General features: G+C 72.0%; 54 protein-coding genes (2 of these 54 only partly in view). 27 read left to right on the forward strand and 27 right to left on the reverse strand.

Features of this window, described 5'->3' with window-relative positions; all coding sequences use genetic code 11:
* The 7 genes in view from kdpF to EIY87_RS05495 are tightly spaced (at most 22 nt apart) and all read left to right on the forward strand, a layout consistent with a single transcriptional unit that may run on beyond the window.
* On the forward strand, window positions 1–30 hold the 3' portion of the coding sequence (kdpF, locus tag EIY87_RS05465; RefSeq protein ID WP_125306522.1) for a K(+)-transporting ATPase subunit F. The gene continues 60 nt to the left of window position 1, outside the view; the window shows 30 of its 90 coding nt (coding positions 61–90); its start codon lies beyond the left edge, outside the window; it ends in the stop codon at window positions 28–30.
* Entirely contained in the window at window positions 30–1,691 is a 1,662-nt protein-coding gene (gene kdpA, locus EIY87_RS05470) for a potassium-transporting ATPase subunit KdpA (protein WP_125306523.1), read from the forward strand. Before kdpF ends, kdpA begins: the two co-directional genes overlap by 1 nt.
* Window positions 1,688–3,688: a potassium-transporting ATPase subunit KdpB gene (gene kdpB, locus EIY87_RS05475; protein ID WP_125306524.1), complete on the forward strand. Its 2,001-nt coding sequence runs from the start codon at window positions 1,688–1,690 to the stop codon at window positions 3,686–3,688. Before kdpA ends, kdpB begins: the two co-directional genes overlap by 4 nt.
* 6 nt (window positions 3,689–3,694) lie before the next feature.
* Entirely contained in the window at window positions 3,695–4,285 is a 591-nt protein-coding gene (locus tag EIY87_RS05480; RefSeq protein ID WP_125306525.1) for a potassium-transporting ATPase subunit C, read from the forward strand.
* Window positions 4,286–4,289: 4 nt separating this feature from the next.
* Window positions 4,290–6,818 carry a sensor histidine kinase gene (locus EIY87_RS05485; protein ID WP_125306526.1) on the forward strand — a complete coding sequence of 843 codons (2,529 nt, stop codon included), beginning with the start codon at window positions 4,290–4,292 and terminating at the stop codon, window positions 6,816–6,818.
* Window positions 6,815–7,513, forward strand: coding sequence for a response regulator (locus EIY87_RS05490; protein ID WP_125306527.1), 699 nt, complete (start codon window positions 6,815–6,817; stop codon window positions 7,511–7,513). Before EIY87_RS05485 ends, EIY87_RS05490 begins: the two co-directional genes overlap by 4 nt.
* A gap of 22 nt (window positions 7,514–7,535) precedes the next feature.
* A complete protein-coding gene (locus tag EIY87_RS05495) occupies window positions 7,536–7,766 on the forward strand; it encodes a hypothetical protein (protein WP_125306528.1) in 231 nt (76 codons plus the stop codon).
* 228 nt (window positions 7,767–7,994) lie between these two features.
* On the opposite strand, the gene EIY87_RS05500 is transcribed toward EIY87_RS05495, so the two are convergent.
* Window positions 7,995–9,134: an acyl-CoA dehydrogenase family protein gene (locus EIY87_RS05500; RefSeq protein WP_125306529.1), complete on the reverse strand. Its 1,140-nt coding sequence runs from the start codon at window positions 9,132–9,134 to the stop codon at window positions 7,995–7,997.
* 65 nt (window positions 9,135–9,199) lie between these two features.
* Here EIY87_RS05500 and EIY87_RS05505 point away from each other — a divergent pair, with 65 nt between their 5' ends.
* Window positions 9,200–9,841 (forward strand): TetR/AcrR family transcriptional regulator, encoded by a 642-nt coding sequence (locus EIY87_RS05505; protein ID WP_125306530.1) that lies wholly within the window; start codon window positions 9,200–9,202, stop codon window positions 9,839–9,841.
* 60 nt (window positions 9,842–9,901) lie between these two features.
* On the opposite strand, the gene EIY87_RS47980 is transcribed toward EIY87_RS05505, so the two are convergent.
* Complete coding sequence (locus EIY87_RS47980) at window positions 9,902–10,495, reverse strand: hypothetical protein (RefSeq protein WP_191983961.1); 594 nt, start codon at window positions 10,493–10,495, stop codon at window positions 9,902–9,904.
* A 177-nt stretch (window positions 10,496–10,672) separates the two neighbouring features.
* Between EIY87_RS47980 and EIY87_RS05515 the strand changes: the two genes are divergently transcribed.
* Both EIY87_RS05515 and smc read left to right on the forward strand, forming a co-directional pair.
* Window positions 10,673–10,960 carry an acylphosphatase gene (locus EIY87_RS05515; RefSeq protein WP_125306531.1) on the forward strand — a complete coding sequence of 96 codons (288 nt, stop codon included), beginning with the start codon at window positions 10,673–10,675 and terminating at the stop codon, window positions 10,958–10,960.
* A 135-nt stretch (window positions 10,961–11,095) separates the two neighbouring features.
* Entirely contained in the window at window positions 11,096–14,698 is a 3,603-nt protein-coding gene (gene smc, locus EIY87_RS05520) for a chromosome segregation protein SMC (protein ID WP_125306532.1), read from the forward strand.
* Between the two features lie 192 nt (window positions 14,699–14,890).
* Here smc and EIY87_RS05525 read toward each other — a convergent pair whose 3' ends face one another.
* The 3 genes from EIY87_RS05525 to EIY87_RS05535 all read right to left on the reverse strand — a co-directional run bounded on the left by EIY87_RS05525 (window position 14,891) and on the right by EIY87_RS05535 (window position 18,267).
* The gene (locus tag EIY87_RS05525; RefSeq protein ID WP_125306533.1) at window positions 14,891–15,391 is read right to left on the reverse strand and encodes a DUF3455 domain-containing protein; all 501 of its coding nucleotides are present in this window, start codon (window positions 15,389–15,391) and stop codon (window positions 14,891–14,893) included.
* Window positions 15,392–15,477: 86 nt separating this feature from the next.
* Window positions 15,478–17,043, reverse strand: coding sequence for a sodium:solute symporter (locus tag EIY87_RS05530; protein WP_125306534.1), 1,566 nt, complete (start codon window positions 17,041–17,043; stop codon window positions 15,478–15,480).
* 15 nt (window positions 17,044–17,058) lie between these two features.
* Entirely contained in the window at window positions 17,059–18,267 is a 1,209-nt protein-coding gene (locus EIY87_RS05535; RefSeq protein WP_191983962.1) for an anhydro-N-acetylmuramic acid kinase, read from the reverse strand.
* A gap of 141 nt (window positions 18,268–18,408) precedes the next feature.
* Between EIY87_RS05535 and ftsY the strand changes: the two genes are divergently transcribed.
* Window positions 18,409–19,692: a signal recognition particle-docking protein FtsY gene (ftsY, locus tag EIY87_RS05540; protein ID WP_125306535.1), complete on the forward strand. Its 1,284-nt coding sequence runs from the start codon at window positions 18,409–18,411 to the stop codon at window positions 19,690–19,692.
* 58 nt (window positions 19,693–19,750) lie between these two features.
* Here the strand turns inward: ftsY and EIY87_RS05545 are convergent, their stop codons facing one another.
* A complete protein-coding gene (locus EIY87_RS05545; protein WP_125306536.1) occupies window positions 19,751–20,557 on the reverse strand; it encodes a hypothetical protein in 807 nt (268 codons plus the stop codon).
* 72 nt (window positions 20,558–20,629) lie between these two features.
* Window positions 20,630–21,100, reverse strand: coding sequence for a hypothetical protein (locus tag EIY87_RS05550; protein WP_125306537.1), 471 nt, complete (start codon window positions 21,098–21,100; stop codon window positions 20,630–20,632).
* Window positions 21,101–21,239: 139 nt separating this feature from the next.
* Here EIY87_RS05550 and EIY87_RS05555 point away from each other — a divergent pair, with 139 nt between their 5' ends.
* A complete protein-coding gene (locus tag EIY87_RS05555) occupies window positions 21,240–21,740 on the forward strand; it encodes a GNAT family N-acetyltransferase (RefSeq protein WP_125306538.1) in 501 nt (166 codons plus the stop codon).
* A gap of 4 nt (window positions 21,741–21,744) precedes the next feature.
* On the opposite strand, the gene EIY87_RS05560 is transcribed toward EIY87_RS05555, so the two are convergent.
* Together EIY87_RS05560 and EIY87_RS05565 are read right to left on the reverse strand one after the other, a co-directional pair.
* Window positions 21,745–22,065 (reverse strand): hypothetical protein, encoded by a 321-nt coding sequence (locus tag EIY87_RS05560; protein WP_125306539.1) that lies wholly within the window; start codon window positions 22,063–22,065, stop codon window positions 21,745–21,747.
* Window positions 22,066–22,138: 73 nt separating this feature from the next.
* Complete coding sequence (locus EIY87_RS05565; protein ID WP_086857264.1) at window positions 22,139–22,915, reverse strand: IclR family transcriptional regulator; 777 nt, start codon at window positions 22,913–22,915, stop codon at window positions 22,139–22,141.
* Window positions 22,916–23,027: 112 nt separating this feature from the next.
* On the opposite strand from EIY87_RS05565, the gene aceB reads away from it, so the two are divergent.
* From aceB to EIY87_RS48880, 3 genes are read left to right on the forward strand one after another with little or no spacing between them, the layout of a single operon-like run.
* Window positions 23,028–24,605 carry a malate synthase A gene (gene aceB / locus EIY87_RS05570; protein ID WP_125306540.1) on the forward strand — a complete coding sequence of 526 codons (1,578 nt, stop codon included), beginning with the start codon at window positions 23,028–23,030 and terminating at the stop codon, window positions 24,603–24,605.
* The gene (locus EIY87_RS05575; RefSeq protein ID WP_125306541.1) at window positions 24,606–25,793 is read left to right on the forward strand and encodes a DUF6986 family protein; all 1,188 of its coding nucleotides are present in this window, start codon (window positions 24,606–24,608) and stop codon (window positions 25,791–25,793) included.
* 32 nt (window positions 25,794–25,825) lie between these two features.
* Entirely contained in the window at window positions 25,826–25,960 is a 135-nt protein-coding gene (locus tag EIY87_RS48880; RefSeq protein ID WP_263855599.1) for a DUF6986 family protein, read from the forward strand.
* Window positions 25,961–25,963: 3 nt separating this feature from the next.
* Here the strand turns inward: EIY87_RS48880 and EIY87_RS05585 are convergent, their stop codons facing one another.
* The 3 genes from EIY87_RS05585 to EIY87_RS05595 are packed head-to-tail and all read right to left on the reverse strand — an operon-like array spanning window position 25,964 to window position 29,013.
* Window positions 25,964–27,190 carry a DUF2786 domain-containing protein gene (locus EIY87_RS05585; protein ID WP_125306542.1) on the reverse strand — a complete coding sequence of 409 codons (1,227 nt, stop codon included), beginning with the start codon at window positions 27,188–27,190 and terminating at the stop codon, window positions 25,964–25,966.
* Between the two features lie 16 nt (window positions 27,191–27,206).
* Window positions 27,207–27,689 carry a MarR family winged helix-turn-helix transcriptional regulator gene (locus EIY87_RS05590; protein ID WP_125306543.1) on the reverse strand — a complete coding sequence of 161 codons (483 nt, stop codon included), beginning with the start codon at window positions 27,687–27,689 and terminating at the stop codon, window positions 27,207–27,209.
* Between the two features lies 1 nt (window position 27,690).
* Entirely contained in the window at window positions 27,691–29,013 is a 1,323-nt protein-coding gene (locus tag EIY87_RS05595; protein WP_125306544.1) for a PucR family transcriptional regulator, read from the reverse strand.
* A gap of 123 nt (window positions 29,014–29,136) precedes the next feature.
* Here EIY87_RS05595 and EIY87_RS05600 point away from each other — a divergent pair, with 123 nt between their 5' ends.
* From EIY87_RS05600 to pucD, 4 genes are read left to right on the forward strand one after another with little or no spacing between them, the layout of a single operon-like run.
* A complete protein-coding gene (locus tag EIY87_RS05600; RefSeq protein ID WP_125306545.1) occupies window positions 29,137–30,000 on the forward strand; it encodes an FAD binding domain-containing protein in 864 nt (287 codons plus the stop codon).
* Window positions 29,991–30,458 carry a (2Fe-2S)-binding protein gene (locus EIY87_RS05605; RefSeq protein WP_125306546.1) on the forward strand — a complete coding sequence of 156 codons (468 nt, stop codon included), beginning with the start codon at window positions 29,991–29,993 and terminating at the stop codon, window positions 30,456–30,458. Before EIY87_RS05600 ends, EIY87_RS05605 begins: the two co-directional genes overlap by 10 nt.
* Window positions 30,455–31,795, forward strand: coding sequence for an 8-oxoguanine deaminase (locus tag EIY87_RS05610; RefSeq protein ID WP_125306547.1), 1,341 nt, complete (start codon window positions 30,455–30,457; stop codon window positions 31,793–31,795). Before EIY87_RS05605 ends, EIY87_RS05610 begins: the two co-directional genes overlap by 4 nt.
* Window positions 31,792–34,047, forward strand: coding sequence for a xanthine dehydrogenase subunit D (pucD, locus tag EIY87_RS05615; protein ID WP_125306548.1), 2,256 nt, complete (start codon window positions 31,792–31,794; stop codon window positions 34,045–34,047). Before EIY87_RS05610 ends, pucD begins: the two co-directional genes overlap by 4 nt.
* Here pucD and EIY87_RS05620 read toward each other — a convergent pair.
* From EIY87_RS05620 to EIY87_RS05645, 6 genes are all read right to left on the reverse strand, one after another.
* The gene (locus tag EIY87_RS05620) at window positions 34,040–35,608 is read right to left on the reverse strand and encodes a glycoside hydrolase family 27 protein (protein ID WP_125306549.1); all 1,569 of its coding nucleotides are present in this window, start codon (window positions 35,606–35,608) and stop codon (window positions 34,040–34,042) included. The genes pucD and EIY87_RS05620 overlap by 8 nt on opposite strands.
* A gap of 103 nt (window positions 35,609–35,711) precedes the next feature.
* Window positions 35,712–36,296, reverse strand: coding sequence for a TetR/AcrR family transcriptional regulator (locus EIY87_RS05625; protein WP_449657933.1), 585 nt, complete (start codon window positions 36,294–36,296; stop codon window positions 35,712–35,714).
* A gap of 50 nt (window positions 36,297–36,346) precedes the next feature.
* On the reverse strand, window positions 36,347–37,228 hold the full coding sequence (gene pucL / locus EIY87_RS05630; protein ID WP_125306550.1) for a factor-independent urate hydroxylase: 882 nt from the start codon (window positions 37,226–37,228) through the stop codon (window positions 36,347–36,349).
* A 2-nt stretch (window positions 37,229–37,230) separates the two neighbouring features.
* On the reverse strand, window positions 37,231–37,548 hold the full coding sequence (gene uraH, locus EIY87_RS05635) for a hydroxyisourate hydrolase (protein WP_125306551.1): 318 nt from the start codon (window positions 37,546–37,548) through the stop codon (window positions 37,231–37,233).
* A complete protein-coding gene (gene uraD, locus EIY87_RS05640) occupies window positions 37,545–37,994 on the reverse strand; it encodes a 2-oxo-4-hydroxy-4-carboxy-5-ureidoimidazoline decarboxylase (RefSeq protein WP_125306552.1) in 450 nt (149 codons plus the stop codon). Before uraD ends, uraH begins: the two co-directional genes overlap by 4 nt.
* Window positions 37,995–38,049: 55 nt before the next feature.
* Window positions 38,050–38,526, reverse strand: coding sequence for a helix-turn-helix domain-containing protein (locus EIY87_RS05645; protein WP_125306553.1), 477 nt, complete (start codon window positions 38,524–38,526; stop codon window positions 38,050–38,052).
* Between the two features lie 129 nt (window positions 38,527–38,655).
* Here EIY87_RS05645 and allB point away from each other — a divergent pair, with 129 nt between their 5' ends.
* Window positions 38,656–39,984 carry an allantoinase AllB gene (gene allB / locus EIY87_RS05650; RefSeq protein WP_125306554.1) on the forward strand — a complete coding sequence of 443 codons (1,329 nt, stop codon included), beginning with the start codon at window positions 38,656–38,658 and terminating at the stop codon, window positions 39,982–39,984.
* 1 nt (window position 39,985) lies between these two features.
* A complete protein-coding gene (gene alc, locus EIY87_RS05655) occupies window positions 39,986–40,999 on the forward strand; it encodes an allantoicase (protein ID WP_125306555.1) in 1,014 nt (337 codons plus the stop codon).
* On the opposite strand, the gene EIY87_RS47990 is transcribed toward alc, so the two are convergent.
* Genes EIY87_RS47990 through EIY87_RS05670 form a run of 4 tightly spaced genes read right to left on the reverse strand, consistent with a single transcriptional unit; the run spans window position 40,996 to window position 43,740 of the window.
* On the reverse strand, window positions 40,996–41,172 hold the full coding sequence (locus EIY87_RS47990; protein ID WP_191983963.1) for a hypothetical protein: 177 nt from the start codon (window positions 41,170–41,172) through the stop codon (window positions 40,996–40,998). The genes alc and EIY87_RS47990 overlap by 4 nt on opposite strands.
* 23 nt (window positions 41,173–41,195) lie before the next feature.
* The gene (locus EIY87_RS05660) at window positions 41,196–41,945 is read right to left on the reverse strand and encodes an MBL fold metallo-hydrolase (RefSeq protein WP_125306556.1); all 750 of its coding nucleotides are present in this window, start codon (window positions 41,943–41,945) and stop codon (window positions 41,196–41,198) included.
* Between the two features lie 35 nt (window positions 41,946–41,980).
* Window positions 41,981–42,457 carry a CoA-binding protein gene (locus EIY87_RS05665; protein WP_125306557.1) on the reverse strand — a complete coding sequence of 159 codons (477 nt, stop codon included), beginning with the start codon at window positions 42,455–42,457 and terminating at the stop codon, window positions 41,981–41,983.
* Window positions 42,454–43,740 (reverse strand): O-acetylhomoserine aminocarboxypropyltransferase/cysteine synthase family protein, encoded by a 1,287-nt coding sequence (locus EIY87_RS05670; RefSeq protein WP_125306558.1) that lies wholly within the window; start codon window positions 43,738–43,740, stop codon window positions 42,454–42,456. The genes EIY87_RS05665 and EIY87_RS05670 overlap by 4 nt, the downstream gene beginning before the upstream one ends.
* Window positions 43,741–43,814: 74 nt before the next feature.
* Here EIY87_RS05670 and EIY87_RS05675 point away from each other — a divergent pair, with 74 nt between their 5' ends.
* Entirely contained in the window at window positions 43,815–44,252 is a 438-nt protein-coding gene (locus EIY87_RS05675; RefSeq protein ID WP_191983964.1) for a VOC family protein, read from the forward strand.
* 80 nt (window positions 44,253–44,332) lie between these two features.
* Window positions 44,333–45,187 (forward strand): sigma-70 family RNA polymerase sigma factor, encoded by an 855-nt coding sequence (locus EIY87_RS05680; RefSeq protein ID WP_125306559.1) that lies wholly within the window; start codon window positions 44,333–44,335, stop codon window positions 45,185–45,187.
* Here EIY87_RS05680 and EIY87_RS05685 read toward each other — a convergent pair.
* Entirely contained in the window at window positions 45,177–45,806 is a 630-nt protein-coding gene (locus tag EIY87_RS05685; RefSeq protein ID WP_125306560.1) for a (2Fe-2S)-binding protein, read from the reverse strand. The genes EIY87_RS05680 and EIY87_RS05685 overlap by 11 nt on opposite strands.
* Window positions 45,807–45,810: 4 nt before the next feature.
* Window positions 45,811–46,665 carry a putative RNA methyltransferase gene (locus EIY87_RS05690; protein WP_404800014.1) on the reverse strand — a complete coding sequence of 285 codons (855 nt, stop codon included), beginning with the start codon at window positions 46,663–46,665 and terminating at the stop codon, window positions 45,811–45,813.
* A gap of 173 nt (window positions 46,666–46,838) precedes the next feature.
* Between EIY87_RS05690 and EIY87_RS05695 the strand changes: the two genes are divergently transcribed.
* From EIY87_RS05695 to EIY87_RS05710, 4 genes are all read left to right on the forward strand, one after another.
* Window positions 46,839–48,224 (forward strand): ammonium transporter, encoded by a 1,386-nt coding sequence (locus tag EIY87_RS05695; RefSeq protein ID WP_191983965.1) that lies wholly within the window; start codon window positions 46,839–46,841, stop codon window positions 48,222–48,224.
* Window positions 48,221–48,559 carry a P-II family nitrogen regulator gene (locus EIY87_RS05700; protein WP_086855863.1) on the forward strand — a complete coding sequence of 113 codons (339 nt, stop codon included), beginning with the start codon at window positions 48,221–48,223 and terminating at the stop codon, window positions 48,557–48,559. The genes EIY87_RS05695 and EIY87_RS05700 overlap by 4 nt, the downstream gene beginning before the upstream one ends.
* 9 nt (window positions 48,560–48,568) lie before the next feature.
* Window positions 48,569–50,878, forward strand: a complete 2,310-nt coding sequence (locus EIY87_RS05705; RefSeq protein ID WP_125306562.1) for a [protein-PII] uridylyltransferase — start codon at window positions 48,569–48,571, stop codon at window positions 50,876–50,878.
* Between the two features lie 89 nt (window positions 50,879–50,967).
* Window positions 50,968–52,659 carry a DUF262 domain-containing protein gene (locus EIY87_RS05710; protein WP_125306563.1) on the forward strand — a complete coding sequence of 564 codons (1,692 nt, stop codon included), beginning with the start codon at window positions 50,968–50,970 and terminating at the stop codon, window positions 52,657–52,659.
* Here EIY87_RS05710 and EIY87_RS05715 read toward each other — a convergent pair.
* The 3 genes from EIY87_RS05715 to EIY87_RS05725 form a co-directional block, all read right to left on the reverse strand.
* Window positions 52,656–53,960 (reverse strand): GGDEF domain-containing protein, encoded by a 1,305-nt coding sequence (locus EIY87_RS05715; protein ID WP_125306694.1) that lies wholly within the window; start codon window positions 53,958–53,960, stop codon window positions 52,656–52,658. The two genes, EIY87_RS05710 and EIY87_RS05715, sit on opposite strands and share 4 nt — an antisense overlap.
* A gap of 545 nt (window positions 53,961–54,505) precedes the next feature.
* Window positions 54,506–55,252 (reverse strand): glucose 1-dehydrogenase, encoded by a 747-nt coding sequence (locus tag EIY87_RS05720; protein WP_125306564.1) that lies wholly within the window; start codon window positions 55,250–55,252, stop codon window positions 54,506–54,508.
* 23 nt (window positions 55,253–55,275) lie between these two features.
* Window positions 55,276–55,506 carry the 3' portion of a TetR/AcrR family transcriptional regulator gene (locus EIY87_RS05725; RefSeq protein WP_125306565.1) on the reverse strand. 354 nt of this gene lie beyond the right edge of the window, so 231 of the gene's 585 nt are visible here — the last part of the coding sequence; its start codon lies off the right edge, out of view; its stop codon occupies window positions 55,276–55,278.

Genomic DNA, 55,506 nt, shown 5'->3' on the forward strand with positions numbered 1-55,506 from the left:
GTCGCGCTGATCAAGCCGGAGAAATTCTGATGTCCGACACTACGGCCGGGCTCATCCAGCTCGGCCTGCTGCTCGCCGCCCTCGCCGCGGTCTACCGGCCGCTCGGCGACTACCTGGCGCACGTCTTCTCCACCGAGAAGCACCTGAAGCTCGAAAAGGGCCTCTACCAGCTCTTCCGGGTCAACCCGGACTCCGAACAACGCTGGCCGACCTACGCCGCCGGCGTGCTCGGCTTCTCGTTCGTCTCGGTCGTCCTGCTCTACCTGCTGCAGCGCCTGCAGCCGCTCCTGCCGTGGAACCTCGGCCGCGGCGCGGTGAGCCCCGGCGTCGCCTTCAACACGGCGATCTCGTTCGTCACCAACACGAACTGGCAGTCCTACGTCCCCGAGACGACGATGGGCCACTTCGTGCAGATGGCCGGGCTGACGGTGCAGAACTTCCTGTCCGCGGGCGTCGGCCTGGCCGTGGCGATCGCCGTGACGCGCGGGTTCGTCCGCGCGAAGACCGACCGCCTCGGCAACTTCTGGGTGGACCTGACGCGCGGCACGATCCGCGTCCTGCTGCCGATGGCGTTCGTGTTCGCGCTGGTGCTGGTCGCGCTCGGCGTCGTGCAGAGCCTGAAGGCCGGGGTGGCCGTCACCAACCCGGACGGCAGCCACAGCACGATCGCGCTGGCCCCGGCCGCGAGCCAGGAGGCGATCAAGGAACTCGGCACCAACGGCGGCGGCATCCTCAACGCCAACTCCGCGCACCCCTTCGAGAACCCCAACGCGTGGTCGAACCTCGTCGAGCTGTTCCTCATCCTGGTGATCCCGGTCAGCCTGACCCGCGCGTTCGGCACGCTCGTCGGCGACCGCCGCCAGGGCTACGTCCTCCTGAGCGTGATGGGCCTGCTCTGGGCCGCGTCGCTGGCGATCATCTGGTTCTCCGAAGCCCACGCGAGCAACCCGGCGGCGCTGGCCGCGGGCGCGAGCACGGAGGGCAAGGAACAGCGGTTCGGCATCGGCCTGACGTCGCTCTTCGCCGACACCACCACCGGCACCTCGACCGGCGCGGTCAACGGCGCGCACGACAGCCTTTCGGGGCTCGGCGGCGGGGGACCGCTGCTGAACATGCTCTACGGCGAGATCTCGCCCGGCGGCGTCGGCACCGGCCTGTACGGCATCCTCGTCATGGCGATCATCGCGATGTTCCTGGCCGGCCTGATGGTCGGGCGCACCCCGGAGTACCTGGGCAAGAAGCTCGGCAAGCGCGAGGTCACCTGCGCGGCCATCGCCATGCTCGCGATGCCGACCGTGGTGCTTCTCGGCTCGGGCATCGCTCTGCTGCTGCCGGACACGGCGGGGGCGCTCGGCAACGGCGGCGCGCACGGCCTGTCCGAGATCCTGTACGGCTACGCGTCCACCGGCAACAACAACGGCAGCGCGTTCGGCGGCCTGACCGCGACGAACGACTGGTTCCAGTCCTCGTTCGGCGTCGCCATGGCGATCGGCCGGTTCGTGCCGATCCTCGCCGTGCTCTGCCTGGCCGGTTCCCTGGCCGCGCAACGCAAGGTGCCGGAAACCGCCGGGACCCTGCCCACCACCGGGCCGCTGTTCGCCACCATGCTCACCGGCACGGTGGTGCTCGTCGCGGCCCTCACGTTCATCCCGGCGCTCGCGCTCGGGCCCATCGCGGAGGCACTCGCATGACCGTCGGCGCCGGGGTGTTCAGCCCCCGCCAGCTCTGGACGTCGCTCCCCGACGCGTTCCGGAAGCTCAACCCGAAGCACCAGCTCGGCAACCCCGTGATGTTCGTGGTGTGGGTGGGATCCGCGCTCACCACGGTCTTCGCGGTCATCGACCCGAGCGTGTTCACCGTCCTGATCGCCGTGTGGCTGTGGTTCACGGTCCTGTTCGCGAACCTGGCCGAAGCCGTCGCCGAGGGTCGCGGCAAGGCCCAGGCGGAATCCCTGCGGCGGTCGAAGAAGGAGACCGTCGCGCGCCGCCTCACCGCGACCGGCACGGAGGAGCAGGTCCCGGGCGTCGAGCTGAAGATCGGTGACCTGGTCGTCGTCGAGGCGCGCCAGGTGATCCCCGGTGACGGCGATGTCGTCGAGGGCATCGCGACCGTCGACGAGTCGGCCATCACCGGCGAGTCCGCCCCGGTCATCCGCGAGTCCGGCGGCGACCGCAGCGCCGTCACCGGCGGCACGACCGTGCTGTCCGACCGGATCGTCGTGCGCATCACCACGAAACCGGGCGAGTCCTTTGTGGACCGCATGATCGCGTTGGTGGAAGGCGCTTCGCGGCAGAAGACGCCGAACGAGATCGCGCTGACCATCCTGCTCTCGACGTTGACGATCATCTTCCTGCTCGCCGTCGTCGCGCTGCAGCCGATGGCCCGCTACTCCGGGTCCGAGCAGTCGGTGATCGTGCTGACCGCGCTGCTCGTGTGCCTGATCCCGACGACGATCGGCGCGCTGCTGAGCGCCATCGGCATCGCGGGCATGGACCGCCTGGTCCAGCGCAACGTCCTCGCGACGAGCGGCCGCGCGGTCGAGGCCGCGGGCGACGTCTCGACGTTGCTGCTCGACAAGACCGGCACCATCACCTTCGGCAACCGCCGCGCGACCGAGCTGATCCCGGTCGGCTCGTCCACACCGGACGAACTCGCCCGCGCCGCCCGGCTCGCCAGCCTCGCCGACGAGACGCCCGAAGGTCGCAGTGTCGTCGAACTGACCGAGGCTTACGCGGCCCAAGACGAATACGGCGAATTCGTGCCCTTCACCGCACAGACGCGGATGTCCGGCCTCGACATCGGCGACCGCCGGATCCGCAAGGGCGCGGCTTCAGCTGTCCGGGCCTGGGTGCGCGACAACGGCGGCGACTTCCCCGACGAGACCGAGCGCGTCGTCGACGACATCAGCGCCCAGGGCGGGACCCCGCTGGTCGTCGCCGAGGACGCCGTGGTGCGCGGCGTGATCCGGCTGTCCGACGTCGTCAAGCCGGGCATGAAGGAGCGCTTCGAAGAGCTGCGCGCGATGGGCATCAAGACGGTGATGATCACCGGCGACAACCCGCTCACCGCCAAGGCCATCGCGGCGGACGCCGGTGTCGACGACTTCCTCGCCGAAGCCAAGCCCGAAGACAAGATGGCCCTGATCAAGAAGGAGCAGGAAGGCGGCAGGCTCGTCGCGATGACCGGCGACGGCACCAACGACGCCCCCGCGCTCGCGCAGGCCGACGTCGGCGTCGCGATGAACACCGGCACCTCGGCCGCCAAGGAGGCCGGGAACATGGTCGACCTCGACAGCGACCCGACGAAGCTGATCGAGATCGTCGAGATCGGCAAGCAGCTGCTGATCACGCGCGGCGCGCTGACCACGTTCAGCGTCGCCAACGACCTCGCCAAGTACTTCGCGATCCTGCCCGCGATGTTCACCGGCATCTACGCCCAGCTGGGCGGGCTGAACATCATGCACCTGGCCACGCCGAAGTCGGCGATCCTCTCCGCGGTCATCTTCAACGCGCTGATCATCGTCGTGCTCATCCCGCTGGCCCTGCGCGGCGTGCGGTACAAGCCGTCGTCGGCCTCGGCCCTGCTGCGCCGCAACCTGCTCGTCTACGGCCTCGGCGGGATCGTCAGCCCCTTCCTCGGGATCTGGCTGATCGACCTGCTCGTGCGCCTCATCCCCGGAATTGGGTGAAGTGAAGTGAACACGCTCGTCAAGCAGACCTGGGCGGGGCTGCGCGTCCTCATCGTGATGACGGTCCTGCTCGGGATCCTCTACCCCCTCGCGGTGTGGGCCATCGCGCGCATCCCGGGACTGGAGTCCAACGCCGAAGGCTCGGTCGTCACGCGGAACGGGCAGGCCGTCGGTTCGTCGCTCATCGGCGTCGACCCGGTGCCCGCCGACCCCGCGCACGACCCGTGGTTCCACACCCGGCCCTCGGCGGCCACCCCCGAGATGCCGTCCGGCGCGTCCAACAAGGGCCCGTACAACGAGGACCTCGTGAAGGCCATCCAGGAGCGGCGGGCCGCCATCGCCCAGCGCGAAGGCGTGTCACCCGGCCAGGTGCCGCCGGACGCCGTGACGGCGTCGGGTTCCGGCCTCGACCCGGCGATCAGCGTCGCCTACGCCGACCTCCAGGCCGCGCGGGTCGCGAAGAACACCGGGCTGCCGCTCGACGAGGTGAAGCAGCTGATCGAAGCGAACACGAGCGGAGCCGGGATCGGCGTGCCGGGCGTGACTGTGCTCCCGCTCAACTTGGCCGTGCAAGCCGCGGCCGGAGGGGCACACTGACAGCGTGACCACCGAGAACAAGCCGCGCCGAGGGGAGCTGAGGATCTACCTCGGCGCGGCTCCGGGCGTCGGCAAGACGTTCGCCATGCTCGGCGAAGCACGCCGGCGGCTCGACCGCGGCACCGACGTCGTCGTCGGGCTGGTCGAGACGCACGGCCGCGCCAAGACGGCCGCGCTGCTCGACGGCCTCGAGACCGTCCCGCGGCGGCACGCCGAGCACCGCGGCCGCGCGTTCGACGAGATGGACGTCGACGCGATCCTGGCCCGCGCGCCCGAGGTCGCCGTCGTCGACGAGCTGGCGCACACCAACGTGCCGGGCTCGCGCAACGCCAAGCGCTGGCAGGACGTCGAGGAACTCCTGGAAGCGGGCATCGACGTGCTGTCCACGGTCAACGTGCAGCACCTGCAGAGCCTCAACGACGTCGTCGAGCGGATCACCGGCGTCACCCAGCAGGAGACCGTGCCCGACGAGGTCGTCCGCCGCGCCGAACAGCTCGAGCTGGTCGACATCACGCCGGAGGCGCTGCGACGGCGGCTGGCCCACGGCAACGTCTACCCGGCCGAACGGATCGACGCCGCCCTCGGCAACTACTTCCGCCCCGGCAACCTGACGGCGCTGCGCGAGCTGGCCCTGCTCTGGGTGGCCGACCAGGTCGACGTCGCCCTCCAGCGCTACCGCGCCGAGCAGCGGATCACCGACACGTGGGAGGCGCGCGAACGCGTCGTCGTCTCCATCACCGGCGGCCCGGAAAGCGAGACGCTCATCCGCCGCGCCAGCCGGATCGCCACCCGCGCCGGCGCCGAGCTGCAGGTGCTGCACATCCTGCGCGGCGACGGCCTGTCCGGGATCGGCCCGACCGCGATGGCCCGGTGCCGCACCCTGGCCGAGGAGGTAGGGGCGACCTTCCACACCGTCGTCGGCGACGACGTCCCGGCCGCGCTGCTGGACTTCGCCCGCGGCGTCAACGCGACCCAGCTCGTCCTCGGCACCTCACGGCGTTCGCGGGTGGCGCGGCTGTTCGACGAGGGCATCGGCGCGTCGGTGGTGCGGCGGTCGGGGCCGATCGACGTGCACATGGTCACCCACTCCGAAGCCGGCGGACGGCTGCGCGCCCGGCTCGGCGCGAGCCCGCTGGGGTTCTCGCGGCTGGTCGCGGGCTGGGTGCTGAGCTTCGTGCTGCCGGTGCTGGTCACCGTCGTCGGGTTCTTCATCCCGGCTGGTCTCGACTTCGCCACCGACGTCATCTCCTACGTGCTGGCCACCGTGGTCGTGGCGCTGGTCGGCGGCCTCGGCCCGGCGCTGGTCGCGGCCGTGCTCGGCGCCGGGCTGCTCAACTTCTTCTTCACCCCGCCGCTGTACACGCTCAACGTGCACACGCCGCAGAACCTCGTGACGCTGATCGCGATGGTCGTGGTCGCGGTGCTCGTCGCCCTGGTCGTCGACCAGGCGGCGCGGCGGGCCACGCAGGCGGCGCGGGCGCGGACCGAAGCGGCGCTGCTCGCCTCCTACGCGAAGACCGTGCTGACCCATGCGAACCCGATCGAGCGGCTGCTGGAGAAGGTGCGGGAGAACTTCACGCTGACCTCGGTGACGTTGCTGGAGAAGCAGGAAGGCGTGTGGCGGTCGGTGGCGTGCGCGGGGGAGCACCCGTGCGCCGACCCCGACGAAGCCGACATCGACATCGCCGTGACCGCGGACGTCCACCTGACCCTGCGCGGCCGGACGCTGCCCGCGGCCGACCGGCGGGTGCTGGAAGCCGTGGCGGGGCAGGCGCTGCTCGCCCTGCGCCAGCAGCGGACGGCGGCCGCCGCGGCCCGCGCCGAGCGCAAGGCCGAGGCGACCGAGCTGCGCACGACGTTGCTCTCGGCCGTCGGCCACGACCTCCGGACGCCGCTGACGTCGATCAAGGCGTCCATCGGCAGCCTGCGCGCCCCCGACCTCGAACTGTCCGAAGAGGACACCGCGGAGCTGATGGAGGCCATCGAGCTGTCGGCCGACCGGCTCGCGGGGCTCATCGACAACCTCCTCGATTCGTCGCGGCTGGCCACCGGCGCGGTGCGGCCGCACCTGCGGCCGGTGGGGTACGACGAGGTGGTCGCGCACGCCTTGTCCACTGTGGACTCCTCGGACTCGGTGCGGGTGGCGGTGGACGACCGGCTGCCGGCGGTGCTCGCCGACCCCGGCCTGCTGGAGCGGGTGGTGGCGAACCTGCTGGACAACGCCCTGCGGCACGGCGGCGCACCGGTGTCCGCGCGGGCGTCGGCCCACTCGGGGTTCGTCGAGCTGCGGATCGTCGACCACGGCCGCGGGCTGCGGAAGGGCGCGGCGGACTCGGCGTTCGCGCCGTTCCAGCGCCTGGGCGGCGACCGCGACACGACCCCGGGCGTCGGGCTCGGGCTGTCGGTGGCGAAGGGCTTCACCGAGGCGATGGGCGGCACGATCCGCGCCGAGGACACCCCGGGCGGCGGGCTCACGATCGTGGTCTCGCTGCCCGCGCACAGCGTCGAGTTCCAGGAGGAGGGGGTGCGATGAGCGACCCGGGCGCCACCGTGCTGGTGGTGGACGACGAGCCGCAGATCGTGCGGGCACTGCGGATCAACCTCACCGCCCGCGGCTACAAGGTGATCACCGCGCACGACGGCACGGCCGCGTTGAAAGCGGTGGCCGAAACCAAGCCGGACGTCGTGGTGCTCGACCTCGGGCTGCCGGACCTCGACGGCACGGAGGTCATCGCGGGCCTGCGCGGCTGGACGACGGTCCCGATCATCGTCCTGTCCGCCCGCGGCGACTCGGCGGACAAGGTCCAGGCCCTCGACGCGGGCGCGGACGACTACGTGACGAAGCCGTTCGGCATGGACGAGCTGCTGGCCCGCCTGCGCGCGGCGGTCCGCCGCTCGGCCGTGACCGGCGTGGACGGCGTCGAGGCGGTGGTGGACACGGCGTCGTTCAGCGTGGACCTCGCGGCCAAGCGCGTCCGCCTGGCCGACGGCTCGGAAGTCCACCTGACGAAGACGGAGTGGGGCGTGCTGGAGCTGCTGGTCCGCAACCGCGGCCGGCTGGTGGCGCAGAAGCAGCTGCTGCACGAGGTGTGGGGCCCGTCGTACGAGACGGAGTCGCACTACCTGCGCGTGTACCTGGCCCAGCTGCGGCGCAAGCTGGAGCCGGAGCCGTCGCGGCCCCGGCACCTGCTCACCGAACCCGGCATGGGCTACCGCTTCGAGGCCTGAGCGGCTGGGTACCCGGCCCGGCATGGACGGGTCGAAGACGTGGCTGCTCGGCGGTGAGCGCATCCCGCCGGTGATCGTGCTGACGCTGGCGGTGGGCGCGACGTTCGGATCGTTCGGCTTCCTCTTGACGGCCTTCGCCGGTGATGCGGTCGGCTGGACGAGGTGGCTGCGCATCGCGGCGGCGGCCGCCGGCGTCCTCCTCACGGTCTACCTGTGGCGCCTGTTCGCCCACCGCCTGCGCCGCGGCGGCTGATCAAGGTGGCGGCCAGTGCCGCGTCCGAGGTTCGTGGGGAGTCCCCGGGACGAGCGCCCCAAGGTGGCCTTCGGTGCGTTGAGTCGGCACTGCGGCGCGGCCCGCCTCCGTTGAGGGCGGTGGCGGGGGCATGGATGGAGCACCCAAGGCGGCCTTCGGTGCGTCAGACGCAACCAAGGCCACCTTGGGGCGCTTGCCCCGGGCGCCACCCAACCTGCGGTGCGGCCGCTAGAACCAGAACGTCGGCTGGTCGATCCCGAACCGCAGCTTCGCGTACCGCTTCGAGGCCGCCGTCGAGAAGTAGATGTGCTGGGACGCCGCGTGGAGGTCGCGGAAGCAGCGCTGGATCGGCTGGTCCGCGTGCAGCGCGCCCGCACCCGCGAAGCCGAACGCGGTGTTCACCGCGCTCAACGCCGCCCGCATCGCCTGCTGGGTCGCCAGCAGGAACTGCCCGCGCCGGGCCGTGTCCGGGACGTCGCCCGCGCACGCCGTCTCCCACAGCTCGCCGAGGGCGTCGAAGACGAACGCGCGGGCCGAGCGCAGCTGTCCCTCCGCGCGGGTCAGGGCGATCTGGACGTCGCCGTCCTCGGCGATCGGTCCAGGGCCCGGCGGGCGGAACTTCGCCGGGGCGAACGCCGTGAACTCGTCCAGCGCGCGGCGCGCGATGCCGAGCGGGACGCCCGCCATCATCGTGCCCACCAGCGTGAAGAACGGGAACCGCCACTGCGGGCCGTCGTGGCGCGCCGGGTTCGTGAAGGGGGACGTCGTGTGCTCCGCGCGCACCACCGCCTCGATCTCGACGTCGTGGCTGCCGGTGCCGCGCAGGCCGGTGACGTCCCAGTTGTCGAGCACCCGCACCCCGGCGGCGGGGACGAACGCCAGCCGCCAGTCGCGGGGGTCGCCGTCGGCGAAGGCGCCGCCGAAGAACAGGTCCGCGTGCGGGCTGCCGCTGCAGAACGCCCAGCGCCCGGTGAGGCTGAACTTGCCCTCGCCGTCCCCGGTCAGCCGGCCCATCGGCGCGAACACGCCGCTGGCGATCGGGTCCGGGGCGGCCGCGAGCAGGTCCGCCGCGGCGGCCGGGTCGAGCCAGGCCAGGAACGCCGAGCCGTTGCCGATCATGATCGTCCAGCCCGCCGAGCCGTCCGCGCGGCAGAGTTCTTCGACCACTTCGACGACTTCGGCGGGCGGCAGCTCCAGCCCGCCGAGCGCCCGCGGCGTCGCGAGCCGGAACAGCCCGGCGGCGCGGGCCCGCTCGACCAGGTCGCGGGGCAGGGTCTTGAGCTCCTCGGCCTCGACGGCGCGGGCGCTCAGCTCGGGCGCGATCTCCCGCGCGGCGGTCACGGCGCCGGTGGTGGCTTGTCCCATCATGGTCAACGCCCCCTCAGGGTGTCATGATAGCTGGACATCTATTGGATAGAGGAGTCTCTACCTAAATGGCGGACCCTGTCAAGCGCCGTTACGACACGTCCCGCCGCCGGGAGCAGGCGCGGGAGAACCGCCGCCGGATCCTGGCGGCGGCGTCGGGGCTCTTCCGGGAGAAGGGGTACGCGGCCACGTCGATGCCGGAGGTCGCGAAGGCGGCGGGGGTGGCGGTGCAGACCGTCTACAAGGCGTTCGCCAACAAGGCGACCCTGCTCAAGGCGGTCTTCGACGTGACCGTCGCCGGCGACGACGAAGACGTGCCGATCGCCGGTCGCGAGTTCATCGCGGAGATCCAGGCCGAGCCCGACGCGGCGCGCAAGATCACGTTGTACTTCGCCCACCTCGCGTCGGTCGCCCCGGCGGTCTCCCCGGTCCAGCTCCTGGCCCGCGACGCGGCGGCGGCCGACCCGGCGGCGGCCGAGGTCTGGGCCCAGATGCGGGCCGAGACGCTGACGGCGATGACGTACTTCGCGTCGGACCTGATGCTGACCGGCCAGGTCCGCCCGGGTCTGACCGACACCGACGTCCGGGACGTCCTGTGGACCTACCACGGCCCCGAGCAGTACGAGCTGCTCTGCCTGGAACGCGGCTGGCCCCCGGCCCGCTACGGCGAGTTCCTCCGCGACGCGGTCATCACGGCGATCCTGGACTGAAACGCCGTGAAGGCCTCCTTACCGGCGTTTTCCGCCGGTAAGGAGGCCTTCACGGATTTGCTACTGAGCGCGGGTGGTGCTGCCGGTCGCGCCGGACGACGTGTCGGTCGAGGTCGGCGTGCCGCCGGTGCTCGTGCCGCCACCGCCGGTCGTCGTGGTCGGCGGGGTCTCCGACGTGGTCGGCGGCGGCGTGGTGGTCGTCGTCGGCGGCTTCGGAGTGGTGGTGACCGGGGGCTTCGGCGTCGTCGTCTGCGGCGGCGGGTTGCCGCCCGTGTCGCTGCGCGGGGGCGGCGGGGGCTGGGTCACCAGCGTCGTCGTGGTCTTGCCGTCGGGGCTGACCGACACGACCGTGGTCGGGGCGCTCGAGGACGTCGTGGCCGATTCGGTCGTCGGGGCGCCGACGGTCGACGGGCCGGCCGAGGACGGGGTGGCCGGCACCGTCTGCAGGCCGGCCTGCGAGGTGCCCTGGCCGCCCGTGCCGCCGGTGCCGCCCGCGGTCGTGGCCGGGCCGGGGCCCGCCAGCTCCGCGACGGCGGCGAACGCGGTCGCGACCACCAGGCCGGCGACCCCGAGCACGACGTACCCGGTGCGGTTCGGTTTGCTGCTCTTGGGCGGCGCGGTGTCGATCCTGGTGATCCCGTCGGGGCGGGGCATACAGGCTCCTTGGGGGAATTTCGGGGAGGCGCGGGCGAGGTCGGTAACGGGGCACTGCGCCCGCGGCGGGGGAGCGACCTCGGCCCGGAGGTTATCACCGGCGTGCGGGTATTCGCCCAGGTAGTGGCCTTGATCCGTTACTGTGCGCGGTCAGTTGACCCGGAAGGGAGGAAGAGCATGAGTGAGGAAGAAACGAACACCCGGTTGACGGCGTGGGTGCGCGGCCGGGTCCAGGGGGTCGGTTTCCGCTGGTGGACGCGCAGCCGTGCGCTCGAACTGGGCCTGGTCGGGAGCGCGAGCAACCTCGCCGACGGGCGTGTCGAGGTCATAGCGGAGGGTAGCCGTGACCACTGTGAGCGGCTGCTCGCGGCGCTGCGGTCGGGAGAATCACCCGGAAGTGTGGAGCACGTTGCCGAGCGCTGGTCCGACCCGAAAGGGGGGCTCAGCGGGTTCGTCGAGCGGTGACGCAGGGTTGCCGCGACCACTGCGGATGTGCTAGGGCGCGCCGACGAGGGGGCGCGTCCGGCGGACCCGGGAGGCCCCCAGGTAGCCTGGGACGATTGAAACGCCAGTACCGGCAGCCAGAGGGGTCAGCACCCAGTGCACCTGAAAAGCTTGACGCTGAAGGGCTTCAAGTCCTTCGCCTCGGCCACCACGCTGCGCTTCGAGCCGGGCATCACCTGCGTGGTCGGCCCGAACGGCTCCGGCAAGTCCAACGTGCTCGACGCGTTGCGCTGGGTCATGGGCACCCAGGGCGCCAAGGACCTGCGCGGCGGCAAGATGGAGGACGTCATCTTCGCCGGCACCGCGGGCCGCGCCCCGCTCGGCCGCGCCGAGGTCACGCTCACCATCGACAACGCCGACGGCGCGCTCCCCATCGAGTACTCCGAGGTGTCGATCACCCGCCGGATGTTCCGCGACGGCGCGAGCGAGTACGAGATCAACGGCGACCGCTGCCGCCTGATGGACGTCCAGGAACTGCTCTCGGACTCCGGCATCGGCCGCGAGATGCACGTCATCGTCGGGCAGGGCCAGCTCTCGGCGATCCTGGAATCCAAGCCCGAAGAGCGCCGCGCCTTCATCGAAGAGGCCGCCGGCGTCCTCAAGCACCGCAAGCGCAAGGAACAGACCCTGCGCAAGCTGGCCAACATGCAGGGCAACCTCGACCGCCTCGGCGACCTCACCACCGAGCTGCGCCGCCAGCTCAAGCCGCTGGGCAAGCAGGCCGAGATCGCCCGCAAGGCCCAGTCGGTCCAGTCCGAGCTGCGCGACTCCCGCCTGCGCCTGCTCGCCGACGACCTGGTCACCCAGCGGGACGCGATCGCGCGCGAGGAAGCCGACGAGCGCACCGCCCGCCAGCGCCGCGCCGAGGTCGAGCAGCACCTCGAGCTCGTCTCCGCCGAAGAAGCCGAGCTGGAGGCCTCGCTCGCCGAGGACGCGCCGCTCCTGCAGACCGCGCAGGAGACCTGGTACAAGCTTTCCGCGCTGGCCGAACGCCTCCGCGGCACCGTCCGCCTCGCCATCGAGCGGCAGCGGCACCTGTCGGCCGACGTCTCGACGTCGACCGGCGGCCGCGACCCCGAGGAGCTCCTGGAGGAGGCCGAGCGGGTCGCCGAGCAGGAAGAGGAGCTCAACGAGGCCGTCATGGAGGCGCGGGAGCTGCTCGCCGAGACCGTGCTGCGCCGCGAAGACCTCGAACAGCGCGTCCAGGCCGCCGAGCGCGCGCACTGGGCCGCCGTCCGCGCCATCGCCGACCGCCGCGAGGGCATGGCCAAGCTGACCGGCCAGGTCGAGGCGCTGCGCAGCAAGAACGGCGCCACCTCCGACGAGATCGACCGCCTCAGCGTCGCCCTCGAAGAGGCCGCCGAGCGCGCCGAAATCGCCGTCGAAGAACTCGAAACGGCCAAGGCCGAGGGTGGCGTCGAGGAATCCGACGACGCCGGCCTGATGGACCGCCACGACCGCGCGGTCGAGGCCAACAACGCGGCCAAGGCGCGCGTCGAAGAGCTGGTCAAGGCCGAACGCGCGGCCGAGCGCGAGATCGCGTCCGAGAAGGCACGCGTCGAGGCGCTGTCCATGGGGCTCAAGCGCAAGGACGGCGCGGGCGCGCTGCTCGGCGCGTCGCACGAGCTGCCGGGCCTGCTCGGCTCGGTCGCCGCGCTGCTCACCGTCGAGCCCGGCTACGAAGTCGCGCTGGCCGCGGCGCTCGGCCCGGTGGCCGACGCGGTCGCCGTCACCGGCGGCGAAGACGCCCTGCGCGCGCTGAAGTACTTGAAGGAGACCGACTCCGGCCGCGCGGGCATCCTGCTCGGCGGGCCGGAGTCCACTGTGGACACCTCCGCGTGGCCGTCGCTGCCGGAAGGCGCGCGCTGGGCCCGAGACGTCGTCACGGCGCCCGCGCAGCTGCGGCCGGCCGTCGAGCAGGCCCTCGACAAGCTGGCGCTGGTCCGCGACCTCGACGCCGCCCGGCAGCTGGTGGCGGTGCACCCGGAGGTCCGCGCGGTCACCGCCGAGGGCGACGTCTTCGGTGCCCGCTGGGCGATCGGCGGCTCCGGCAAGCGCGAGAGCGTGATCGAGGTCCAGGCCGCCGTCGACGAGGCGGGGGAGCGGCTCCGGCTGGCCGAGCGGTCGCTGGAGCGGTACGCGGCCGAGCTGGAAGGCGCCCGCGCCGAGCAGCAGGCGCGCCGCGAAGAGGTCTCCCAGGCCAAGGACGCGCTCGGCGAGGCGAAGGTCCGGCGCGCCCGGTCCTCCGAGCGGCTCAACCGGATGCAGCAGGCCGCCCGCCAGGCCCAGGCCGAGGTCGAGCGGGTCTCCGGGCAGCGCGCGAAGGTCGAGCAGAGCCGCGTCCAGGCCCTGGCCCAGCTCGCCGAGCTGGAGGAACGGCTCGCCGCCGTCGCCGAGCAGCCCGTCGAAGACGACCCGGACACCGCCGAGCGCGACGCCGCCGTCGAGGAACTGGCCGTCGTCCGGCAGCAGGAGATGGAGGCGCGGCTCGCGCAGCGCACGTCGGAAGAGCGGGCGCGCAGCATCGCGGGCAAGGCCGAAGGGCTCCGCCGCGCCGCGCACGCCGAGCAGCAGGCCCGCGAACGCGCCGAGCGCGCCGCCGCGGCCCGCAAGCGTGGCGCCGAGATCGCCAACGCCGTCGTCAACGGTGGTGAGCTGGCGCTGGAGCGCATCGAGCACTCCGTCCAGCGCGCGGCCACCGAACGCGACGAGGTCCAGGCCCGCCGCCAGACCCGCGAGCAGGCGCTGACCGGCGTCCGCGCCAAGGTCCGCGAGCTGACCGGCGAGCTGGAGAAGCTGACCGACGCCGTCCACCGCGACGAGGTCCTGCGCGCCGAGCAGCGGCTGCGGCTGGAGACCCTCGAGGCGAAGATCGCCGAGGACTTCGGCATCGGCCTCACGGACCTGGTGCAGGAGTACGGCCCGGACGTCCCGGTCCCGCCGAGCGCCGGCGAGATGGCCGAGTACGAGGCGGCCAAGGAGCGCGGCGAGGACGTCACCCCGCCGCCGCCCATGCCCTACGACCGCGACACCCAGGCCCGCCGCGCCAAGCGCGCCGAGAAGGACTTGTCGTTGCTGGGCAAGGTGAACCCGCTCGCCCTCGAGGAGTTCGCGGCGCTGGAGGAGCGGTACAAGTTCCTCTCCACGCAGCTGGAAGACCTCAAGGACACCCGCAAGGACCTCGAAGCCGTCATCAAGCAGGTCGACGAGAAGATCCTCGAGGTCTTCGCCGGCGCGTACGCGGACGTGGCCCGCGAGTTCGAGACGGTGTTCGGCGTCCTCTTCCCGGGCGGCGAGGGCCGGATGGTCCTCACCGAGCCGGACGACCTGCTCAGCACCGGCGTCGACGTCGAAGCCCGCCCGCCGGGCAAGAAGGTCAAGCGGCTGTCGCTGCTGTCCGGTGGCGAGAAGTCGCTGGTCGCGGTGGGCATGCTGGTCGCGATCTTCCGCGCCCGGCCGTCACCCTTCTACGTCATGGACGAGGTCGAGGCGGCGCTCGACGACACCAACATGCGCCGCCTGATCGGGCTGCTGGAGCAGCTGCGCGACTCCTCGCAGCTGATCATCATCACCCACCAGAAGCCGACCATGGAGATCGCCGACGCGCTCTACGGCGTGAGCATGCAGGGTGACGGCATCACGAAGGTGATCTCGCAGCGCCTGCGCACCAGCGAGGAAGAGCCGGTCCCGGTCAGCTGACGTCCGCCGCCGCGATGTGATGAAAGGGTCGTTCATCTCGCCAGACGACATGAATGACCCTTTCATGACATCCCCGCGACGCCGGGCAGGCCCCGCGGCCGGCCGGCGACCGGTCACCCGCTCGCCGGCGCGACTTTGCCGGGACCTTGTCGTCGGGTGACATGAATGGGACATTCACGACATCAGTGGTTGCTACTTCGCGACCCAGAAGGAGTAGTCGGCCGAGTACGGCACCGCGGTCTGCGCGCCGTCCGCGCAGGTCCCCGCCGGAGCCACGCCGCCACGCGTGTTCAGCCGCTGGATGTACGTCACCTTGCCGAAGACGCCGTCGCCGGAGTTGAGGTTGGCCTTGAGCAGCAGCTCCGGGATCGCGCCCTCGCGCGGGGAGCTGGCCTGCGCCGAAGCGCCGACCGTGCTGCCGTCCACGATGGACGTCCAGACCGGGCCCTTGCTGTGCAGCGCCACCGGCTTGCCGTGTTTCGACAGCACGGCCGCGGGCTGGATCAGCGTCCACGCGCCGTTCGCGCAGCCGTAGATCTGGACGCCTTCGCCGTGGTAACTGGCCAGGTGCCGGTTGCCGTCCGGGACCTTGACCGCGGCCGGCACGCGAGAGCCGGCCGGGGTGGCCGAAGCCGTCGCCGCGCCGCCGAGCAGCAGGGCGCCGATCGCGAGCGCCACCGTCATCCGCTTCATGAAGTCCACCTTCGCTGTCCTCCCGCCGCTTCCCGGCGGGCTCCCGCAACCCGACACGGGCGCCCGCCGGAAACGGTTCAGAAGGATCAGGCGGCGGTGACCTCCTCGGCCGGAGGCGCCTCCTCGGCTTCGGCCGCCTTCGGGTCCGGCGTGCGGTGCCGCAACGCCAGCAACCCGCCCACGACCAGCGTGATCACCACGCCCAGCAGCGTGTACCACGGATAGGCCAGCGCGACCTTGTCCCCGGCCGCCTTGCTGAAGTCGATCCCGATCAGCCCGCCGGTCTTCGCGCTGAACTTCACCCCGAGGATCACGAACGCCATCACCACGACCGTGGCCACGAACGCGATGATCGCGTCCGCCTGACGCGCCTTCTTGATCAGCAGGCCGAGCAGGAACGACCCGAGCAGCGCGCCGTAGGTGTAGCCGGTGATGGCGAGGCCCAGCTCGATGACCGAGTTCTTCGTGGTGGAGAACAGCGAAGCGAACACCGCGAACACCACGGCCCAGATCAGTGTCCACATGCGACCGTGCTTGAGCAGCTTGGAGTCTTCGGGCGAGCGCTTGGTGAACCGCTGGTAGAGATCGGCCACAGTGGACGTCGAGAGCGCGTTGAGCGCCGACGCCAGCGCACCCATGGTCGAGGCGAGCACGCCGGCGATGAGCAGCCCCGAGACGCCGACCGGCAGGTCGTCGATGATGAACCGCGAGAACACGTCGTCCGGGCTCTGCAGGCCGAGCTGCGCGACCGCCTTGCGGCCGTTGAACACCCACAGCATCGCGCCGACCAGCAGGAACAGCGCGAACTGGATGGTGACGATGATGCCGCTGCCGATCAGCGCCTTCTGGCCGTCGCGCAGGCTGCGCGTGGCCATCAGCCGCTGCGCGATCAGCTGGTCGGCACCGTGGGAGGCCATCGACAGCGCCGCGCCGCCGAGCACCGCCGTGATGAACGCGTACGGGCTGGTCAGCAGGTTCTTCGTGAAGTCGACGAGCATGAACTTGCCGTCCGCCGACGCCTGCGTCGCCCAGTCGGCGGGCAGCTTGTTCAGCAGCACGATCGCGGCCACCGCGGCGCCGCCGAGGTAGAGCGACAGCTGGATGACGTCGACCCAGACGACCGCCTTGATCCCGCCGATGTAGGCGTAGATCAGCGTGAGCGCGGTCAGGATGACGACGATCACCCAGTAGTCCAGGTGGATGTTGTAGTGCCCGAGGATCACCTTGATCGGGATGGCGCCGGCGAACAGGCGGACGCCCTCGGCGAGCAGCCGGGTGATCACGAACGTCACCGACGCCGTGCCCTGCAGCCCCGAGCCGAACCGCTTGCCCAGGAACGCGTACGCGCTCACGAGGTTGCCGCGGAAGTACCGCGGCAGCAGCACGAACGCGGCGACCGTCCGGCCGATGATGTAGCCGAACGCCAGCTGCAGGAACAGGAACGCGTTGCCGAAGACCAGCCCCGGCGTGCTGATCACGGTCAGCGTCGAGGTCTCCGTGGCGACCACCGACAGCATCACCGCGCCCCACGGGAGGCTGCGCTCGCCGACGAAGTAGTCGGCCGCCGACCGTTGCTTCCGGCCGACGAGCACGCCTATCAGCGGCATCGCCGCCAGGTAGATCACGATGATGGCGAGGTCAACACCGCGCATGGACTTCTCCTACCTTCATCTTGCCTTCTCCGCGACTCGCAACCGCGTCACAGTGCCCCCCAGCGGGGCGGGAAGGATCAGTGGCCCGGCACCCGGGACGAGCGCGCCGAGCAGGCGCGGCCCGCGGGCACCGGTCGCCGACGGGACGCTACCGGGTACGCCGCACCAGGTGAGCCAGCCCAGGAGGGCGGTCAGGTACGCCTCCTTGCCGGCGCCGGGCAGCCCGAGGTCGTCGCTGGTCTTCAGCACCGCGGACGGGAGGTGCCGGGCCAGCGCCGTCATCACCGCCGGGTTCCGGATGCCGCCGCCGGAGGCGATGACGATCGCGACGCCGTGGCGCACGCACTGGTCGGCCACGGTCACGGCGGTCAGCTCGGTCAGCGTCGCGAGCAGGTCGGCGGGCTCGACCGGGGCGAGGCCGGCCAGCGCGGCGTCGAGGTAGGTCTCGTTGAAGTGCTCCTTGCCGGTCGACTTCGGCGGCGCGGCGGCGAAGTAGGGGTCGGCGAGCAGCCTGCCGAGCAGGTCGGAGCGCACCGAACCGCCGAGCGCGAGCCGCCCGTCGACGTCGCTGCGGCGCCCGGTCACCCGGTGGGCGGCCAGGTCGAGCAGGGCGTTGGCGGGGCCGGTGTCGTAGGCGACGGCCGGTTCGCCGTCGGCGACGACGGTGATGTTCGCGATGCCGCCGAGGTTGAGCGCGGCGACCGGGCGCCCGGTGTCCTGGGCGAGGCCGCGCAGCCACAGCTGGTCGAGCGTGCTCGCCAGGGGAGCGCCGTGGCCGCCCGCGGCGACGTCGCGGGCCCGCAGGTCGGCGAGCACCGGCAGCCCGGTCCGCTCGGCGATCCAGGCGGGCTGGCCGAGCTGCAGCGTGCCGCGGACGTGGCCGGCTTCGACCCAGTGGAACACCGTCTGGCCGAGCGACGCGACCAGGTCGGCGGTGCCGCCGGCCAGTTCTTCGGCGCCGCGGGCGGCCGCGTCGGCGAACGCCTGCCCGACGCCGGTGTCGAGCCGCGTCAGCTCGCCGGCCGTGCAGGGGTTCGGCGGCAGCGCGGCGAGGAGGGCTTCGCGCAGCGGTTCCGGGTACGGGACGTCGAGTTCGCCGAGCGGGGTCAGCACCACGGCGTCTTCCTCGGCGTGCAGGTCGGCGGCGGCCACGTCGATGCCGTCGATCGACGTGCCCGAAATCAGGCCGATCACCCGGAAGCCGTGGCTGGCGCGAATCCCCATCCGGAGGGGTTTAGTCCAGGCCCGGCTTGTGACGCAACCCACTTGGTGAAGTCTTGGCTCAATCGGGATCCACGTCGTTACGAATTGCCTGTGCGGACGGGGTGTCCGGCGGGCGCGGGCGCGGATGAAAGGATGGGTCCCGTGTCGAGCACCTGGTTCCTGTTCGTAGTCCTCGCCGTCGTCGTGCTGGTCGCCCTCCTGGTGACCGGCCTGCTGGTCGCGCGCAAGCGCCGGATCAGCCTGGACGCCAAGCGCGAGGTCGAGGAGAAACCGAAGGGCGGCTCCTACGCGGCCAGCGGGGGCATCGCGCTCGCGCCCGGCGGCGAGGCGCCCGCGGTCGAGCACCCGGTCGAGGACCGGCCGGAGACCGACGGCCAGCCCGCGGTGGGCGACGACGCCGCCGTGCCGCGCGATTCGGCGCAGCGCACGGTCCGCGACGTCAAGCTGCCCGACGAGCCCGAGGCCGAGCCCGCTCCGGTCGTCGAAGAGATCGAGCCGGCGACCGGCCGCATGGAGCGGCTGCGCGGCCGCCTGTCGAAGTCGCGGTCGGTGTTCGGCACGAGCCTGCTCGGCCTGCTCGGCGCCGGTGACCTCGACGAGGACTCCTGGCAGGACGTCGAAGACACGCTGCTGATGGCCGACCTCGGCGCGGCCACCACGACCCAGATCGTCGACCGCCTCCGCGACGAGCTCTCGCGGCGCGCGGTCCGCACGTCGGCCGAGGCCCGCGAGGTGCTGCACGAGGTCCTGACGGCGCAGCTGTCCACCGACGGCGAGCGCGCGGTGCGGGCGCTGCCGCACATCGTCGACGGCAAGAAGCAGCCCGCGGTGGTCCTGGTGGCCGGCGTCAACGGCACGGGCAAGACGACGACCACGGGCAAGCTCGCCCGCGTCCTGGTCGCCCAGGACAAGACGGTGGTCCTGGGCGCGGCGGACACCTTCCGCGCGGCGGCGGCCGACCAGCTCCAGACGTGGGCCGAGCGCGTGGGCGCGGAGGTCGTCCGCGGCAAGGAGGGCGCGGACCCGGCGGCGGTCGCGTTCGACGCGGTCAAGCGCGGCGTGGACACCGGCGTGGACGCGGTCCTGGTCGACACGGCGGGGCGCCTGCACACGAAGACGGGCCTGATGGACGAGCTGGGCAAGGTCAAGCGCGTCGTGGAGAAGCAGGCGAAGGTCGACGAGGTCCTGCTGGTCCTCGACGCGACGACGGGCCAGAACGGGCTGATGCAGGCCCGGGTGTTCGCCGAGGTCATCGACGTGACGGGCATCGTGCTGACGAAGCTGGACGGCACCGCGAAGGGCGGCATCGTGTTCCAGGTCCAGCGCGAGCTGGGCGTCCCGGTCAAGCTGGTGGGTCTGGGTGAAGGGCCGGACGACCTGGCGCCGTTCGAGCCCGGCGCGTTCGTGGACGCCCTGCTGGGCTGAGGCCGTCGACCAGAATTCCTCGACGGCGACGGCAGCGGGCAGGAGAGTTCCCGGCGGGTCAGCTGATCTGTCGTCGGTTCTTCCAGTCGTAGACGGCTTCGCCGCGCTTGTAGGCGTGGTAATGGGTCATGCACAGCCCAGTTCCGCCGATGCCGAAGGGGCGGTGGGGGCAGCGCTGGCCGAGACGCCCGCCCGCCGCCGCACGGCACTGGGTCGCGGCGGGCAGGCCAGGCCTGCTCGCGGCGGCCCGGGCCGCCGCCTGGGCGGCCAGCGTGGCCCGCACCGCGGCGGGTTGCTCGCCGAACGCGGCGGGAAATTCCTGCGGCACGGAGGCGGGCTTCGGCGGTGCCAGCTCGAACGGGCTTGTGCCGTCCGCGGCCTGGAGGCCGAGCTTCCTGAGGATCTTCTGCGTCGGCGCGTCGGTCGCGATGGTGAGCCGGTCGACGCCGGTGCTCGCGATCCAGCGCCGGACCCAGCCGACGCCGTGCAGCACCGGCTTGCCCCCGAGCTCGGCGGGCGAATCGAGGACGAGGGCGCTGATCAGGTAGTCGTCGCGCGGTAGCGTCAGGTGCGCGGTCTCGCCGAGCACCATCGGTACGGTCACCCCCTGCGGCCGTTCGCCCTCGCGCGGCGCGGTCTGGAAGGCCAGCAGCACCGGTCGCCGTCCGGCCGGGGTGTGCCGCACGACGACGTCCACGTCGCTCGTCACGTCCCCGAGCCGGTGCCGCGCCGGCGCGGGGACGACGACCGCCCGCCGCGGCCCGTCGAGGACCCGGTCGACAGCCCGCTCGGCCAGCCGGCCGACGATGGCGCCGGCCGCCGCCTGTCCCAGCCAGACGAGCGACATGGTGAACGGCTCGGCCATCGTGCCCCCTCCGAAACGCGGTTCTCACCGGATCAGACGCTCCAGCGCCCCGAGGTGATACGAAATTCCCGATCAAAGCCGGAACAACGGCGTCCCGTCGGGTTTTCGCAGCCCCAGCTGCAGGATCACCGGTGCCGACGGGCGTTGTGCCGGGATGAGGCACGGTGAGGTGCGGCGGGCCGCGACCGTGAGGCGGGACCAGCCGATGCCCTGCAGGGTGCGGCGGGCCGGGTCGACGACCATCGCCGCGCCGAAGTAGGCGCCGCCTGGGACGGCGATGCGGGCCGTGTGGCCGAGGACGACCGAGAAGACCGTGCCGGTGCGGCTGCCGTCCTCCTGCAGCGTGAGGATCACCGGCGTGCGGACCTTCGCGGCCGAGTGGTGGCGCACGGAGATCTCGACGGTGCCCGCCGGCGTCCGGGCGGGCCGCGGCCACGCCGGTGCCGGGGGCGAGCCGTCGAGCACGCGGTCCACCAGCCGGTCCACCAGGTTCGAAGCGGCGCCCTGGGCGAGCCAGGTCAGGGCGCCGGTGTGCGCGTCCATGCGGCCTCCCGCGATATTCGGGTGACGGGCCCCGCGCGGCGGCGCACACTCCCGGTATGCCCGGTTGACGCACTTCCGCTCGTGCCCCTCCTCGTACAGACGCTCCGAAGCCGTCATTCGCTACGAGAGAGGACCCATCATGACCGCCATCCACGGCGAACGGGTGCGGCTGCGCCCGATCGGCCCAGCGGACCGCGCCCGCGCGCGCGAAATCCTGGCCACCCCGGAGGTCGCCCGCTGGTGGGGCGACCCGGACACCGAGACCGAAGGCCTGTACTCGGTCGAGGAGGGCTACTCGGTCTACGTGATCGAGTTCGACGGCGTCGTCGTCGGCTTGATCCAGAGCTGCGAGGAACTCGACCCGCAGTACCGCCACGCGGGTATCGACATCTCGGTCCACCCGGACTTCCACGGCCGCGGCCTCGGCACGGACGCCCTCCGGACCCTGGCCCGCCACCTGCTCGACGGCGGGCACCACCGCCTGACGATCGACCCGGCGGCGTCGAACGAGACGGCGATCCGGGTGTACACGAAGGTGGGCTTCCGCCCGGTGGGGGTGTTGCGCCGCTACGAGCGGGCGGCGGACGGCAGCTGGCACGACGGCCTGCTGATGGACCTGCTGGCGGGGGAGCTGAAGTGAGGGGTCAGTCCTTGTCGATGACCTGCTGGAGCAATCGGCTGATCTGCTCCATGTTGACGTTGATCTTGGTGAACCCGCTGCGCATCTCGGCCCTGAGGTCGATGACTTCCGTCTTGAGACTTGTGATGTCCTGGCCGTGCTCGACCTGCGTTTCGCGCACTGCGTTCAGCACCTGGGTGTGACCGTTCAAGGTCTGCTTGAAGTCGGAGACATCCCGGTCCGCCGTCCCGGCGAGGATGCGTGCGGCCGCGGCGTCCTGCCGAGTTGACCGCACCTGTTCCTCCAGAGCGGTCACGCGGGCTTCGAGGTCGTCGAGTCTTGCCATGTCGCGTACTTTACCGGCGGGGTCGGAGCCCTCCGCGACAGGGTCACTTTGAGTCATTGGATATCACCCTGTGTCACACTGATAGTGGGGCCTGGGAGAGGCTGGCGCCCAAGGCGTCCGCCACCCGTTGTACCGCCGGGGCGATGTGCGCCACCGCCTCGGCGGTCAGTCGGCCCGACGGGCCCGAAACCGACACCGCCGCCGGCACCGGCGCCCCCGGGACCGCCACCGCCACGCACCGCACCCCCAGCTCCTGCTCGGCCTCGTCCAGCGCGTACCCCTGCGAAGCGATCCGCGACAGCTCGACCGCCAGCGCGTCCGCGTCCGTGAACGTGTGCTCCGTGTACGCCGGCATCCCCGTCCGCGAAAGCAGCTCGCGGACGTCGGAAGCCGGCAGGTGCGCGAGCATCGCCTTGCCGACACCGGTCCCGTGCGGCAGCAACCGGCGCCCGACCTCGGTGAACATCCGCATCGAGTGCTTCGAGGGCACCTGCGCCACGTACACGACCTCGTCGCGCTCCAGGACCGCCAGGTTCGCCGTCTCGCCGACCTCCTCCACCAGCTCCGCCAGCAGCGGCCGCGCCCACGCGCCGAACTGCATGCTCGCGTTCTCACCCAACCGGATGAGACGCGCTCCGAGCGCGTAGCGGCGGTTGGTGTTCTGGCGGACGTACCCCAGGTCCACGAGCGTGCGGATCAGCCGGTGGATCGTCGGCATCGGCAGCCCGGACAGCGTCGCCAGCTCCGACAGGCTGGCCTCCCCGCCCGTGTCCGCGAGGTGTTCCAGCAGCTCGAAGGCACGCTGCAGGGACTGGACGCCGCCGTCGCGACCGTTCTTCTCCGCCGGCACGGTGGCCCTCCTTACGTCGGCGTTGAGCTTCCGCTATGCAGAAACTATAGTCCGGCTGGTAGAAAACCGTAGGGCCGTTATCCAAAGATCCGAACCCTCGAGGTGTTTCCCCATGTCTTCTGAAGTCCAGGTGCTGGGCGACCCGGTCGAGCGCGGCGACGAGATCCTCACGCCGGAGGCGCTCGACTTCCTCGCCGGCCTCCACGACGCCTTCGCCGGCCGCCGCGACGAGCTGCTCCAGGCGCGGAGCAAGCGCCGCGAGGAGGCCCGGACCACCGGCAGGCTCGACTTCCTGCCGGAGACGAAGGAGATCCGCGAGGGCGACTGGCAGGTCGCCGGGGCACCCGAGGCGCTGCGCGACCGCCGCGTCGAAATCACCGGGCCGACCGACCGCAAGATGACCATCAACGCGCTCAACTCCGGCGCGAAGGTCTGGCTGGCCGACCTCGAGGACGCCAACACCCCGCACTGGGTGAACGTCGTGTCCGGACAGGTGAACCTCTACGACGCCATCCGCGAGACGATCACGCTGGAGAGCGGCGGCAAGAGCTACGCGCTCAAGGACGACGTCGAGCACGCCACGATCGTGGTCCGCCCGCGCGGCTGGCACCTCCCCGAAGCCCACCTGACGTTCGGCGGCCGCGAGGGCGTCGGCGCGCTCGTCGACTTCGGCCTGCACTTCTTCCACAACGCCGCCGAGCTGATCAAGCGCGGCAAGGGCCCGTACTACTACCTCCCGAAGATGGAGAGCCACCTCGAAGCGCGGCTCTGGAACGACGTCTTCACCCACGCCGAGAAGACCCTCGGCATCGAGCACGGCACCGTCCGCGCCACCGTGCTGATCGAGACCATCCCCGCCGCGTTCGAGATGGAAGAGATCCTCTACGAGCTGCGCGAGCACGCCTCGGGCCTCAACGCCGGCCGCTGGGACTACCTGTTCAGCGTGATCAAGTACTTCCGCGACGCGGGCGAGAAGTTCGTGCTGCCGGACCGCAACTCGGTCACCATGACCGCGCCGTTCATGCGCGCCTACACCGAGCTGCTCGTGCGCACCTGCCACAAGCGCGGCGCGTTCGCGATCGGCGGCATGGCCGCGTTCATCCCGAGCAAGGACCCCGAGGTCAACAAGGGCGCCTTCGACAAGGTGCACGCGGACAAGTCCCGCGAGGCAGGCGACGGCTTCGACGGCTCCTGGGTCGCGCACCCGGGCATGGTCGAGCTGTGCAAGGAGGAGTTCGACAAGGTCCTCGGCGACCGGCCGAACCAGCTCGGGCGCACGCGCGACGAGGTCAGCGTCACCGCCGAGCAGCTGCTGGACGTCGCTTCGACGCCGGGTGGCGCGACGGCGGCCGGCCTGCGCGCCGCGGTCGACGTCGGCGTCCGCTACATCGCGTCCTGGCTCGGCGGCAACGGCGCGGCGGCCATCCACAACCTGATGGAGGACGCCGCCACCGCCGAGATCTCGCGCTCGCAGATCTGGCAGTGGGTCAAGAACGGGACCACTTTGGACACCGGCGACGCCGTCACCTCGGAGCTGGTCCGGGGCGTGCTCGCGGACGTCCGCGGCGAGCTGGCCGGCGAGCTCAAGCCGGAGCTGCTGGAGCCCGCCGTCGAGCTGTTCGAGCAGGTCGCGCTGGCCGACGAGTTCCCGGACTTCCTGACGCTGCCGGCGTACGAGCGGATCAAGTAGGTGCGTCTTCCCGACGACGTCTACGCCGCCGCCGACGCGCGCCTGGCCGAGGCCGACGCGCGCGTCGCGGCGGCGTACCCGGGGGAGCGGCCGGGACGCCAGCCGGTGCACACGGTGTACGTGCCGGCGTCGCAGTACCGGACGCGCCTGGTCGCCGACTGGGGCAAGCAGGCCATGCGCGTGTTCGTCGAGCACGAAGACCTGCTCGACCTGCCGCCCGACGAGTACGAACGCGTGCGCGCCAAGCTGCTCACCGAGCCGATCGAGGACCTGCGGATCGACTTCGAGGACGGCTTCGGCCGCGTCCCCGACGACGTCGAGGACGCCGCCGCCCTGGCGGCCGGGCAGACGCTGGCCACCACCGGCGGGACGCCGTTCTGCGGCATCCGGTTCAAGAGCTTCGAAGCGGCGACGCGCCGGCGCGGGATCCGCACCCTGGACCTGTTCCTGGGGGCGTTGCTGGACAACGGGCCGCTGCCGCCCGGGTTCGTCGTCACGCTGCCGAAGGTGACGGCGATCGAGCAGGTCTCGGTGGCGGCGGAAGTGCTGGCCCGCCTGGAAGCCGCGTACGACCTGCCCGAGCACACGCTGTGCTTCGAAGTCCAGATCGAGACGTCCCAGTCCATTGTGGACGTCGACGGGACGCTCGCGGTGCCGCGGATCGTGCGGGCCGCCGAGGGCCGGTGCACGGGGCTGCACTACGGGACGTACGACTACAGCGCCGGCCTCGGCATCGCGGCGGCGTACCAGAGCATGGAGCACCCGGTCGCCGACCTCGCCAAGGGCCTGATGCAGGTCTCGGCGGCGGGCACCGGCGTCCGGCTCTCGGACGGCTCGACGAACAAGCTCCCGGTCGGCGACGCGCTGCCCACGGCGTGGGCCGAGCACCTGCGCCTGGTCCGGCGGTCGCTGGAGCGCGGCTTCTACCAGGGCTGGGACCTGCACCCGCACCAGCTCCCGACGCGCTTCGCGGCGACGTACGCGTTCTACCGGTCGGGCTTCGCCGAGGCAGCCGCGCGGTTGACGGCCTACGCGTCGAAAGTGGCCGGCGGGGTGCTCGACGAGCCGGCGACGGCGCAGGCCTTGGCGGTGTACTTGCTGCGCGGCCTCGACTGCGGCGCGCTCGGCGAGGGCGAGCTGCCGTTCGGGCGGCCGGAACTGGAGAAGTACGCCCGGCGCGAAGCCTGAGCGTCAGTCGCCGAGGCGGGCGTGGCCGGCGGGTGCTCGACGAGCTGGCGACGGCGCAGGCCTTGGCGGTGTACTTGCTGCGTGGGCTCGACTGCGGCGCGCTGGGTGAGGGCGAGTTGCCGTTCGGGCGGTCGGAGCTGGAGAAGTACGCCCGGCGCGAAGTCTGAGCGTCAGTCACCGAGGCGGGCGCGGTCGGCGGCTTCGCGGCCCGCGCCCCAGCCTTCGTGGCTGCGCACGGTCACCGACTTGTGCACCACTTCGGGGAAGCGCGTGCTGAACGCCGACTCGACCTTCAGCTCGTGCGAAGCCAGCACCGGCAGCAGCCGGGCCGCGTCCGGCGACTCCGCGACCGCCGCCGCGGCGGCCTGGTCGAGCCGCTCGCCGATCCGGGTGGCGTAGGCGACGAGGAACGACTTCCGGAACGCGCGGTCCCGGCCGGCCGGGTCGGCGATCATCGCCCGCGTCGCCTGGACGAGCAGCGACGTCGTCATCAGCTCGACGGCGTCCAGGTCGTCCTCGTCGCCGACGACGGTGACGAACCCCCAGCGCGGGTCGAAGATCGCGCGGCACCGGTCGGCCTTCGCGACGACGTGCACCAGCAGCGACTTGGCGTCGACGTACGGCGTGTCGAGCCAGATCCGCCGGGCGGCGGGGACGTCGGGCGCGGCCTCGCCGGCCTCGACCAGCACGCGGTCGAGGGCGTAGCGGGTCATCAGCTCCTGCGCCTTCGCCGAGAGGGCCTCGGCCTCCTCCGGGAACGAGCTGGACTCGGCCTTCGCCAGCAGCGCGCGCACCCGGCCGAGCTTCTTCTCGTCGACGGCGTGGTGCACGGGCCGCTCGGGGCTCGCGGTCCCCGGCACGGGCAGGACGGGGGTGACCTCCGGCAGGGTGAGCAGGAACCCGAGGGCTTCGATCACGGTCGTCACCGCCTCGGCCGGGGTGAGGATGTGCTTGGCCGCCCACTGCGTCAGGTGCGGCTCGGACCACCAGCGCGTGGCGCCCACCTCGGCGAGCCGGTCCCGCCAGCCCGGGTGCACGGTCTCCGGGGCGAACCGCTCGACGTGGGCGGCGAGGGTGTCGAGGACGTAGGACCGGGCGAACTCGTCGAGGTGGCGGCGGGCGGCCTGGTCGAGGTCGTCGGGCAGCCAGCCGCCGCGGCAGACGCGGGCGATGAGCCGCTGCCCGGCTTCGCGCGCCCCTTCGGCCAGTTCGGCCGTCAGGTCCAGGCCGGGCGCCAGCCGCTTCGCGTGCTTCCTGGCCGCACCCGGGACGCCCCGCGCGACCTCGTAACCGGCGGCGAGGAGTGTGTCCCGGGCTTCGGCGGCGGTCGGCGCGGGGCCGGCCCAGGGGACGGGTTCCGGCTCGGCCGGCCGCTTCCGGCGGTTCTTCTTGCCCACGCTGGGAGAGTGTGCCTCACCGCAGCCGGGGGAGGGCGTCGCGGGCCGCGTGGCTCAACGTCCGCAGGTCGTCCGCGAAACGCTCCCGGTGCTCGGCCGGGATCGGGCGGAAGAAGAACTGCTCGATGTTCTCCACGTGCACCCGGCTCGCCCGCACCGTCGTCTCCTCGCCCAGCGGCGTCAGCCGGACCAGCTGGACGCGGCCGTCGCGCGGGGAGGGGGTGCGGGTCACCAGGCCGAGCGCCGCCATCCGGTCGACCAGGCGGGTCGCGCCACCCGTCGTGAGGACCTGCTCCTGCGCGATCGAGCGCATCGTCAGCCCGTCCGGGCCCGTGCGGCCGACGATCAGCAGCACCTCGTACATCAGGTGCGTGATCCCGCATTCCCGCTCCAGCGCCCGCCCGAGCAGGTACTCGAGGCGGTTCGCCGCGCCCTGCAGCCGCCCGAAGGCCAGGATCCGCGGGTCGTACCCGGCCTGCTGGGCCGACGTGATCTCCACTTCACTCCTCCATGCGCAACGCGAGGTAGACGTCGAGCTGGTCGGTGAACTCGGTCAGGTCCGCGCCGAGCAGCTCGCCCGCCCGGCCGATGCGGTACCGCAGCGTGTTGACGTGGACGTGCAGGGCCTTCGCCGCCCGCGTCGGCGAGCCCGAGCACTCCAGGAACACGCGCACCGTGTGCACCAGGTCCGTGTGCTGCTCGGCGTCGTACTCCAGCAGCGGCCCGAGCACCCGGCGCCGCAACGCCGCGCGCAGCCCGGCCGGGGTGCCGGCCAGCAGCAGCCGGTGCGCGTCGACCTCGCCGGCCTCGACGGCCACGACGGTTCCCGCCCGCCCGGCCGCCACGTCCAGCGCGAACCGCGCCGTGGCGAACGCCTCGGCCCGCGGCGCGGAATCGCCCACGCCGCACAGGATCCGGGACGCCCGCAGCAACGGCTCCACAGTGGACAACCCCGCCGAGCCGGGCCACTGCGAGACGGCCGCGTACGAAGTGTCCCCTGTGGACTCCAGCAGCAGGCCGTCCGGCAGCAGCTCGCGCAGGACGTCCCGGCTCTCGTCGCTGCCTTCGGTCCGCAACGCGACGACGTGCGCGACGTCGGGCACGTCGGCCTGGGGCGGGACCGCCCGCGCCCGCGTGACGCCCACGAGCCCGGCCAGCTCCTCGGCCAGCTCGGCCTGCGCGGTGCTCAGCGGGCCGCCGGCGGCGATCAGCCACGGCACGGCGTGCCGCCCCTCGACCGGGACCACCGTCAGCGGCCCGGGCTCGCGCGCCGCGTGCCGCCGGACGACGTCGGCGGCGGGCAGCGGCAGCGGCGCGGTCCCGGCGATCACCCGGCCGAGGCCCGAAAGCACCCAGCACGGCAGCCCGAGTTCCGCCGAAGCGCGTTCCAGCAGGGTCTCGACCGGGGCGTCCGCAGCGGCCTGCAAACGTTTGCGCGCGCTGTCGGACGCGGCGGCCAGCGCCAGCACCACCTGCTCGGTGATCACCGAGAACGACAGGTCCGCGGGCACTTCGAGCAGCGGGATCCGGTGCCGCTCGCAGGCGTCGACCACGTCGGCCGGTATCCCGCCGGAATCGGCGCCGGACGCGGCCAGCGCCGCCGCGCCCGAGCGGGCCAGCGCGGCCACGAACGGCTCGGCGTCACCCGGGCGCCGCCACCAGAGCAGGCCGGACAGCACCAGCTCGCCCGCCGACAGGTACCGTCCGGGGTCGGGCAGCTCCGTGACGTAGATGCGCGTCACGGGCCGGTCGAGCAGCTCGGCGCCGGCGCGCGGGCGCAGCCGCAGGCCGGGCAGGCCCAGCAGAGTTTTCACGGTCGTCATCAGGCTTGTAGGAAAGCACAAACGCCCCCGGTTTCGCTGCTGTGCGTTTCATGCGCCGTGCCGTTGCCGCCCCGGCCCCGTGAGGCGTCTACTGGTCTACCGCCCTCACGAAGGAGCACAGCAGTGGAGTTCCTGCGTCCCACGACGCTCGCCGAGGCCCTCGCCCTCAAGGCGGAGCGGCCGGACGCCGTGCCGATCGCCGGCGGCACCGACGTCATGGTCGAGCTGAACTTCGACCACCGGCGCCCCGGCGCCCTGCTGGACCTGACGACGGTCGGCGAGCTGGCGGAGTGGTCCACATCGGACGGCACCGTCCGGCTGGGTGCCGGTGTTCCCTACACCCGCGTCATCGCTGAACTGGGTGAATCCGTCCCGGCGCTGGCCATGGCGTCCCGCACGGTCGGCTCGCCCCAGATCCGCAACCGCGGCACGGTCGGCGGCAACCTCGGCGCCGCGTCCCCGGCCGGCGACACCCACCCGGTGCTGCTCGCCCTGGACGCGCGGATCGAGGTGGCCTCCGTCCGGGGGACCCGGATCCTCCGCGCGGAGGAGTTCTACGTCGGGGTGAAACGCCACGCCCTCGACCCGGACGAGCTGATCACCGCCGTCCACCTGCCCGCGCACGCCGGTCCGCAGCAGTTCGCCAAGGTCGGGACGCGCAACGCCATGGTCATCGCGGTCTGCTCCTTCGCGCTGGCCCTGCGCGACGGCCAGGTGGGCGCCGCGATCGGGTCCGCCGCGCCGACCCCGCGCCACGCCCGCGAAGCCGAGGAGTTCCTCGCCGCCGAGCTGCCGTGGGGCTCGGCCGAGGCGCTGCCGGACTCCCTGAAGCGCCGCTTCGGCGAGCTGGTCGGCGCGGCCGCGCGGCCGATCGACGACGTCCGGGGCAGCGCCGCGTATCGGAAGCACGCGTTGGGGGTACTGGCGCGGCGTACGTTGACTTGGGCCTGGGACGACCACCGGACGGGGGAGCGCGCATGCGCCTGAATGTCACGATCAACGGCGAGGAACGCGAGGCCGACGACGTGTGGGAGGGCGAAAGCCTGCTCTACGTCCTGCGCGAGCGGCTCGGCCTCCCGGGGTCGAAGAACGCCTGCGAGCAGGGCGAATGCGGCTCCTGCACGGTCTACCTCGACGACGTCCCGGTCTGCGCCTGCCTGGTCGCGGCCGGGCAGGCCGAGGGCCGCGTGGTCCGCACGGTCGAGGGACTGGCGAACGGCGACGCCCTCGACCCGGTCCAGCAGTCCTTTGTGGACAACGGCGCGGTGCAGTGCGGCTTCTGCACGCCGGGCCTGGTGGTCGCCGCGCACGACCTGCTGAACCGCGTTCCCGATCCGTCGGACGAGGAGATCCGCGAGGCGCTCGCCGGCAACCTCTGCCGCTGCACCGGCTACGAGAAGATCCTCGACGCGGTGCGCGCCGTCGCCAAGGGAGGTGTCGCGTGAGGACGCTCATCGCGAACGCGGCGATCGCCACGGTCACCGGCGAGGAGTACGCGTCCGGGCACGTCGTCGTCGAGAACGACCGGATCGCCGAAGTCGGCGAAGGCGTCTACACCGGCGAGTTCGACGAGCGCGTCGAGGCCGAAGGCTGCCTGATCACGCCCGGCCTGATCAACACCCACCACCACCTCTACCAGTGGGCCACCCGCGGGATGGCCGCCGACCACACGCTCTTCGAGTGGCTGGTCGCGCTCTACCCGGTCTGGGGCCGCCTCGACGACGAGATCACGCACGCCGCGGGCACCGCCGGGATGGCCCGGCTGGCGCTGACCGGCTGCACGACCGTCGCCGACCACCACTACGTCTTCCCGCGCGACGGCGGCGACCAGGTCGCGGCCCTGGCCGCGGCCCGGCAGCGGATCGGCGTCCGGCTGCACGTCGTGCGCGGGTCGATGGACCGCGGCGAGTCCGACGGCGGCCTGCCGCCGGACAACCTCGTCGAGTCGACCGAGGACGCGCTGACCGGCACCGAAGCGGCGATCGACCGCTTCCACGACGCCTCGGCCGGCGCCCACCTGCAGATCGCCGCGGGCCCGTGCTCGCCGTTCTCGGTCACCGAACGGCTGATGTCCGGCGCCGCCGAACTGGCCCGCCGCAAGGGCGTCCGGCTGCACACCCACCTCGCGGAGACCGACGACGAAGAGCGCCAGTGCCTCGCCGAGGCCGGCTGCACGCCCGCCGAGTACGCCGACAAGCTCGGCTGGCTCGCCGACGACGTCTGGCTCGCGCACACCATCCACCTCGCGCCCGATGCCATCCGGCGGTTCGGCGCGACCGGCACCGGTTCGGCGCACTGCCCGACGTCCAACGGCCGGATCGGCGCCGGTATCGCCCCGGTCCGCGACCTGCTCGACGCCGGGGTCGCGGTCGGCCTCGGCGTCGACGGGGCCGCGTCCAACGAGTCCGGCGGTCTCGGCGAAGAACTGCACCAGTCGCTCCTGCAGGCCCGCCAGCGCGGCGGGCCCCGCGGCCTGACCACGCGGGAAGCGCTGTGGATGGGCACGATGGGCGGCGCCCGCTGCCTGGGCCGGGCCGGCGACCTGGGCTCGATCGAGCCCGGGAAGCTCGCCGACCTCGCCGTGTGGGACCTGACCGGGCTGAACTACGCGGGCATCACCGACCCGGTCGCGGCACTGGTGCTCGGCACCACGCCGCCGTTGCGCCGGCTGTTCGTCGGCGGCAAGGCCGTCGTCGAGGACGGCACGCTGCGCGAAGCCGACGAATCCGCCATCGCCCGCGAGCTGGCCGCCGCGAGCGCCCGGTTGAGGGAGGCCAGATGACCAGCACCGTCAGCGCACCGGCCGTCGACGGCGTCGGTACGTCCCCGCGGCGCCCCGACGGCACGGTCAAGGTCCGCGGCGAGTTCGCGTACTCCTCGGACCTGTGGCACGAGGACATGGTGTGGGGCGTGACGCTGCGCAGCCCGCACCCGTACGCGCGGATCACCTCGATCGACATCACCGGCGCCCTCGCCGTGCCCGGGGTGTCCGCGGTGCTCACGCACGAGGACGTCCCGGGCGTGAACCGGTACGGCCTGGAGCACGCCGACCAGCCCGTGCTCGCCTCCGAGGTCGTGCGGTACCAGGGCGAACCGGTCGCGCTCGTCGCGGCCGACCACCCGGAGACCGCGCGCCGGGCGATGAAGCGGATCGTCGTCACCTACGAAGAGCTGGAGCCGGTCACGGACTCCGAAGCGGCTGTCGCGGGCGAAGGGCCTTCGCTGCACGACGGCGGCAACGTGGTGCGGCACGTGAAGATCCGCCGGGGACCCCAGGACGCCGTGGCCGACGTCGTCGTTTCGGGCGTCTACGAGGTCGGTATGCAGGACCAGGCGTTCCTCGGCCCGGAGTCCGGGCTCGCCGTGCCGGACACCGAGGGCGGCGTTGACCTGTACGTCGCGACGCAGTGGCTGCACGTCGACCAGCAGCAGATCGTCGCCGCGCTGGGCCTGCCGGTGGAGAAGGTGCGGCTGACGCTCGGCGGCGTCGGCGGCGCGTTCGGCGGCCGCGAGGACCTGTCGATGCAGGTCCACGCGTGCCTCCTCGCGCTGCACACCGGCAAGCCGGTGAAGATGGTCTACAACCGCGAAGAGTCCTTCTACGGCCACGTCCACCGCCACCCGGCGAAGATGTACTACGAGCACGGCGCCACGTCGGACGGCAGGCTGGTGTACGTGCGTACGCGCCTGTACCTCGACGGCGGCGCGTACGCGTCGTCCACGGGCGCGGTGGTGGCGAACGCCGCGACCCTCGGCGTCGGGCCGTACAAAGTGGACAGTGTGGCCGTCGACTGCTGGGGCACGTACACGAACAACCCGCCGTGCGGCGCGATGCGCGGGTTCGGCGCGGTGCAGGCGGCGTTCGGCTACGAGTCCCAGATGGACAAGCTCGCGGCCGCCTGCGGCCTCGACCCGGTCGAGATCCGCGTCCGCAACGCCATGAGCGAAGGCGACCTGATGCCGACCGGCCAGGCCGTCGACGCGGAAGCGCCGGTCGCCGAGCTGCTGGGACTGGTGCGGGACAAGCCGATGCCGCCCGAGCGGCCCTTCGACCTGCGGCACATGCCCGGTGGCGTCTCGAACACGACGCACGGCGAAGGCGTCGTCCGCGGGGTCGGGTACGCCGTCGGGATCAAGAACGTCTGCTTCTCCGAGGGCTTCGACGACTACTCGACCGCGCGCGTGCGCCTGCAGCTGGTCGGCGGCGAGCCGGCCGCGACCGTGCACACCGCGGCCTGCGAGGTCGGCCAGGGTCTCGTGACGATCATGCAGCAGATCGTCCGGACCGAACTGGGCGTCGACCAGGTCACGGTCCTGCCGATGGACACCTCGATCGGCAACGGCGGCTCGACGTCGGCGTCGCGCCAGACCTACGTCACCGGCGGCGCCGTACAGGCCGCCTGCGGTGCGGTGCGGGCGAAGCTGCTGGCCCGGTTCGACCGGAAGACGCGCATCGTCGGCGGCAAGCTCGTCGCGGCCGACGGCCAGGTGCTCGCCGGCCTGGTGGACGTGCTCGGCGACGACGTCTACGACGAGACCGTGGAGTGGCGGCACCGGCCGACGACCGCGCTGGACCCGGAAACCGGGCAGGGCACCGCGCACGTGCAGTACGCGTTCGCCGCGCACCGGGCGGTCGTCGACGTCGACACCGAGCTGGGCCTGGTGAAGGTGGTCGCGCTCGACTGCGCCCAGGACGTCGGCAAGGCGCTCAACCCGCAGGCCGTGCTGGGCCAGATCCAGGGCGGTTCGGCGCAGGGGCTCGGGCTCGCGGTGATGGAGGAGATCCAGACCTCCGGCGGGAAGATCCGGAACCCCTCCTTCACCGACTACCTGATCCCGACGGTCCTGGACATGCCGCCGATGAGCATCGACGTCCTGGAGCGCCCGGACCCGCACGCGCCGTACGGCCTGCGCGGGGTCGGCGAGCCGCCGACGATCTCGTCGACCCCGGCGATCGTGGCCGCGATCCGGGCCGCGACCGGGCTCGCGCTCACCCGCGTCCCGGTCCGGCCGGAGCACCTCACCGCTACCTGAGCTGCCAGTTCTGGTTGGCGTCGTCGTTGCAGCCCCAGAGTTCGAGCTGGACGCCGTTGACGTTGCCGGCGGGCTTGTCGCCGCCGGTGACGTCGACGCACAGCCCGGCCTGCGTGATCGAGCCGTCCGGGTTGAGCTTGAACTTCTGGTTCGCGCCGCCGTGGCAGGTCCAGACGATCAGCTTCGTGCCGGCGGCGGAGCTGCCGCCGTCGGCGTCGAGGCAGAGGCCGTTGGCCTTCAGCTCACCGGCACCGGTGAACGTCCAGGACTGGTTGGTGCCGCCGTCGCAGTCCCAGATGTCGACCTTCGTGCCGGGCGTGGTGACGTTGCCGTTGATGTCGATGCAGCGGGCCGACGACGCGCCCTGCAGCGGCCGGGCGGTGCTGGTGCCGCTCGCGTTAGCCTTGACGCGGTAGATCACCGTGCCGTGCGAGGGCACGGCGGCGCTGATCGCGCCGGAGCTCGTGGTCTGCTCCTTCGACCACAGGTTGGTCAGCCGGTAGCTCGACGCGGCGGGCAGCCCGGCCGCGGCGGCCGTCGTCGAGACGGTCTTCATCGTGCTGTTCTCGTTGAACAGCACCACGGCCACGTCGCCGTCGGCCAGCGGCTTCGCCAGGACGTCCAAGCCGCCGGACGACGAGATCCGCTTGCCCTGCTTGCCCAGGGAATCCTGGTCGACGGCGATGACGTCGGAGTTGAGGTACGTCGAGAAGGTGGCGACGCTGGCGCTGCGGAGGTCGGCGCCGGCGATCAGCGGCGCGGCCATCGCGGCCCAGAGCGTGAAGTGGGCGCGGTCCTCCTGGAAGTCCATGCCGTCGCCGACTTCGAGCATGTCCGGGTCGTTCCAGGCGCCGGGCTTCGCGGCTGACGCGAGCCCGACGTTCTGGCGGTAGATCGAGTCGATGCTGCCCCAGTTGTTGGTGATGTCGCCGGTGGTGCGCCACAGGTTGCCGACGTCCGGCGCCCACGTCGACGGGCTGAAGTTGCCCCATTCGCAGATGCTGTAGGCGATCGGGCGGCCGGTCGCCTTGAGCGCGTCGCGCATCGCGGAGTAGCGGCGGACGTAGTCCTGCTGGGTTTCCCCGGCGGGGCTGCCGCAGTTGTCGTACTTGAGGTAGTCGACGCCCCAGCTCGCGAAGCTGTTCGCGTCGGTCTGCTCGTGCCCGTGGCTGCCGGGGTAGTGCTGGCAGGTTTCGGTGCCCGCGCTCTCGTAGATCCCGAACTTCATCCCGCGCGCGTGGATGTAGTCGCCGAGCGCCTTGAGGCCACTGGGGAACTTGGCGGGGTCGGCCACAAGGTTGCCCGCGCCGTCGCGGCTGCGCGTCATCCAGCAGTCGTCGAGGTTGACGTAGGTGTAGCCGCGGTCGCGCATCCCGGAGCTGACCATCAGGTCGGTGGTCTGCTTGACCAGCGTCTCGTTGATGTTGCACTCGAAGGTGTTCCAGGTGTTCCAGCCCATCGGCGGCGTGCGCAGGAGGCCGTTTTCGAGGGCGTCGGCGGGTGGGCTCGCGAGGCCGATGGCGGCTACGGCGGTGGCGAGGACGGCGAGGACACGGCGCATGGCAGCTCCAACCGACAGCGGTGGGGGAGGAGGAGAAGTGCAGCTTCCGTGTCCCCTGCTGTGTGGTCAAGCGCCATCTTGAGTATTCGTGTTGGATTCCCGACTAAAGTTGTGCGTTCTCGTTGAGGAGCCGACGGGCGACGTCGACGGTCGCGGCCCCGGCGACGGCCATCGCCTCGGTGTCGCGCAGCGAGCGGCAGAGCACGAACGCGCCTTCGAGGTTGTTGACGGCGGTGATCGTCAGCGTCCGGGCCGCTTCGGGGCTGAGCCCGAACTTGCCGAGCTTCTCGGTCCCGGCGTCGATCCACGCCGTGAAGACGTCGGCGGTGGCCTGGCGCAGCGGCTCGTTGGTGCTCGCGACTTCCAGCGCGACGGTCGCGATCGGGCAGCCTTCGACGTAGTCGGTCGCTTCGAGGGTCGCGATCCCGGCGGCGAAGAACGACTCGATCCCGCTGATCAGGTCGGGCGCGGGCGCGATGAAGAGGTCGAAGAGCTGGATGTAGGCGAGCCCGGACGTGCGGATGACCTCGGCGCCGAGCTGCTCCTTGCCACCGGGGAAGAAGTGGTAGAGCGACCCGAACGGCGCGTTCGCCTCCGAGACGATCTGCTTGAGCCCGGTGCCGGTGTAGCCGTTGCGCCGGAACAACTCCGCGCCGGCGGCCATGATGCGTTCCTTGGTCCCTGCCACCCTCCCATGATAGAGCGATCTATCCACCGCACTTTCACGTGAAAGTGCGGTCAGTGGAGGTCCCAGGCCGGGCCCGGGTCCTCGGCGTCGTCGCGCAGGATCGTGCCCTCGATGAGCCCGTACGGCCGGTCCGCCGCGTAGAACACCTCGTTGTCGTTCTTCAGCCCGAACGGGCTCAGGTCGACCAGGAAGTGGTGCTTGTTCGGCAGCGACAGCCGGACCTCGGCGACCTCGTCGCGGGCCTCCAGCACCGCCTGCCCCATCGCGTACAGCGTCTGCTGCAGCGAAAGGCTGTGCTTCGTCGCGAACGTCTCCAGCATCAGCCGCCGGATCTCGCGGTGGCTTTCCGCCCAGTCGACGTCGACGCCTTCGTAGCGCCACTTCGCCGTGACGGCGGTGGCGAGGATGCGGTCGTCGGTCTCGGCCAGCGTCGTGTACTGGTCGCGGGGGAAGCCGTGGAACTCCGAACCGGTGGACTTGAGCAGGGTCAGGCCGTCGATGCCGGACACCACCCACGCGCGTTCGCCCTGGACCGTCACCGCGGTCGTGCGCCGTTCGTCGCCGGAGCGGCTGAACGCGTGGTCGTGCGGGGCGCCGCCGACCGCGATCCGGTCCCAGCCGTGCTCGTCGATCTTGACGCGCGCGCCGGTGATGTTCTCCTGCGTGCCGACGAAGTGGCGGGCCAGGCGCAGGCCGAAGTCCTCGATCTCGCCGACCGGCGCCTCCTTCGCGAAGGCGTACACGGTGTTCTTCTGCGTGTCGGTCGCGAGCACGCCGGCGTTGTCGCCGGTCAGGTGCGTCGCGGCCAGCTCACCGCGCAGCGACGTCGACACGGTGAGGTCCTTCAGGTGGTGCACGGGGCCGTCGCGGCGCACCGTCACCAGGCGGACCTCCGCCTTGCCGTACTGGTTGGGGCCCAGGGTGATGGCCACGGTCAGCTCCCTCGGTAGGTCGAATGGGCGAACGGGCTGAGCAGGAGCGGCACGTGGTGGTGCGCGGTGCCGTCGAGGATCCGGAAGGTCAGGGTGACCTCCGGGAAGAACGCGTCCGGGCCCAGGTAGGCGCCGGTGTCGAAGACCAGGCGGTAGACGCCGGGCTCGAGGGTTTCGGGGCCGAGGTCGCGGATGCGGCCGTCGTCGTCGGTGCGGCCGTCGGCGATCGGCTTCCCTTCGGCGGTCTCGAACCGGACGGCGATGCCCTGCGCGGGCTGTCCTTTCGCCGTGTCCAGGACGTGGGTCGTCACGAGGCTCACGCGGTCACCGCTTTCGCGAGTCGGAGTTCGGCGATCTTGAGGAGTTCGCGCCCGGCCACGGCCAGCTCGGTCGCGGGGTCGTTGTCCAGGCGTTCCCGGAGGATCCGCAGCAGCTCTTCGCCGCTGCGGCCGCTGGCGCAGACGAGGTAGACGTGCCCGAACTTGGCTTCGTACTCGGCGTTCGCCGCGGCGAACGCGTCCGGATTGTCCACACCGGACTGTTCCGAGCGCGCGAAGCCGCCCGCCGGCTTCTCCCCGATCCGGGGGTGCGCGGCCATCGCCTGCCGGATCTCGTCGCTGCTCAGCGGCAGGTCGGCGGCGGCTTTAAGCGCGTCGACGTCGGCGTACGGGCGCCCGGCCAGCACGGCGTCGACCCACCGGGGCACGGCGAGGCACTCCGTCAGCAGCGGCCGGACGTCGGTGGTGTTGAACTCGGTGAGCAGCACGGCCTGACCGTACGTCGGCCCCGGAGTTCCGTCAACATTTTGTTGAAAGCGCTGGTCAGTCCGCTTCCCGGTTGAGGTAGTTGTAGACCGTGAACCGGGTGACCCCCAGCGCGTCGGCCACCGAGGAGACCGATTTCCGCAGGCCGAAGGCGCCGCGCTCCCGCAGGAGCCGGACCGCGCGCTGCTTGCCGGCGCGGTCGAGTTCGCCCAGCTTGGCGCCCAGTTCGCGTTCGACGTCGGCGATCAGCCGGGCCAGCGCGTCGTTCAGCTCGACCGCGGGCGCGCCCCGGTCGTCGTCGGCCCGGCGCAGCTGCAGCGTGACACGGGTGGCGCCGCCCTCCAGCGCGGCTTTCGCGATCGCCGGGAGCGCCTCGTACAGCTCCTTCGCCTCGCCTCTCGCGAGGGTCCCGAGCGGTCCGAAGTCGGTCTCCAGCCCCGCTTCCGCGGCGGCGTCCCGCGCGGCGAGCGCGTGCTCGGGCGGCGAACCTTCGCCGTGGAACGGTTCGCTGGTGAATTCCGCTTCAAGCCGCACGAAGATGACCGTAACGCGCTACGTCCGTCGTTGACGAGCGGCGCGCGCCGTGGTTACTGTCGTTGTGCGAAACCGTCTTTCCGTTCTGTGGAATCGATGGTGCTCATCCTCCCGGCGAAGGGCTTTCGGATGGATCTTGTGGTGCGCGCAGCCCGGGCCGTGACGGCCGCGGGCGAGGTTCCGGTGACGCTCGGCGTCGACGGCGGCCGGATCGTCGCGGTCGAACCCGGCGGCGCCGCGCTGTCCGGCGACCGCGTCCTCGACCTCGGCGACGACGTCGTGCTGCTGCCCGGACTCGTCGACACGCACGTCCACGTCAACGACCCCGGCCGCGCCGAGTGGGAAGGCTTCGAGACGGCCACCCGCGCGGCCGCCGCGGGCGGGGTGACCACGATCGTGGACATGCCGCTGAACAGCCTGCCGCCGACCGTCGACGTCGCCGCGCTGGACGTCAAGCGCAAGTCGGCGGCCGGCCGGGTGCACGTGGACGTCGGCTTCTGGGGCGGCGCGATCCCGGGCAACGTCACCGAACTGCGCGGGCTGCACGACGCCGGCGTCTTCGGGTTCAAGTGCTTCCTGCTGCACTCCGGTGTCGACGAGTTCCCGCCGCTCGACCCGGCCGGGCTCGGCGAAGCGTTGCGGGAGCTGAGTTCCTTCGACGCGCTGATGATCGTCCACGCCGAAGACGCGCACGAGATCGACTCGGCGCCGGAACCGCACGGCGGTCGCTATGTCGACTTCCTGAACTCGCGGCCGCGGCAGGCGGAGAACCTCGCGATCACGCACGTGATCGACGCGGCCCGCGCCGCGTCCGCGCGGGCGCACATCCTGCACCTGTCCTCTTCGGACGCTCTGCCGCTGATCGCCGCGGCGCGCCGCGACGGCGTGGCGCTGACCGCGGAAACCTGCCCGCACTACCTGAGTTTCGTCGCCGAGGAGATCCGCGACGGCGCGACGCAGTTCAAGTGCTGCCCGCCGATCCGCGAGGCGGCCAACCGCGAGCGGCTCTGGCAGGGGCTCGCCGACGGCGTGCTCGACACGATCGTCAGCGACCACTCGCCGTGCACGCCGGAGCTGAAACGCTTCGACAGCGGGGACTTCGGCGAGGCGTGGGGCGGCATTTCCAGCCTGCAGCTGGGACTGCCGGCGATCTGGACGCAGGCGCGCCAGCGCGGCTTCGCGCTCACCGACGTCGTCCGCTGGATGGCCGAGCGCCCGGCGGCGCAGGCCGGGATGCGGCGCAAGGGGCACCTGGCCGTGGGCTACGACGCCGACTTCTGCGTGTTCGCGCCGGACGAGGCGTTCGTGGTCGACGTCGCGAAACTGAAGCACCGCAACCCGGTGAGCGCCTACGACCGCCGCCCGCTGGCCGGCGTCGTGCGCTCGACGTGGCTGCGGGGCACCGAAATCACCGGCGACGCGCCGCACGGCGAGCTGCTGACCCGGGGGAACTGCTGAAATGGAGGCTCTCGTGTCCGACCGTCCTGAGTGGACAGAACTGCCCGACCTCGCGTCCCGGCGCTTCGGCGGGACCGTGATGTGGGCGACCGACGAGCTGTTCGCCGAGAAGGAGAACCTGGTCAACCCGTGGGTCCCGGCGCACCGCGCGGAGACGTTCGGTCCCAAGGGCCAGGTCTACGACGGCTGGGAAACCCGCCGCCACCGCGAACCGGGCGACGACCAGGCCGTGCTGCGGCTCGGCCTGGCGGGCACGGTCACCGGCGTCATCGTCGACACGGCGTTCTTCAAGGGCAACTACCCGCCGTTCGTCTCGGTCGAGGCGACGTCGGTCCCGGGCTACCCGTCGGCGGCCGAGCTGGCCACGGCCGACTGGGACGTCCTGGTCGACCGCGCCCCGGCCGCGGGGCACACGGAAAACTTCTACACGGTCAACGGTTCCCGCCGCTACACGCACGTCCGCCTGACGCAGCACCCGGACGGCGGCGTCGCCCGCCTGCGCGTCCACGGCGTGCCGATCCCGGACCCGGACCTGCTGGACCTGGACGCGCTCGACCTGGCGGCACTGGAGAACGGCGCCGTCGTCACCGGCTGCAGCAACAAGTTCTACTCATCGCCGAACAACCTGCTCTCCCCGGGCCTGGCCGCGCACCAGGCGGAGGGCTGGGAGACGGCCCGCCGCCGCGACGACGGCAACGACTGGGTGACCCTGCGCCTGGCGGGCGCGGGCCACGTCCGGTTCGCGGAGCTGGACACGAGCAACCTCAAGGGCAACGCCCCGGGCTGGGCCTCGGTCAGCGGCCGCGACACCTACGGCGAGTGGGTCGACCTGCTCCCGAAGACCCGCCTGCAGCCGGACACCCGCCACCGCTTCGCCCTGAAGGACGGCCCGGAGGTGACGGAAGCCCGCCTGGACATCTACCCGGACGGTGGCCTGGCGCGGTTGCGGCTCTTCGGACGGCTCACGGAAGCGGGCCGGACGAACCTCAAGGCGAGGTTCGCGAAGACGCGTTAGTCGTTCGCGCCCGGGCGGTTGAGGTAGGCCGAGGCCAGCGACAGGACGCACGCGCAGCCCGCGATCGCGCTGACCCACCACGGCAGGCCGGTCACGATGCTCCAGACGAAGCCCGCCGCCGCCAGGAGGGCGACGAGGAGGTTGCGGAACTGGAGCGGGGTCGGTTTGGCCATGGCGCCAGCCTCTCACGGCCTGCTCAGACGTCCGCGTGCTGCCCGGGTTCGAGGAGCACCAGGCGGTCGGCCAGCCCGGCCGCCTCGAACGCCTTCCGCAGCACGTCCGGGCCTTCGCTGAAGTGCCGCCAGCCGCGGAAGTGCAGCGGGACGATCTTCGCCGCGTCGAGCACCTTCGCGGCTTCGGCGGCGTTCTCGCTGGTCAGCGTCAGGGGAGCGCCGTCGAACAAGACCGTCCGGGCGGCGCCGGCGAAGAGCACCGCGATGTCGACGTCAAACCGCGCGGCGATCTCGCGCACGAGGTCGACCGACGCGTTGTCGCCGCTGACGTAGACGGTCGGGAGGCCGTCGCCGGTCAGGACGAACCCCGTCACGTCGCCGGTCAGCCGCGAAGCACCTTCGGGGCCGTGCAGCGCGGGGACGGCGGTGACGGTCAGCGGCCCGACGCGGGTCTCTTCCCACGGCGCCAGGCCCTTCGCCGTCCCGCCGAGCCGGGCCGCGCCGGCGGGCGTGATCAGCGTCAGCGGCACCGTGGCGAGGTACGCGCGGCCGCGGTCGTCGAGGTTGTCGGGGTGCTGGTCGTGGGAGAGCAGGACGGCGTCGACCACGCCGACCGCCTCCTCGGACAGCGCCGAGTCCTCGGTCTTGACCAGCACGCGCTCGCCGACGGGGTGGTCGCCGGGCGCGTCGAAGGTCGGGTCGGTGAGCAGCCGGACGCCGCCCAGCTCCAGCAGGGCGGTCGGGCCGCCGGAAAACGTGATCCCCAGTGTCATGTCTGGGCCAACACCGGGAACGTCCGTTCTCTTCCCTAGGGTGCCGACTGCCGCCGCGAGCTGATCACGCCGGTGTTGAACCCGGCCAGGTGCAGCCCGCCGGCGAAGCGCGCGTGCTCGATCTTCACGCACCGGTTCATCACGACGTCCAGCCCGGCTTCGCGGGCCCGGTCGGCCACCGGCTCGTGCCACAACCCGAGTTGCAGCCACAGCGTCCGCGCGCCGGCGTCGACGACCTCCTCGGCCACCTGCGGCAGGTCGTCGTGCTTGCGGAACACGCTGATCAGGTCGAGTTCGCCGGGGACGTCCTCGAGCGAGGCGTAGACCGGCTTCCCGAACAGCGTGTCCAGCCGCGGGTTGACGAAGTTGACCTCGTAGCGCGTCGAGGACAGCAGGTAGGTCGCGACGAAGTAGCTGGGCCGCGCCGGGTTGGCGGACGCGCCGACCAGCGTCACCGACTTCGTCCGGTTCAGGATCGCGCGCCGCTCGACGGCGCCGACGTCGTACGTCATCCCGCCACCGCCTTGCCGAGCGCCTGGTCGAGGTCCCAGAGGATGTCGTCGGTGTCCTCCAGGCCGATCGACAGCCGGATCAGGTCCGGCCCGACGCCCGCGGCCGCGAGCTGTTCCTCCGACAGCTGCGCGTGCGTCGTCGACGCCGGGTGGATGACGAGCGACCGCGCGTCCCCGACGTTCGCCAGGTGCGACAGCAGCTCCACCGACTCGACGAACTTCTCGCCCGCCGCGCGGCCGCCGTCGATGCCGAAGGAGAACACCGCGCCCGGCCCGGCGGGCAGGTACTTCTTCGCCAGCTCGTGGTGCGGGTGCGAGGGCAGCCCGGCGTAGGACACCCAGGCCACGCGCGGGTCGGCTTCGAGGTGCTCGGCGATCGCTTTCGCGTTGGCGACGTGCGCGTCCATCCGCTGCGGGAGCGTCTCGATCCCTTGCAACAGCAAGAAAGCCGAGTGCGGCGAGAGCACCGCGCCGATGTCCCGCAGCTGCTCGGCGCGCAGCCGGGTGCAGAAGGCGTACTCGCCGAAGTTCTCCCAGTAGCGGAGGCCGCCGTAGCTGTCGACGGTCTCGGTCATCCGCGGGAACTTCCCGTTGCCCCAGTCGAACTTCCCGGATTCGACGACGACCCCGCCGAGCGTCGTCCCGTGGCCACCGAGGAACTTCGTCGCCGAGTGCAGCACGATGTCGGCGCCGTGCTCGATCGGGCGGCAGAGGTACGGGGTCGCCAGCGTGGCGTCGACGACGAGCGGGATGTCGTGGGCGTGGGCCAGGTCCGCGAGCGCGGCGAGGTCGGCGATGCCGCCGCCCGGGTTGCCGATGACCTCGGTGTAGAGCAGCCGCGTCCGGTCGGTGATCGCCGCTGCGTAGTCGTCGATCCCGCCGCTGACGAACGTCGTCTCGACGCCGAAGCGCCGGAGCGTCCCGGTGAGCTGGGTGACGGTCCCGCCGTAGAGCCCGCTCGCGGACACGATGTGGTCGCCGGCCTCGGTGAGCGCGCTGAAGGTGAGGAACTCCGCGGCCTGCCCGCTCGCGGTCGCGACCCCGCCGATGGCCCCTTCGAGGCTGGCGACGCGCTCCTCGAACGCGGCGACGGTCGGGTTCCCGATCCGGCTGTAGACGTTCCCGTACTTCTGCAGCGCGAAGAGGTTGGCGGCGTCGGCCGCGTCCTCGAACACGAAACTGGTGGTCTGGTAGATCGGCACGGCCCGCGCGCCGGTCGCCGGGTCGGGCGTGCCGCCGGCGTGCAGGGCGCGGGTGCGGAAGCCCCAGGTGCGTTCGCTCATCGGGGCTCACCGTAACCGCAGGTTCGGCCGTCCGGTCAAGTTTCCCAGCGCGTGAGCGAGGCTACCCTTCGTGCGTGACGGTGCGCTGGAGCCTGACGATCGACTGCGCGGAACCCCGCGAGCTGGCCAAGTTCTGGGCGGTGGCCCTCGGCTACATCGAGCGCCCGCCCCCACCGGGCTTCGCGAGCTGGGAAGCGTGGTTCGGGCGGCAGGGCGTCCCGGAGCCGGAGTGGGACGACGGCGCGTACCTGACCGACCCGGAGGGCGTCCTGCCGGGCCTGAGCTTCCTCAAGGTCCCCGAGGGCAAGACCGCGAAGAACCGCCTCCACCTGGACGTCCAGGCCGGCGGCGGCCGCGAGGTCCCCTGGGAGATCCGCTGGGAACGGGTCGTGGAAGCCATCGCCCGGCTCACGGCGGCGGGTGCGACGGTGCTGCGGGAGCACGCGCTGGACGGGCGGCCGGACCACTTCGTGCTGGCGGACCCGGAGGGCAACGAGTTCTGCGTGCTGTGAGCGGGGTCATGCCCGTTCCGGTCACATCGCCCGCCGCCACGGGGTCTACTCCTCGAGACACCCCGGGCGAGAGGAACACCGTGGACGCGCTGACCGAGCGGTTCGAGCGGGAGCGGCCGCGGCTGCGCGCGGCCGCCTACCGGATGCTGGGCTCGGCCGCGGAAGCCGACGACGCCGTCCAAGAGGCCTGGCTGCGGTTCCACCGCACCGATGCCGCCGAGATCGGCAACGTCCCCGCCTGGCTGACGACCGTCGTCGCGCGCGTGTGCCTCTCGGCGCTGCGGGCGCGGCGCAACCACCCCGAGGAGGCCCTCGACGGGCAGCCCGAACCCGGTGACGAGCGCCGCGATCCCGCGCAGGAGGCCGAGCTGGCCGACGAGGTCGGGCTGGCGCTGCTGGTCGTGCTCGACACGCTGGCCCCGGCCGAACGGGTCGCGTTCGTGCTGCACGACATGTTCGCCGTGCCGTTCGACGAGATCGCCCCGATGCTCGGCAAGACGCCGGCCGCGACCCGGCAGCTCGCGAGCCGCGCCCGTCGCCGGGTCAAGGGCGGGACGGCCGCGGAGGACCTGCCGAGGCGGCGCAAGGTCGTCGAGGCGTTCCTGGCGGCGTCGCGCGGCGGGGACTTCGAGGCGCTGATCGCCCTCCTCGACCCCGACGTCGTCCTGCACGCCGACCGGTTCGCCGGGCCGAGCCCGGCGCCGATCGTGCTGCGCGGGGTCGAGAGCGTCCGCCGCGGCGCGATCCTGGCGTCCGAACGGGCCCGCGCCAGCGAGCTGGCCCTCGTCGACGGCGCGCCCGGCCTGCTCATGGTCCGCGACGGGAGGCTCGCGGTCGTCCTGGCGTTCCAGATCGACGGCGACCGGATCGCGGGCATCGAGGTCATCGCCGACCCGGACCGGCTGGCGAAGCTCGAGCTGGCCGTTATCGGCTAAGCGCGGCGCGAAGCCGGGCGTCGCGCTCCGCGGGCGTCTGACGCGGGCAGCTCACGCACTTGGGGTTGCCGACCTCGTAGATCAGGCAGCACGACGCCCGGCGCACGGCGGGGGTGCGCCCGACGTGCACGAACCGCGGCTTCGGCAGCCCGAGCCCGATCGCGGCCACCAGCGGCTCGGCCAGCGTGAGCGCCCGCGCGGGATCGGGCGTCCAGAGCAGCCGGTTGCCGATCGAGTCGGTCGCGATGGCGCCCAGCGCGCGCTCCCGGGCGCCGCTGACCTCGGCGATGGTGCCGATGGCGGTGCCGAGCGCCGCGTTGAGGGCCGCGCCCAGCTCGGGCAGCCCGCCGGCCAGGGGACGCGTCGAGCGGGCCCCCAGGAACCGGCCGTCGGCGACGAGGTCGAGCTCTACGGCGTCGAGGGAGGGGTCCGCGAGCCGGCCGGCGACCAGGCCCTCCACCGCCGGCGCCACCAGCACCGACGAGAGCGAGTACCACCAGATCGTGCCCAGCACCTCCGGCCGCGCGCACCCGTACAGCTTCGCCGCGCCGCCGATGCGGGCCCGCACCCACTCGGCGTCCGCGAGCCGGGTCGCGGACGCGGTCCAGTCGGGCTTCACCCCGTCACCCTCCCAGACGCCGGTAGGTGGACACCGTGAACGAGACCGTCACCACCCGGGGCTCGCTCAGCGCGTCCAGCCGCGCCCGGCGGTCGCCCCGGTCCAGGTGGAACGCCGCCGGTCCCATCTCGACCACCTGGCGCACCTGCCGCGGCGACAGCTCGATCTCCTGGCGGACCTCCGTGCGGCCGGTCCGGCCGAAGTACTCGCCGAGCGTGCCGTCCAGGCGTTCGTCCTTGCGCTCGTCCACCGCCAGCACCAGATCGCCCAGCTCGCGCAGGTGGTCCGGGGCCGGGGCCGCCACGACCAGCAGGCCGCCGGGCCGCAGGACGCGGTGGAACTCCGGCCCGTTGCGCGGCGCGAAGACGTTGAGCACGACCGACGCCACCTCGTCGCCGACCGGCCACGGCTCCCACAGGTTCCACACCGCCGCGCCCAGCCGGGCGTGCGCGCGGGCCGCCCGGCGCAACGCCACCGCCGAGACGTCCAGCGCGAGGCCGGCCGCCCCGGACGCGTCCAGCACCCGCGCCAAGTAGTAACCCGTGCCCGCGCCCGCGTCGATGACGAGGTCGCCGGCCTCGGCGCACGCCCGCGCCAGCTCGTCGGCGAGGCCCCGGTAAGCACCCGACGCGAGGAAGTCGGCGCGCGCCGCGACCATGTCCGCGGTGTCCGCCGTGCCGGACGGGATTCGCGCGTGCAACAAGTTCACGTAACCCTGTCGCGCTAGATCGAACGAGTGGCGGTTCCCGCAACGCAGCGTGCGATCGGCTAGCCCGACCGGGTCACCGCACACCGAACACCGCAATGCCGCCACCACCTGAGGTGGCAGTGGGTCATTCCCGTGGCCGCTCGCGCTCATGGGGCTATTCGACCACGGCGTAAAGCAACCGGACACTTCAGCACAGGTCTCCGGAAACCTCCCCGTAACAACCCGGCGCGGACAGTTCACGCGGGTGAAACCTCACGCGCCGCCCCGTGAAACACCGCGCGCCAAAACTGCCAACGCACGAACCCAGGGCACGGGAGGACGATGTGCTGAACGCAGGAGACACCGCATGGGTACTGGCCAGCGCCGCGCTGGTCATGCTCATGACCCCAGGACTGGCGTTCTTCTACGGCGGGATGGTCCGCGCGAAGAGCGTCTTGAACATGCTGATGATGAACTTCATCGCGCTGGCCGTCGTGGGGGTGCTGTGGGCCCTGTACGGCTTCTCGATGTCCTTCGGCGACGACGCCTTCGGCGGTTTGCTCGGTAACTTCCACTTCGCCGGCCTCGAGAACACCTTCGGCAAGCTCGCCGGGTTCGCGACGGCCGCCACCGACACCAGCCCCGCCGTCGCGTGGCCCGGCTCGGACGGCCTGCCGGTGCTCGCCTTCGTCATGTTCCAGCTGATGTTCGCGATCATCACGCCCGCGCTGATCTCCGGCGCCATCGCCGACCGCGCGAAGTTCTGGGGCTGGACGCTGTTCGTCGTCATCTGGGTGACGATCGTGTACTTCCCGGTCGCGCACTGGGTGTTCTCCTTCAACGGCTTCATCGGCGAGAACTCCGTCGGCGGCTGGATCGCCAACAACCTGAAGGCACTCGACTTCGCCGGTGGTACCGCGGTCCACATCAACGCCGGTGCCGCGGGTCTCGCCCTCGCCATCGTGCTCGGCAAGCGCAAGGGCTGGCCGAAGGACACCGGCCGCCCGCACAACGTGCCGTTCGTGCTCCTCGGCGCTTCGCTGCTGTGGTTCGGCTGGTACGGCTTCAACGCCGGCTCGGCGCTGGCCGCCAACGACCTCGCCGCCGTCGCGTTCACCAACACCACCGTCGCCACCGCCGCCGCCGTCCTCGGCTGGCTGGTCGTGGAGCAGCTGAAGTTCGGCAAGCCGACCACCCTCGGCGCGGCGTCCGGCGCGGTCGCCGGCCTGGTCGCCATCACCCCGGCGTGTGGTTTCGTCAGCCCGATCGGGGCCATCGCGATCGGCCTCATCGCCGGTGTGCTCTGCGCGCTCGCCATCTCGCTCAAGTTCAAGTTCGGCTTCGACGACTCGCTCGACGTCGTGGGCGTCCACCTGGTCGGCGGCATCGTCGGCACGCTGCTGATCGGCTTCTTCGGCACCACCAGCGTCAACTCCCTCGGCGCCGACGGGCTCTTCTACGGCGGCGGGTTCACCCAGCTGGGCCGCCAGGCGCTGGCCGCCGGCGCGGTGCTCGCGTACTCCTTCGTGCTGTCCTTCATCATCGGCTTCGTGATCAAGAAGGCCGGCGGCTTCCGCGTCAGCACCGAGGACGAGGTCAGCGGCATCGACGAGGCCCAGCACGCGGAGAGCGCCTACGACTTCACCGGGACCGGCGGTGGCCTCGGCCACCCGAGCACCATCCCGGTCAAGTCCACCCCGGCCGCGAAACTCGAGGAGAGCAAGGCATGAAGCTCATCACGGCGATTGTGAAGCCGTTCACGCTCGACGACGTCCGCTCCGCGCTGGAGCAGCTGGGCGTGCTGGGCATGACGGTCAGCGAGGTCCAGGGCTACGGCCGCCAGAAGGGCCACACCGAGGTCTACCGCGGCGCGGAGTACTCGGTGGACTTCGTGGCCAAGCTGAAGATCGAGGTCGTCACCGACGACACCAACGTGGAGAAGGTCCTCGAGGCCATCACCACGGCGGCGCACACCGGCAAGATCGGCGACGGCAAGCTGTGGGTGACGCCCGTGGAGACCGTCATCCGGGTACGGACCGGCGAGCGCGGCACGGACGCGCTATAGGCGTCCGGGATGGCCGACGGGGGCGAACTGGTCAAGGCCACCGAGCGTTTGCTCGAGGGCAGGCACGGGAGGCTGGGGGCGTCCGCACTGCGGGCGGCCCTGGTCGACCTCTACGAGTTCTGGCTGGGCAGGGGAGCCTCGGCGGCCGGCGTCGACACCGCGGAACCGGGTGTCGCGCTGGTCGCCGTGGGCGGGCTCGGCCGCCGGGAGCTGGTGCCGTTCTCCGATCTCGACCTGCTGCTGGTGCACAACGGCAACAGCGGCGTCGGCGAGATCGCGGACGCGCTCTGGTATCCCTTGTGGGACGCGAAAGTCGGGCTCGACCACTCGGTCCGGACGCCCGGTGAAGCGCTGAAGGTCGCTTCGGAGGACCTCCGGGTGGCCATGGGCCTGCTGGACGCCCGGCACCTCGCCGGGGACGCTGAGCTGAGCGGGCGGCTGGTCGCGGCGGCGCGCGACCAGTGGCGCCGCACCGCGCGCAAGCAGATCCCGGACCTGACGGCGTCGGTCCGGCAGCGCTGGGCCCGCAGCGGCGAGATCGCGCAGTCCGCCGAACCCGACCTCAAGCACGGCCGGGGCGGGTTGCGCGACTTCGCGGTCCTGGAAGCGCTGGCCGCGGCGCAGCTGACCGCGCGTCCGGGCGAAGAGCTGTTGGAGGCCAAGGAACTCCTGCTCGACGTCCGCACCGAGCTGCGGCGCGAGATCCGGCGCGAACGGGACGTCCTGGCCGCGCCGGAGGCCGAGCTGGTCGCCGCCGAACTCGGCTTCGGCGACCGGTTCACGCTGGCGCGCAAGCTGTCCGGCGCGGGCCGCGCGATCGCGTACGCGCTGGACGTCGCCCTGCGGTCCACTGTGGACCCGCCGAAGACGCGGTTCGGGCGCCGTCCTTCGCGGACGCCGCTCGCGGAAAACGTGGTGCTGCACGGGAACGAGGTCGCGCTGGCCCGCGACGCCGTCCCGGCGAAGGACCCGGCGCTGCTGCTGCGGGTCGCCGCGGCGTCGGCGCGCACCGGTAAGCCGATCGCGCTGGGCACGCTCAAGGCACTGGCGGAGACGGCGCCGGAGCTGCGCGCGCCGTGGCCGGCGGAGGCGTTGAACGCGCTGGTCGAACTGCTGGGTGCGGGGGAGGGCCTGGTCGACGCGGTCGAGTCGCTCGACCGGACCGGCCTGTGGTCCCGGCTGTTCCCCGAGTGGGGCGCGGTCCGCGACCTGCCGCCGCGCTCGCCGGTGCACCAGTGGACGGTCGACCGGCACCTCGTGCGCACCTGCGTCGAGGCGGCCAAGCTGACCACCACGGTGGCGCGGCCGGACCTGCTGCTGATCGGCGCGCTGCTGCACGACATCGGCAAGGGCCGCGACGCCGACCACTCGGAACTGGGCGCGAAGATCTCGGCCCAGGTCGCGACCCGGCTCGGCCTGACCCCGCCCGACGTCGCGACGGTGTCGGCGATGGTCCGCCACCACCTCCTCCTGCCGCACACGGCGACCCGGCGCGACATCAGCGAGCCGGCCACCGTGGCGCGGGTGGTGAAGACGCTGGACAGCGACCTGGTCCTGGTCGAGCTCCTGCACGCGCTGACCCAGGCCGACTCGCTGGCCACCGGGCCGGGCGTCTGGACGGACTGGAAGGCGCGCCTGCTGGCGGAGCTGGTCTCGGGCTGCGAAGAAGTGTTGCGCGGCAAGGGGTTCACGGCCCCGTCGCCGATGGACGAGGAACAACGCGAACTCGTCGCGTCGGCGGTGGCGTCGGGCACGGGCGAGATCCGGATCAGCTCCCACGGCAAGGTCGTGACGGTGCTGCTGGCGGTCCCGGCCCGAGCGGAACTCCTGGCCCCGGCGGCGGGCGTGCTGGCGCTCAATTCGCTGGAGGTCCACTCGGCGGTCCTGCGCGGCCACGACGGCGGCCGCGCGGGCGTGTTCACGGCGTCCCCGAAGTTCGGCTCCCTGCCGGACGCGACCCTGCTGCGCGAGCAGTTCGCCCGCGCGGTGGCGGGCACGCTGCCGCTGACCCAGCGCCTGGCGGCGAAGGAACGCGACTACGGCGCCCCGGCCCCGGTCGCCCCGAAGGTCCTGTGGTTCGACGACGAGACGACCGGCCCGGACACGGTGGTCCTCGAACTGCGCGCGGCCGACCGCATCGGCCTGCTGTTCCGGGTGGCGGGCGCGTTGCGCAGGTGCGACGCGGAGGTCCGCTGGGCCAAGGCCTCGACCCTGGGCGGCGCGGTGGTGGACTCGTTCGCGGTGACCCCGCGCAGCGGCCGCATCGAACCGGGCTGGCGCCGCGAGGTGGAACAAGCCGTCCTGGCGGCGGCTTCCTGAGTGCGTCGTTCGGAGCCGCGGGCTCTCGCGGCTCCGAACGATGCGGTAACGGCTGTAACAACCGGTGCCCGCTCACCGAGATCCCCCGCATGGCCGGGACCAAAATCCAAGCAGCGGAACGCAAGGTCGGGGACATCTTCACCGACGACTACCACTTCACCATTCCTCGCTACCAGCGGCCGTACGCCTGGACGACGGAACAGGCGGGGGAGATGTTCGACGACCTCCTCGCGGCTTCCCGCGCGAAGGACTCGCTGACCGAGGCCGACCCCTACTTCCTGGGCAGCATCGTCGTGGTCAAGGCGGAAAACCGAGCGCTGGCCGAGGTCGTCGACGGGCAGCAGCGCCTCACGACCCTGACGATTCTCTACAGCGTGCTGCGCGAATTCGTCTCGGCGGAGTTCGCCGAATCCCTCGAGAAGCGGATCTTCCAGAAGGGCGACCCGCTCAAGGGCACCGCCGACCAGCCGCGCCTCCGGTTGCGGGATCAGGACCAGGGCTTCTTCGAGAAGTACATCCAGGAGCGGCTGGGCAACGACCTGCTGGCGGCCCTGCAGAACGTCACCCCGGACAGCCGGCTCCGGCTGGTGGAGAACGCACTCCTGTTCAAGGCTCGGTTGAGTGCCCTGGACCGCTCCGAGGCCCAGCGGCTGGCCTCGTTCGTCGACGGGTACACCTACCTCGTCGTCGTGGCGACCGTCGACTTCGAGTCCGCCTACCGGATCTTCTCGGTCCTCAACGAGCGCGGTCTGGACCTCACCCACACCGACATCCTGAAGTCGGAGATCATCGGTGGGATCCCGGAAGCCGAGCAGGAGGCCTACACGAACAAGTGGGCGCAGGAGGAGGACGATCTCGGCCGCAACGACTTCGGCGACCTCTTCTCCCACATCCGGATGGTGTACGCGAAGACGAAAGCCCGGGAGTCGATCCTCAAGGAATTCCGGGCGTCCGTGCTGAGCCGGGTACCCGACGGCAAGAAGTTCATCGACGACGTGCTGGTTCCCTTTTCGGACGCCTTCGAGGTGGTCAGGAGCGCCAGCTACGCCGGGGGACCGGGCGCCGAGGAGATCAACCGCCTCCTCGGCTGGCTGAAGCAGCTGGACAACACGGACTGGATCCCGCCGGCGATCAGCTACTTCAGCCGGCCGACCGCCGATTCCGCGTCGTTGCTGCGTTTCCTCGTCGACCTCGAACGCCTCGCCGCGAGCATGCTCGTGCGCCGGGTGGACATCACCCGCCGGGTCGAGCGGTACGGCCGTGTCCTGGACTGGCTGGAGAAGGACCGCGACCTCTACGCCCTGGAGTCCCCGCTGCAGCTTTCCGGGGACGAACAGGCGGAAACCCTGGCGAAGCTGGGCGCGGAGATCTACACGGTGACGAGGATCCGCCTGTACGTGCTGCTCCGCCTCGACTCGGCCTTGTCGGACGGCGGAGCGAACTACAACGGCTACCCGCTGATCAGCGTCGAGCACGTCCTCCCGCAGTCCCCGGCTGCGGGCAGCGTGTGGACCAGTGCGTTCACCTCGCAGGAACGGGCCTACTGGGTGCATCGCCTGGCGAACCTCGTCCTGCTCTCGAAGCGGAAGAACTCCCAGGCGAGCAACCTCGAGTTCGAGGTGAAGAAGACCAAGTACTTCGAGAAGACGAGCTGGCCGCCGTTCGTGCTGACTTCGCAGGTCCTCGCGACGGACGGCTGGACCCCGGCCGTCCTCGAGGAGCGCCAGAAGACCTTGCTGAAGGTGCTCGGCGACCTCTGGCGGCTGGCGGCGGCTTCCTAAGCCGGTGCCGTGCCGTCGACCACCTGGTTGCGGCCCGCGTCCTTGGCCCGGTACAGGGCCTGGTCCGCGGCCTGCAGCAGGCGGTCGACGGCCGTGCCGCCGTCCGGGTACGTCGCCACGCCGATCGAGGCCGACAGGTCGGCGATCACCCGGGACGCGGTGCCGTCGGAGTACTCGACCTTCAGGGTTTCGATCGCCGAGCGGATGCGCTCGGCCACCGCGAGGACCGCGGCCGGGCCGATGTCCGGGAGCAGGACCACGAACTCCTCGCCGCCGAAGCGGCCGACCGAGTCGTAGTCGCGGACCGCGGACTTGATCGTCGCCGCGACCGCGCGCAGCACCGCGTCGCCCGCGAGGTGGCCGTGCTCGTCGTTGATCAGCTTGAAGTGGTCCAGGTCGATCATCAGCACGCCGAACGTGCTCCGCGTGCTGCGCTGGGCGCGCGCCAGCTCGCGTGAGGCCAGCAGGTGCCAGCCGGTCGTGTTGAACAGGCCGGTCTTCTCGTCGGTCGTCGCCGCGATCTCCAGCTGCTTGATCAGCACCGCCCGGTGCAGCACCAGCAGCGGCGGCACGATCGCGACGGCGAGCGCGGGCAGCGTCGCCAGCGTCAGCGCCGTGAGCAGGCCCAGGCAGAGCGTCGCGACCTCGAGCAGGTTGTCGCCGAGGCCGCCGAAGAACGCCTTCACCGAGCGCGTCGTGATGGTCAGCGCCGGCAGGATCGTGATCGCCGCGACCAGGAAGTAGACCGCCGCGGCGAGCGCGATGGCCGTGACGCCGCGCCAGCCCGCCGTCAGCGCCGTGTACATGTCCGGGACGCCGAGGCGGTGCAGCACGAACGCGGCCGCGTAGCAGGTGACGACGACCAGCGTCGCGTTCAGCGTGGTCCGGAACGGCGGGACGCGCTTGATCCGCGCGAGGCTGCGCGTCGCCAGGTGCGCGTACAGGACGGCGATCAGCGCCGTGACCAGCGCGGGCGGCAGGAGCAGCACGCCGGCGAACGTCCAGACCGACGTCAGGTTGATGTGCGGGGTGTCCGACACCAGCCGCCGGACGCGCTCGACCTGCCGGCCCAGCTCCGCCTGCAGCACCCCGAGCCCGGCGAGGATCCCGAAGACGGCCAGGTCCCACGTCCGGACGGGCACCGCGGCGGCCGTCCGGACGGTCGCCACGAGCGCCACGGACTCGACCAGGAAGCAGTAGAAGACGAGCGATCGGCGCTGCCGCCACAGTGTCCAGCGAGCAGGGTTCAGCGCCCCTCGGATCCGGGCCGAGCGGCGTTCGGCCGGACGGGCGCCGTCCATACTCAAGGCGGTCCAACTCCCCTGGGTGAGCCGACGATCCGCGTCCACCCCACCACACCGGGCGGCCGCGATCGACGAGAGCCACACGATCGGAGCAGCGAAGGGAGGCCGCCGCCGTGCGCAACCGCGAATCCTGAGCCCCCGTGTCCGATTTACGCCGTGGATCCCCGGAGGGAGGCCGTCGTGCGCAACCGCGAGTCGTGAGCCCGTGCCCGCCTGTCAGTCCCGCCGGAGAGGAGAGCGTCGTGCGCAACCGCGAGTCCTGAGTCCGAGCCCGCCCGTCCGCACCGCCCGAGAGGAGCCGTGCTGTGCGCAACCGCGAGTCCTGAGCCCGAGCCCGCCCGTCAGCCGCGCGGAAGGAGAGCCCTGTGCGCAACCGCGAGTCCTGAACCCGCCCCGACCCCAGCCCGCGCCGCTCGGAAGGAGAGTCCCGTGCGCAACCGCGAGTCCTGACCCCACCGCACCCCGTACCGGCACGAGAAGGGAAACGTCACCATGCGCAACCGTGAGTCCTGAAGGAGCGCCGCGGGCCCGGGTGGGGCCGCTCAGGCGGTCGCGCCGCCGTCGACCACCAGGTCGTGGCCCACGGTGAAGGCGGCTTCGCCCGAAGCCAGCCACAGCACCGCGGCCGCCACTTCGGCGGTGGCACCCACCCGGCCCAGCGGGATCGCGCCCTTGAGCCGCTCGGCGCGGTCGGCGTCCGTCTCGCCGGGGCGCCGCGACATCTCGGTGTCGGTCGCGCCCGGGCTCACCGCGTTGATGCGGACGCCCTCGGCGATGTGGTCGCGCGCCGCCGTGCGGGTCAGCGCGCTCACGGCGGCCTTCGACGCCGCGTAGGCCGCCATGTTCGGCAGCCTGCCGTGCGCGCCGATGTTCGACGCGATGTTGACGATCGCGCCGCCGCCGTGCGCCCGCATGTGCGCGACCTCGTGCTTCAGGCACAGCCACGTCCCGGTGACGTTCGTGGCCAGCACCGCGCCGAAGCCGTCCTCGTCGAGGTCCGCCGCCGGCGCCGGTGACCCGAGGATGCCCGCGTTGTTGACCGCGACGTCCAGCCCGCCGTGCCGCGCGACGACCGTCTCGACCATGCGCGCCACGTCCGCCGGATTCGTGACGTCCACCGTGACGGCGTCCCCGCCGATCTCCTTCACCGTGGCGGCCAGCCGTTGCTCGTCGCGCCCGGCGACGACCACGGTCGCGCCTTCGGCCGCGAACGCCCGCGCCGTCTCCCGCCCGATGCCGGAACTGCCGCCCGTCACCAGGACGACCTTGCCCGCGAACCGTGCCCCCATCGTGTGCCTTCTTTCTGGTCCGATCAGTCTTGAATAAGCCGCATTGCCTGCGACACGGCCGCGTCCAGCCGCCGTGCCGCGTCCGTGCCCTTGCCCAGGACCCGCAGGCCCTGCAGCACGGTGAGCAGGAAGCGCGCCAGCGTCGCCGGTTCGCTGCCGTCGGCCAGTTCGCCCTGCGCCCGCGCGCGTTCCAGCGCCATGGTCAGCGCGACCTCGAGGGTGTCCCAGCTGCGTTCCACCAGCCGCGCGACCTC

This window comes from Amycolatopsis eburnea (assembly GCF_003937945.1).
In the GTDB taxonomy this organism is placed as follows: Bacteria; Actinomycetota; Actinomycetes; order Mycobacteriales; family Pseudonocardiaceae; genus Amycolatopsis; species Amycolatopsis eburnea.

What these genes read in the sequence shown, in the direction of transcription:
- kdpA (WP_125306523.1), top strand. Translation starts at nt 30, where the DNA reads ATGTCCGACACTACGGCCGGGCTCATCCAGCTCGGCCTGCTGCTCGCC.
- kdpB (WP_125306524.1), top strand. Translation starts at nt 1,688, where the DNA reads ATGACCGTCGGCGCCGGGGTGTTCAGCCCCCGCCAGCTCTGGACGTCG.
- EIY87_RS05490 (WP_125306527.1), top strand. Translation starts at nt 6,815, where the DNA reads ATGAGCGACCCGGGCGCCACCGTGCTGGTGGTGGACGACGAGCCGCAG.
- EIY87_RS05495 (WP_125306528.1), top strand. Translation starts at nt 7,536, where the DNA reads ATGGACGGGTCGAAGACGTGGCTGCTCGGCGGTGAGCGCATCCCGCCG.
- EIY87_RS05500 (WP_125306529.1), bottom strand. Translation starts at nt 9,134, where the DNA reads ATGATGGGACAAGCCACCACCGGCGCCGTGACCGCCGCGCGGGAGATC.
- EIY87_RS05505 (WP_125306530.1), top strand. Translation starts at nt 9,200, where the DNA reads ATGGCGGACCCTGTCAAGCGCCGTTACGACACGTCCCGCCGCCGGGAG.
- EIY87_RS47980 (WP_191983961.1), bottom strand. Translation starts at nt 10,495, where the DNA reads ATGCCCCGCCCCGACGGGATCACCAGGATCGACACCGCGCCGCCCAAG.
- EIY87_RS05515 (WP_125306531.1), top strand. Translation starts at nt 10,673, where the DNA reads ATGAGTGAGGAAGAAACGAACACCCGGTTGACGGCGTGGGTGCGCGGC.
- EIY87_RS05525 (WP_125306533.1), bottom strand. Translation starts at nt 15,391, where the DNA reads ATGAAGCGGATGACGGTGGCGCTCGCGATCGGCGCCCTGCTGCTCGGC.
- EIY87_RS05530 (WP_125306534.1), bottom strand. Translation starts at nt 17,043, where the DNA reads ATGCGCGGTGTTGACCTCGCCATCATCGTGATCTACCTGGCGGCGATG.
- EIY87_RS05535 (WP_191983962.1), bottom strand. Translation starts at nt 18,267, where the DNA reads ATGGGGATTCGCGCCAGCCACGGCTTCCGGGTGATCGGCCTGATTTCG.
- EIY87_RS05545 (WP_125306536.1), bottom strand. Translation starts at nt 20,557, where the DNA reads ATGGCCGAGCCGTTCACCATGTCGCTCGTCTGGCTGGGACAGGCGGCG.
- EIY87_RS05550 (WP_125306537.1), bottom strand. Translation starts at nt 21,100, where the DNA reads ATGGACGCGCACACCGGCGCCCTGACCTGGCTCGCCCAGGGCGCCGCT.
- EIY87_RS05555 (WP_125306538.1), top strand. Translation starts at nt 21,240, where the DNA reads ATGACCGCCATCCACGGCGAACGGGTGCGGCTGCGCCCGATCGGCCCA.
- EIY87_RS05560 (WP_125306539.1), bottom strand. Translation starts at nt 22,065, where the DNA reads ATGGCAAGACTCGACGACCTCGAAGCCCGCGTGACCGCTCTGGAGGAA.
- aceB (WP_125306540.1), top strand. Translation starts at nt 23,028, where the DNA reads ATGTCTTCTGAAGTCCAGGTGCTGGGCGACCCGGTCGAGCGCGGCGAC.
- EIY87_RS05595 (WP_125306544.1), bottom strand. Translation starts at nt 29,013, where the DNA reads ATGACGACCGTGAAAACTCTGCTGGGCCTGCCCGGCCTGCGGCTGCGC.
- EIY87_RS05605 (WP_125306546.1), top strand. Translation starts at nt 29,991, where the DNA reads ATGCGCCTGAATGTCACGATCAACGGCGAGGAACGCGAGGCCGACGAC.
- pucD (WP_125306548.1), top strand. Translation starts at nt 31,792, where the DNA reads ATGACCAGCACCGTCAGCGCACCGGCCGTCGACGGCGTCGGTACGTCC.
- EIY87_RS05620 (WP_125306549.1), bottom strand. Translation starts at nt 35,608, where the DNA reads ATGCGCCGTGTCCTCGCCGTCCTCGCCACCGCCGTAGCCGCCATCGGC.
- allB (WP_125306554.1), top strand. Translation starts at nt 38,656, where the DNA reads ATGGATCTTGTGGTGCGCGCAGCCCGGGCCGTGACGGCCGCGGGCGAG.
- alc (WP_125306555.1), top strand. Translation starts at nt 39,986, where the DNA reads ATGGAGGCTCTCGTGTCCGACCGTCCTGAGTGGACAGAACTGCCCGAC.
- EIY87_RS47990 (WP_191983963.1), bottom strand. Translation starts at nt 41,172, where the DNA reads ATGGCCAAACCGACCCCGCTCCAGTTCCGCAACCTCCTCGTCGCCCTC.
- EIY87_RS05660 (WP_125306556.1), bottom strand. Translation starts at nt 41,945, where the DNA reads ATGACACTGGGGATCACGTTTTCCGGCGGCCCGACCGCCCTGCTGGAG.
- EIY87_RS05665 (WP_125306557.1), bottom strand. Translation starts at nt 42,457, where the DNA reads ATGACGTACGACGTCGGCGCCGTCGAGCGGCGCGCGATCCTGAACCGG.
- EIY87_RS05670 (WP_125306558.1), bottom strand. Translation starts at nt 43,740, where the DNA reads ATGAGCGAACGCACCTGGGGCTTCCGCACCCGCGCCCTGCACGCCGGC.
- EIY87_RS05690 (WP_404800014.1), bottom strand. Translation starts at nt 46,665, where the DNA reads ATGAGCGCGAGCGGCCACGGGAATGACCCACTGCCACCTCAGGTGGTG.
- EIY87_RS05700 (WP_086855863.1), top strand. Translation starts at nt 48,221, where the DNA reads ATGAAGCTCATCACGGCGATTGTGAAGCCGTTCACGCTCGACGACGTC.
- EIY87_RS05705 (WP_125306562.1), top strand. Translation starts at nt 48,569, where the DNA reads ATGGCCGACGGGGGCGAACTGGTCAAGGCCACCGAGCGTTTGCTCGAG.
- EIY87_RS05710 (WP_125306563.1), top strand. Translation starts at nt 50,968, where the DNA reads ATGGCCGGGACCAAAATCCAAGCAGCGGAACGCAAGGTCGGGGACATC.
- EIY87_RS05715 (WP_125306694.1), bottom strand. Translation starts at nt 53,960, where the DNA reads ATGGACGGCGCCCGTCCGGCCGAACGCCGCTCGGCCCGGATCCGAGGG.
- EIY87_RS05720 (WP_125306564.1), bottom strand. Translation starts at nt 55,252, where the DNA reads ATGGGGGCACGGTTCGCGGGCAAGGTCGTCCTGGTGACGGGCGGCAGT.